The organism is Natronorubrum bangense (assembly GCF_004799645.1).
GTDB classification, from domain to species: domain Archaea; phylum Halobacteriota; class Halobacteria; order Halobacteriales; family Natrialbaceae; genus Natronorubrum; species Natronorubrum bangense.
In genome coordinates, this window is the sequence record NZ_CP031305.1 from 1 (window position 1) to 57,671 (window position 57,671).

Sequence of the window (57,671 nt, forward strand, 5' to 3'; positions counted from 1 at the left end):
ATGTCCCTCGACGAATATGACGCTGCACATACGGCACTCGAGCCAGCCGACGGCGAGATCGAAACCGCTGAACTGGTCGTCACCGAGGACGTGCTGGTCAAGATGTTCGCACTCGGACCGGGCGCGGAACTCCCCGCCCACGAACACGCCGATAGTACGAACGTGTTTCACGTCCTCGAGGGGACGGTGACGGTCGTACAGGGGCGACGACAGCGAAGAGATCACCGCGCCCGGCGTCGTTCGTCACGACCGCGGTGTCGTCCACGGCGCACGAAACGAAACCGAGGAGACGGTCGTCTTCACGGCGAGTCTCTGTCCGCTCCCCTCATAGAACGTCTGAACGCGGCCGCGATCAAGAACGAAGCTGGACTGGTTCGTTGAGCTGTCCACACCATTGAATTTAACAGGAAGTTTTTATTCGTGCCGTTCCCATCGAACATATGACCCGCGGTCTCGGTGCACCTGAAACGGCTCACCTTCGGCTCCTCGTCGTCGGCTCGTCGACATGGCTCCAGACGACGGCAGCGCGCCTCGAGGATGGGGACGTTACGGTTTCCGGGCCGCTCGAGTCGGACGCCGACCTCGAGCTCGATGCAATCGACTGTGTGCTGACCGACGAGCAGGCTGTTCTGACGGCTCTCGACACAGAGTGTGCCGTCGTTTGTGCTGTCGAGTCGGCGGACGGGGAGACGCTCGAGCGACTTCGCAGTGCGGGCGCAACCGACATCGTTCGCAGATCGACGGCCGAGAATCCGGTGTTGCTCGAACACCGGCTTCGGCAGGCCACGCAGTTCGTCACGACCCGTCGGACAGTTACACAACAGGAGACGTGGTATCAGACGCTGCTCGAACAGTCGTCGGATCTGTTGATCGTGACCGACGCCGACGGGACGATCACCGCTGTCGGCCCGTCGGTCGAACGAATACGCGGAGCAGACACAGACACGTTGCTCGGTGTCTCGTTTATTGACCACGTCCACCCAGCGGATGCGCCAGCAGTCCAGACCGCCTTCGAGGACCTCCGTGAACGGGCAACCGGTGAGACGACGACCGTCGAGTACAGATCGCAGTACGCAACCGACGGCTGGTTTGTCCACGAAGCCGTTCTCACGAACTGGCTCGAAGAGGAGAGCGCCATCGTCGTCTCGATCAGGGATGTCACGGATCGCCACCAGGTCGAACAGGAGCTCGACAACTCGTTTGAACGGGTGACAGACGCGTTCTGTGCACTCGACTCCGAGTGGCGGCTTACCTACATTAACGACCAAGCGACGTCCCTCCTCGGCGTCGATCAGGCGGCGGTTCTCGGACAAGATTTCCTCGAGGAGTTTCCGAAACTGGAGGGAACGGATTTCCACAACGCGGCGACCGAAGCAATGCGGAGACAAGAACACACGTCGATCGAAGGCTACTACGAGCCTGCAGATCGCTGGTACGATGTCGAGCTGTACCCCTCGCCGTCAGGGCTCTCGGTTTACTTTCGAGATGTCACCGATCGCATCGATCGCGAACGGGAACTCGAGGCGCGGACGGAGCGACTGGAAACGCTCGTCGAAAACGCCCCCGTTGCCCTCTCCGTCGTCGATGCTGATGGGACGATTACGCTCGCCGAGGGCCGTGCACTCGATCGTATCGACGGCTGCGAATCGCCACTCGTTGGCGAGTCGGTGGACGACGTGTTTGATTCTCACTCGAGCATCCTTGACGATGCGAACACAGCACTGGACGGCCAGTCCGCCCACTCCATGATACTCCTCGAAGATCGCGTTTTCGAATCGTGGTGGCAGCCGATCACCGCGGATGACGACGTCGAACGAGTTATCGGAACTGCCGTCGACGTCACTGAGCGCGTGCAGTATCAAGAGACACTCAACGCCTTACACGAGGCCACGAGACATCTGCTCACCGTCGAATCGAAGCAGGCTGCCTGTGAGTACATGGTCGACGTCGCCGCTGACGTCCTCGACATCGAGAGCATCGTCTACCGCTTCGACGAGCAGCAAAACGAACTCCTGCCGGCAGCCTACGCACCGGGAATCGAGTCGACGATCGGGACACCACCCCGTCTCGAGCCGACTGAGAGTATCTCCTGGCAGACGTTCGCCAGCGAGACTCCATCCCGGTTTGACGACGTCAGGGAGTCGGCATTCGTGTACGATTCGACGACGACCGCTCGCAGTGGGCTCTACGTCCCGATCGGCGAGCACGGCGTACTCGTCGCCCTCGATCCCGAGCCGAACCAGTACGACGATGAAACGTTCGAACTCGCACAGCTGTTTGCCGTGACGGCCGAAGCAGCACTCGATCGAATCGGTCGTACCCATCGGCTCCACCGCCGCGAACGGGAACTCAAGCAACAAAATACCTCGCTCGAGCGATTAAACGATGCAAACGAGGTGCGTCAGGATATCGAGCAGTTACTTTTAATGGCTGACACCCGGACCGAGATCGAACAGGGCATCTGTGAGCGCCTGACCGACCTCGAGGCCTGCTCGTTCGCCTGGATCGGCGAACCCGATCCAAGCGGGACACAGCTTCATCGGCGGGCACAGGACGGCCTCGAGCGTGGCTATCTCGAGGCCGTCACAGTGACGACCGTCGACGACTCCGCGGCCGAGCCGACGGGGCGCACGGCACGCACCCAGGACTCGGTGTATATCGAGAACGTTGCCGAATCGGTTCGTGACGGAACCTGGCGTGTCGAAGCTCTCTCGCGGAACATCCAGTCTGTGTACACTGTGCCGCTCGTGTACGATGGCTTTCTGTACGGGGCCCTGTCTCTGTACGGTGACGACCGAGATGCGTTCGACATGCCACTTCGATCAATACTTGCAGATCTCGGCGGGACCATCGGCTATGCAATCGACGCGGTCAAACGGAAGGCTGCACTGCGTACCGACGGCGTTGCCGCGGTCGAGATCGAACTCGAACTCGAGGACGAATCGCCGCTGTGTCGACTCGCCGAGCAGCTGGCTGCACGAATCGAGTACGAAGGGGAGACGATCCGGGCTGATGGCTCACCGACGGTGTTCGTCGTGGCCGATGTGTCGCTCTCTCCGGACGACACTGCCGCGCTCGCGGATCTCGAAGGTATTCACGCTGTCTCGATCATCACAGATTTCGAGTCGGAAACACTGTTGCAACTCCAGTGTTCGGATCCGTTCCTCGGCGCTGTCGTCGACGCACAGGGTGGCACGCTTCGGTCGTTCGTGACCGACAGCGACGAGAGCCGGGCGATCATCGACGTGCCGGAAACGACCGAAGTCAGAGACCTCCTGTCGAGACTCGGCCGCCGTGGCTTCCCTGCATCGATGGTCGCCCGCCGTGAGCAGTCGACAGACGATCTGTCGACAATCGATATCTCCGCGCGCAACTCGCTACTCGAACAACTGACTGACAGACAACAGGAGGTCGTCCAGACGGCCTACTACGGCGGCTTCTTCGAGTGGCCTCGCCAGACCACCGGTGAGAACCTCGCGGACTCACTCGAGATCTCTCCACCCGCCTTCCACAAGCACGTCAGAGCCGCCGAACAGAAGCTCTTTACCGCGTTGTTCGACAGTTCGTCGAACTAGGGTTAACTGTGTAACCATCTGCTGCAGGATCGGTTACACAGTTAATAATCAAGCTCTTTACTGTTACTCGTGAACGTGAACTCGTCTTCCCGCAGATCGCACGGGGGGTTTGTAGAATCAATGACTGAAATGACTTCACGTTCACCATCTGCTTCAATGACGGACCACTACGTTGTACAGCACGACCGACTCGATGACCAACCACTAAGCGTCGCTATCGTCGACGCCGTTGCGACGTTTTGTGACGAAGAGATAACGGAACTCGAGCCACTTCATTATACGATTAACACTGATGCGCTCGAGCGACTGTTCGAGCCGCGTGCGGAGGGCGTCCGGTCGGACGGCTCAGTCGTCTTCGAATACAACGGCTGTCTGGTAACCGTCGATGCCGACGGTGAAATCCGGGTCGAAGAAGCGTAATCTGACCACCACTGCGACGATTCGACTCAGGGGTGGGTCAACTCGTCGTTTTGCGTGTCGACTGTTTCAGCTGTGTCGAGTCTCGAGACTCACACCTGACTCGCCAGTCGCATCGGTTTTCGTCACGACGACCGGGTTACAGCGCCAGTACTCGCCAGCGCCCACGCAAGATCGTCGGATCACAGAACTCACTCCGACCGTAATTTCGTTGGAAAAATGCCCGGGGAGGGCTCCGAACCCTCGATCTCCGCATGTCCCAGGTCCGAGGCTCGGCAGAGTCCTCGAGGGGACACGGAGGCTTCCAAGGCGAAACCGCACCGAATCTCTGAACCCTATGAGTGCGGCGCTATGTCCAGCTAAGCCACCCGGGCTCGTTTGCTGATAGTGCCGTCTATTTCTTTAAGCTTCTCATTCCGTCCGGGCGTGCAACGCCGACCCACGGATTTATGATATGGCCTTCCCAACTACCCGCGCATGAGCGTTCCCGGAATCGTCCACTCTACTCTTGATGGCGAAGAAATCGCGGCGCGAGTCTCTCTCGGCGGTGAAGACTGCCTTTTCATCACACCCTCGAGCACCCTCGTCTACAACTCCGAAGGGCTCTTGAGCGACGAGTCGGTCGACGAGTACCCCCACGACGCCGACCGACTGACGCTCTCGGAAGGACGGCGCAAAACCACGTTTGCACTCGAGTACCCACTCGAGGGGACCAAGAAGTTCACTGTCCCCGCAAGCAAGACCGACGCCGTTCTCCATCCAGTGCTCGCCGGCGTCTTGAACGGCAACGGGATCACCGAGCCGGGCGAGACGGTCGTTCAGACGTATCGCTTTAGCGAACTGACGTTGATCATCACGAGTGACCGACTGGTCAAACACATCGGCGCGGCGGTCTGGGACGGCGACTACGAGGAGTACGAGTTCGCGGATGTGACTGGGCTCTCCTTCGAAGACGGCAGTGTCGCCACACAGATCGTTCTCGAAGTCGGTGGACGCCCACAGCGGATCAAAGCCCCCAACGAGGAGGCAAACGATCTCCGCGAACGGCTCAAGCGCGCGCTGTTCGAGTACCACGGCGTCGGCTCGCTTGCAGAACTCAACGAGGCGGTCGGTGACGACGACGGAACTGGTGAGGACCGTGACCGCGCAACGGTCGACTTCGGCGACGGCGTCGATCCACTCGATGCAAACCCGCCCGAACTGGACGACGACGGCAGCGACTCCGCTGCCAACGACACGAGTACGCCGGCCGCCACATCGACCGACCCTCTCGCGGAGGAGACGACGGCCGCCCGTGAAGCCGAACCCGAACCTGAGCCACAAACACACGTCCCCGACACGCGCGAGAGGACAGCACACGGCCAGCAGGACACGCCACAAGACGCACACGACGAGCCTGCGCAGTCGGAGACATCGACAGAGCCGGACACCGAACCGACGGACACCACCTTCGAGATGACGACCGACGAGTCGACTGTCCCGGCGACCGAGCACGCTGACTCCCCGACCACGACCGAACCGGACAGCGCTCGAGCCGGCCACGACGCTGTACTCGAGTCGGGCTCGTTGCTCGGTGGCGAGATCGACGACACTGCAGCGGAGACCACAGACGCTACCACGGACGCCGAGCAGGTTTCCAATAGCGAACTCCTCGAGCGACTCGAGTCACTCGAGTCGACCGTCGAACAGCAGACGGAGACGATCGAACGCCAACAGCAGACGATCGAACAGCTGATCGCGGAACTCAGAGCGCGCCGATAACGGCTTTGTGTCACCAGAACACGGCCCTGTAGCCTCGTTGGTCAGTCCTCACGCCCCGTCACTTTCCGGATACACGAAGACCCATAGGGGCCTAACTCGCCAGCATCGAGTTTGATAAAATAGCCTGTCGACAGCCCCATACCACAGCGTTGGCAGGTAAACTCACCCTCTTTCGTAATGATGTCCTGCTCGAAGCGTACGTACTGGCGGCTCTTCGGCCGGATGATCCCGTCCTCGCGGTCGATGATCCCACGAAGTTCGGCCTCATCGAGGATCGTTCGCGTCACCGTCGGATCGGTCGTCACCGTCTCGATTCGGTCGATAACCTCGGGGAGGGGAAGCGACTCGTGCTCGAGTCGCTCGAGCAGTGCCAGTCCGAGTGTGACCCGGTCGTCATCGGTGTCGACGGGCGTGTCGGCTTCAGGCTCGTCGCGGTCCATCGATGTGTGGTGTCGCCCCGATATGAATAAACGTTGTGTCGTGGCCCGCAGAGACACAAACGTTTCAACACTCGAGGAAAAACTGTGATCGATGTCGGTGTCACCGGGACAGCTTCGCCTGCTCGCCGGGATGATCGTGATCGGTGCGATTGTCGCGACTGGCCTGCTCGTCTCTCCAGCAGGGGTGCTTGGTGCCGCTGCGTCGGTTTCTTCGGACCCCTATCTGTTCGGCCTCGTCGTGGTCGGACTCTATCTCGTGCGGCCGCTGCTTGCGCTTCCGACGACGCCGCTTGCACTTGTCGTCGGGTACGGATACGGCGTCGTCCTCGGGGTTCCGTTCGCACTGGCGGGCGTCATCATGACCGTTATTCCCGTCTTCCTCGCTGCACGCTGGCTCGGCGACGCCGAAACACGCACCTGGCCGTGGTCGATCGGTGGCTGGATCGGAACGCTGCTCGAGCGAACCGGAACAACGGTCTCTCGGTATTACAACACCGCGGGACCGGTTCGTGGCGTCATCGTCTCGCGGCTGGCACCGATCCCATCGGATGTCTCGACATGTGCAGCCGCGGTCAGCGGCGTGCGCCTTCGCGAACTCGTGATTGGGACGGCGATCGGCGAACTCCCCTGGACGGTCGCTGCGGTCGTCGTTGGCTCCTCGGCGGCAACCGTGACGGCCGGCGGGCTCGGCGAACTCGGGGTAACGCTCACGGTCGTCTGTCTGTTCGCCGCGATGGCGCTGCTTGCAGGCCCCATCTATCGAGCAGTTCAGTCGCGCCCACAACGACACAGCGTTGACCGCCAGATGGATCGCTAGCCCGAGCCCCCAGCGTCGACTGCCGGGCAAGCTTCGTACGCCAGGCTGGGCTCGATCCCATCGAACAGGTGTGGTGTGCGCCTAGAGAAACGGATCGCTGCAGTCGATGACGACGCCGTGTTGTGGACAGACGTACTTGCAGTGGCGCTTGTACATCGGCGTCTCACAGAACGGACAGGGATGACCATCCGTGCGATGGGATTTGGGGCTGTCAGTCACAGGAGATCAACTCCCGAGCGATTCGACGATCTGTCTTTGCGCTGCCTGGTGAGGTCGGTTGGCTGCGAGACATCGAGTCATTAGTACTGACGGTTGGGACCAGTATGAACGCGACGGACTCGAGTGGAGCCAATCGCTCGAGTCACCGTTCGTGACGGGGAATTATCCACACGTCTCTCTCGGAAAAATGAGTATGCATAGTGTTAAGAGAAGGATCGTAGTGCGTGCGCATGGTGTTACCAAAGGCCATGACCTGTGCAGAAACGAGGGACCGTTCGAACGAGCGGCTCCAGCTGGGTGACTGTGGCGTGGTTCAGCAAGCTGACTCGAGTATAGCGCGACGGCGAGGTGTGGACACGGAACTACCGAGACGGGTTCGTCCCGAAGGGGGTGGGGCCGATGGCTGATTCGGACGACCTCAGTGCTGTCGGTCGCTTCCGTGAGGAACTCGACCCGATTGTCTTCCTGTTTGGAGCCGGCCTCTCGGTTGGGATCATCGCACTCTACTTCATCAGCCCGACGACCGTCGAAAACGCCATTGGGGTGGCAAACGAGTCGATGCTCGAGTATCTGAACTGGGCGCTGCTGTTGATCGTCTTCTTGATCGTCTTGTTCTTGCTGTTCCTGATTATCGGGCCGTGGGGGAAGATCAGGTTGGGCGACGAGAAGCCGGAGTACAGCTTCCTCTCGTTTTTCGCAATGTTGTACTCGGCTGGCTTCGCCGCCGGGGTCGTCTTCTGGGGGCCGACTGAGGCGCTGTTTTATTATGACAACCCTTCGCCGCTGTTCGACGTTTCCGGTGGCTCGGCGGAGGCGATGACGGTCGCCGTCCAGCAGACGCTGTTCCACTGGGCGCTCCCGCAGTTGGCCGTCTTCACGATCATGGGGATCGCGATCGGCTACTTCGCGTACAACTACGACTCCGTCCCACTGCGGGTTTCCTCGGCGCTGACCCCACTGCTCGGGAAGGATAACCTCGATGGGAACGCCGCGAAGTTCATCGATATCATCGCTGTCTTCGCGACGATCGGCGGCGTCGCGACCTCGCTTGGCTTTATCGGCAGCCAGTTCGTCACCGGACTGGACTACCAGTGGGGGATCGATCTGGGGAACACCGGGATCTTGCTCGTGGTGACGACGATGACGCTTTTGTTTACGATCTCGATGGTGCTCGGCGTCGACCGCGGCATTCGCCGGCTCTCGAACTTCAATATGATTCTCTTCGTCGTCCTCATGGTGGCGACGTTCATCGTCGGCCCGACGGTGTTTCTCGTCTTGCTCGGAACACAGGCCTTCGGCGGCATGGTGACGAACTTCGTCTCGATGAGTCTGTTCACCGGCGCGGGTGTCGAGGGCGGCACCCAGTGGGCAAACGACTGGACCGTCTTCTACTGGGCGTGGGCACTCTCGTGGTCCCCGTTTGCCGGTCTGTTCATCGCCCGGATCTCCAAAGGACGCACCGTCCGCGAGGTCGCGTTTACGGGCATCGCTGCGACCTCTGGGGCGACGATTCCGTGGTTTACCTTCGTCGGCGGCTCGGCCGTCTGGGCCCAGCACAACGGCGTCACGGACATCCTCGGTCCCGTCGGCGAACACGGCGCGCCGGTCGCTGGCTTCGCCCTCTTCGAGGCGTTCCCGCTTGGCTCCGTGTTCATGATCGCCTTTATGATCCTCGTCACCACGTTCTTCATTACGTCAGCGGACTCCTCGACGCTCGCCGTCTCGATGATGACCACCGGCGGCAAGGCCAGTCCCTCGAGTATCAACCGGGTCTTCTGGGGGGTCGTCCTCGGCATGACTGCCGCGATCCTGATGATCCTCGGCGGTGTCGACGCCCTGCAGTCGGCCGCGATCATCACGGGCGGCCCGTTTGCGTTCGTCTGTCTGTTCGCATTGCTCGGGCTCGCCCGCGAGTTCAGCGCGAAGTTCGGACGCGTGCTCTTACAGGATGACGCCTGGATCGTCGGCTCGCGGCCGGAACAGCCCTCGAGCGGCGATTCGGACGCGGTTCCCGGAGACGACGACTGACGGCGATCGAGTCGTCTCCGGACGACCAGCGTGGACGCACCGCTGGTCAGTGCTGTCCGATGCAGAGCGATCGAAAAAACGACGTCGCGGTTTCGGTCGGTCGGTTCAGTCGCTTCTCAGCACTCGCTCCAGCCACAGGACTCGCAGGTCTTGCAGCCTTCGGAGTAGTACAGCGACAGCGAGCCACAGTCAGGACACTCCGGCGACTCGCCGGCGTCGATCAGGTCCTGAATGGCGTCGTCGTCGTCGTTGCTCGCCGCAGCGGCTCCGCCGTCGGTCTGTGGGCCGTCAACCTCGGCGTCCGCGCCCGCATCAGCCGCATCCTCGAGCGTCTGCTGGGTCGGGTACGGCTTGTCGATCTCGCTCTCGAGGTAGCGACGCATCGCGGTGCCGATGGCGTCCGGGATGGACTGGATCTGCTCGCCTTTGTCCCAGGCGACTTTCGGACTGCGCGTGCCACAGAGTTCGTCGACGATCTCCTCGGGGTCGACACCCGAGCGCAGCGAGGTCGAGATGACCTTCGCCAGCGCCTCGGTAAAGGAGTTCGTGAAGCCACCGGAGTGGCCGATGTTCGCGAACAGCTCGAACGGCTGGCCGGTCTCGGGGTCCTCGTTGATCGTCACGTAGACCTTGCCGTAGCCGGTGTCGATACGCTGGCTGACGCCCTGGAGCGCATCTGGCCGCTCGCGCTTCTCGGTGAAGTCGACCTCGACCGGCTGGCGTGCCTCGTCGACCAGCGAGTCGACGTCTTCCTCGAGAACCTCGCGGACGTCCTCGCTCTCGAGGAACGCCTCGAGACCACCGAAGATCTCGTCGATCTGTTCGATGAGCGCCTGTGCAGCTTCCGTCTCGTCGGCGAAGTCGGCGTTGTCGGCTCGCGTCGTCAGCACCTGCTTGGAGCGGGTACCGTCGCGGTAGTAGGTGACGCCTTTCCCGCCGTTCTCGTAGACCCACTCGAAGACCTCTTTGGCGTCCTCGAGCGAGGAATCGTTCGGTGCGTTGACCGTCTTCGAGATGGCGGAGTCGACGCCTTTCTGTGCGGCACACTGGACGGCCGCGTGCTGTTTCGCCGAGAGGTCCGAGGTGATGACGAACAGTTCGCCGATGGCGTCTGGCACCGTCGACAGCCCTTCGACGCCGTCGAACTGGTTTGTGGCCATCTGCTCTTGGGCCTCTGCTTTGACGGCTTCGACGTCGATGTCGTTGGCCTCTAAGGTGCGCAGGAAGTAGTCGTCGAACTCGACGAGCATCTCGTCGCCCTGCACGTCGTCGGTGACGTTCTTGTAGTAGGCGACGTTGTAAATCGGCTCACAGCCACCCGTCGTGTTGCCGACCATCGAGGTCGTTCCGGTCGGGGCGATGGTCGTCACGTTGTGGTTGCGGATCGGGAAGCCATCGGCCCAGTCGTCGGCGTCCTCGCCGGTCTGTTTCTCGAACCATTCGCGGTACTCGGTCGGCTCGGCGTACTTCGAGTCGTCCCAGTCGTTAAAGGAGCCACGCTCGGTTGCGAGGTCGTGACTCGTCGCCTTCGCGCCGTGGTTGATGTGGGTCAGCAGCTGGCTGGCGACCTCGTTGCCCTCCTCGCTGCCGTACTTGATGCCGAGCTGGATATACAACTGAGCGAGCCCCATGATTCCGAGGCCGATCTTGCGCATGTCACGAACCTTCTCCTCGATCTCTTCCACCGGGAAGTCGGACATCGTGACGACGTTCTCGAGGAAGCGCGTACCGTACTCGATGCGTTCGTCGAACTCCTCGAAGTCGATCGCCTCCGCTAAGAAGGCCGCGACGGCCGCCTCGTGGGAGTCGTACTCATCGGCGTGTTCCTCGCTCCAGACACGCCAGTCGGGTGCGTTCTGGTCGGCGACCGTCGAGAGGTTGATGTGACCGAGGTTACAGGCCTCGTACTCCTCGAGTGGCTGTTCGCCACAGGGGTTTGTCGCGAGGATGCGGTGGTCTTCCTGCTCTTCGATGTCGAAGGAGTGCTCCTTGTTCACTCGCTCGAGGTAGATGACGCCCGGTTCGCCGTTCTCGTGGGCGCCTTCGACGATGCGTTCGAAGATGAGTTCGGCGGGGATCGACAGCGGCTCGCCGACCTCGATGTGTTCGCCGAGGTCGTAGCGGCTGTACATCTCTTTGGTCTCCTCGGTGGCGATGTGTGGCTCTTCCGTGCGCGGATTGGTGAACGTGAACTCCTCGCCGTTTTTGACCGCGTCCATGAAGCCGTCGGTGATGCCGACGGAGATGTTGAAGTTAGAGAGGTGGCCCTCGACGGCGTTGCGCAGGTGTTTCGGAACGCGACCTTCCTCGTCGATCAGCTCGCGGGCTTCCTCGAGTGCTTCCGAGAACGTCGTGTAGGTGTAGTCGTCGGGGTCGTTGAGTCGCAGCGTGTGTGCCAGCGAGACGTCCTTGTTTTTGGCGTGGATGAACTCGATGACGTCCGGGTGGGAGACCCGCATGATCCCCATCTGCGCACCGCGTCGGGTGCCACCCTGGGCGATCGTCTCACAGAGCTGGTCGTACGTGCGCATGAACGTGATCGGGCCGGAGGCGATACCGCCGGTCGAGCCGACCGAGTCGCCGTAGGGACGCAGCTGCCAGAAGCCGTAGCCGACGCCGCCACCGGACTGGAAGACCTCTGCGGCCTTCTTTGCGGTCTCGTGGATGTCCGAGAGGTCGTCGTCGGGGCTCATGACGAAACATGCCGAGAGCTGCTGGAGTTCGTCGCCAGCGTTCATCAGGGTTGGCGAGTTCGGCATAAAGGAAAGGTGCTCCATCCCTTCGATGAACGTCTCGGCGACGTCCTCGACGTGCTCGCGCACGTCTTCGGGAAGCTCTGGGACGACCGTCTCGTAGGCGAACTTGTTGACGTTGTGCTCGGTTAGTTCGGTTTCGACGTCGTCACCAACGGTTGTCCCCTCACCGAAGACCTCCTCTGCGAGTTCGTCCCGGCGCGGGTGGTCGGGCTTGAGCTGGTCGGGTGTAACGGTTACCTCGAGGTCGAGCTTGTCTGCCTCGTAGACGGCTTCAGCGAGGGCGACGTTCTTGCCGACGCGGTCGAAGAGGTCCTCCTGGGATTCGATGAGCTCGCCGTTGGCGTCCTTACGCAGATAGCGTGCGGGGAGGATGTTGTGATAGGCGTTGTCGGTCAGTCGCTCCTCGAGCGTGTCACCGTCGGTGCGTTTGATCGGGAGGGTGAGGTCAGCCGCGGAGAGCTCCGAGTTGCTCATGCGCAGGTCACCTCGTCAGTATCCCGTTTCCGGGTGGCGATTCTGGCGTATGGGGAAGTCCTGAATTCCATCATTCGTAACGAAGGTTCGATAGTCAGCCATGCATCTTAAAACTGGGTATTTCGTCCTATATTTCTTGTACTAGGACAACTCCAGTTGTATAGATGGCTCTGTGTTGTCTCGTTTGTCGAGTCGATCACGATCCTCGAACAGACCGTAATCGGTGCTATCAGCAACTACAACGCCGACGGTCTTAACGATTTTCAGACCGAACTGAAAGTAGCGTCAACGACAATGAATCGCCGCCTAGTCGGCCGATTTTCAGTTTCAGTCGGCAGATCGGTCGCCTGCATGAACACATTATTTTTCGTGAAAGTAGCGAATAGCACTCTTTCATTACATCCAGAAAGATTACGTCCCTGTAGGACCGTGGGGTCAGTATGTTCGAACCGCTAACGTCCTCGACCATCTTGCTCATACTGGCGGGATTGGCCGCCTTTGCGGTCGCCGTCGTTGCGATCCGTATCGCGATCAAACTGGCCGTCCGAGTCGGGCTCGTCGCCGCGGTCGTGCTCGCAGCGCTGTGGGCAACTGGTACGCTCGAGTTGCTCCCCGGCGTCTGAAGTCGACAGCTCCGTAACCGATTTTTCTGTTGAACGATTCCCTGCCTACAGGGTCGAGAGGAAGTTCTCGATGACGTCGTGGCCAACGGCCGTCAGGACGCTTTCTGGATGGAACTGCACGCACTCGAGTGGGTACTCGCGGTGGCGCACACCCATCACGAGCGTCTCCGAGCCGTGTTCGGCCGTCGCCGACACCGCGAAACAGTCGGGCACCTCGGTGGCGACCAGCGAGTGATAGCGGCCGGCCCGAAAGCCCTGCTCGAGTCCCTCGAAGACGCCCTCGCCGTCGTGGTCGACCGCCGAGGCCTTGCCGTGGATCGGATCGGGGGCCCGCCCGACGGTGCCGCCGTAGGCGTAGACGGCGGCCTCGAGTCCGAGACAGACGCCAAGCGTCGGAATCTCGCTGAGTTCCTCGAGTACGTCCATCGTAACGCCGACGTCGCGATCGTTTTTCGGATGCCCCGGCCCCGGACTGATGACGATCGCGTCGGGGTCGACGGCGCGGACGTCCTCGAGCGAGGCGGTGTTTTTCAGAATCTCGGTCTCGGTGCCCGGCAGTTGGCTGACGTACTCGACGAGGTTGTACGTAAACGAGTCGTAGTTGTCGATGAACAGGACCGTCAGCGCCGCTGCATCCGCGTCGACAGCCGACTGCTCGCTCGTCGCGTTCATCGGCTCACCTCCGGTGTCGTCTCGACGGCTCCGCTTGAGTCGTCATCGCTGCCGTCGGCAGATATCTCGATCGCCTCGAGGGCTGCGAGCACGCCGCCCATCTTCTTCTCCGTTTCCTCGTACTCGGCCTCGGGGTCGCTGTCGGCGACCAATCCAGCACCGGCCTGGACCGTAATCCGGTCTCGATCTGCCTCGTGTTCAACCGTTGCCGTCCGAATCACGATCGCGAAATCGGCGTCGCCAGTCCAAGAGTAGTAGCCAACGCCGCCGCCGTAGAGCCCGCGTGGCTCGGCCTCGAGGTCGTCGATGATCTCCATCGCTCGGATCTTCGGCGCGCCCGAAAGGGTTCCGGCGGGGAACGACGCACGGGTCGCATCAAAGGCATCGGCGTCCGCTGCCAACGCTCCGGTCACGGTCGATTCGATATGCTGGACGTGGCTGTATTTGAGGACGTTCATGAACTCGTCGACCCGGACCGAGCCAGCCTCGGAGACCCGACGCACGTCGTTTCGGGCCAGATCGACCAGCATCGTGTGCTCGGCGCGCTCTTTCTCGTCGGCCAGCATCTCGCCAGCCAGCCGACGGTCCTCGACGGGACTCGAGCCCCGGTCACAGGTCCCGGCGATGGGGTTGGACATCACTTCGCGCCCGCGCACGGAAACAAGCGTTTCAGGACTCGCGCCGACGACGGTCAGATCGCCGTGGTCGAGCAGATACATGTACGGCGAGGGGTTGACGTCGCGCATCGCCTCGTAGAAGCCGAGCGGGTCGACGTCGCCGTAGAGCTCTCGCGTCCGGGAGATAACACCCTGGTAGATGTCGCCGTCGAGGACGTGTTCTTTCGCCCGACGGACGCTCTCCTCGTACTCGGCTTTGGGGCCGGCGATCTCTTCGTCGCGGACGAATCCGCCCGTTTCCGGTGGCTCGGCCGTCTGCAACGTCTCTGCGACCGCGCGTGCCTCGGCTCGAATCTCGTCGTAGACCGCGTCGGGATCGGCGTCGGCCTCGAGGATCGGCGTACAGACCAGCGAGACGGTCCCCTCGTGTTCGTCGAACGCGAGCGTCTTCGTCGTCAGCACGAACTGGGCGTCCGGGAACCGCGAGTCGGGTCGCTCGAGGCCGACTTCCTCGAGCCAGAGGTCGTAGACGGCGTCGTAGGCGAGAAAACCGACCAGCCCGCCGGTCAGATGCTGGCGGTCGTGATCGGGCGCGTTCGGGAAGTCGACATCGGGCATCGCCGCCCGGAGCGCATCGACGGTGTCGCCGTCGACATCCGTCTCGAGGAGATCAAGCGGCGCGTCGTCGGTCAGCGCCTCGACGGTCGTCCCCTCGGGTTCGACCGTGACGACGGCGTCAGGATCGTAGCCGACGTAGGAGTAGCGCGCGTGGCGGTCCGCTCGCGTCGAACTCGGGCGGAATGCGCCGTCCGGATCGCTCGAGGCGGTTTTCTCCGCGCTCTCGAGTAAGAAGGCGTACGACGATCGCTCCCGGTCGCTCGAGGGCGAGCGGCCGGTGAGGGCGGCGTAGGCCGCAAGCGGCGTCGTCTCGACGTCGAGGGTGGCGACGGTTCGGACGACTGCTGGCCGGTCCTCGCGGTCGCCTGCATACTCGCAGAAGGTCTCGCGGTCGATATCTAGCGTCGGCGTCGGGTTCGATGAGGGGGCTGAGTCAGTCATGGGTGATGGGACGAGTCCGGCTCTACTGCTCGAAGGGCGGTCGTTGCTCGGTCGACGAACGAGTGTACTGCGGTCGGGTCCTTGCTGCCGTCGTCGGCTTCGACCCCACTTGCGGCGTCGACGGCGAACGGCTCGACTGCTCGGACCGCGTCCGCGACGTTGTCTGGGGTGAGTCCACCGGCGAGGATCAACGGCGACTCGAGGTCGGCAGCAGCCTGTCGGGTTCGCCCCCAGTCGTGGGTCTCGCCGGTTCCGCCACCGCCGTCCTCGCCCGGCGTATCGACGAGGAGGGCATCGACGACGTCGTCGTAGGCGGCCGCGTTCGTCGCGTCGTCGGCATCGACCGCGTACAGTAGCCGTGCATCGATGGTCGATCGCAAACGATCGAGGGCGTCTGGCTCGAGGCCGCCGTGGATCTGGAGGACATCCGGTCCGACCGCATCGACCAGCTCGCGTGCGTGGTCGGGGTCGGACGGCATCGTCACGAGCACCGTCGTCACGAACGGTGGTGTGGCCGCGACGAGGGCTCGAGCCTGATCGACTGAGACCTCTCGTGGCGTGTCGACGGGAACGTCACAGATGAGTCCGACCGCGTCGACACCGGCGTCGACGACCGTCTCGAGGTCAGCTTCGGTCGTCAGTCCACAGACCTTGACGCGCGTCATTGGTGGGTTTGTTCCGAGACGCCCGTGCAGAGCCGTTCGAACTTCGTCGCTGCGTCGCCGGACTCGATCGCCTCACGTGCGGTATCGGCACCGTCCTCGAGCGAGTCGGCCTCGCCCGCAACGTAGATCGCTGCGCCCGCGTTCGCGAGGATGACGTCGCGCTTTGCGCCCGTCACGTCGCCCTCGACGATACCGCGCATGTCGTCGGCGTTTGCCTCGGGCGAGCCACCTGCGATGTCCGTGATGTCGTGTGCCTCGAGGCCGAGATCGGTTGGCTCGAGCGAATACTGCTCGACGTCGTCGCCGTCGACTTCCGCGACAGTGGTCTCGCCGTGGATGGCGATCTCGTCGGTGCCCGCGCCGTGGACGACCAGCGCGCGGTCGACATCCATCCGGGAGAGCGCCGCCGCCAGCGTCGGGACGAGATCGGGGTCGTAGACGCCGACGACCTGTGCGTCCGCGCCCGCGGGGTTCGTCAGCGGTCCGAGAATATTAAAGACCGTTCGCATGCCGAGTTCCTTTCGCGGGCCGATGACGGCTTTCATCGCAGGGTGGAACACCGGCGCGAGCATGAACCCGATCCCATCGCGTTCGATCGCGTTCTCGACGGCCGGTGGCTCAGCCTCGACGTCGACGCCAGCGACCTCGAGGACGTCCGCGCTGCCAGATGACGAGGAGACGGAGTAGTTGCCGTGTTTAGCGATCGGGACGCCAGCGCCGGCGGCGACGATCGCGCTCGTCGTCGAGACGTTGATCGTATCGTAGTCGTCCCCGCCCGTCCCGCAGGTGTCAACCAGCGGCTCCCGGTCAGGTGCGATCGTTCGGGCTGCCTCGCGCATCCCTTCCGCGAAGCCGGCGATCTCCGCTTCCGTCTCGCCTTTTGCACGCAGTGCAGCAAGCAGTGCGCCGATCTGTGCTTCCGTTGCGCCCTCGAACACCGCTGTTGAGGCCGCTCGAGCCTCCGTTTGTGTAAGGTCCTGGCCGTCAGTCACCCGTTCGACGTATTCCTGCATAGTGAACACCAATGTACGTAGTTGTCTTATAATGCCCAAATCAGTACATCGACTTAAACGTGTCGCCGGGATGTGTGGGGCTCACTCTCGAAGGGCATTCGATTCGAAACCTTCAATTACCGTGGCGGGCAACGATTGAATGCAGACAAGGTGGCGACGGACGCCACGAAAGCGAAACCAGGCGGGTTGGTGGTCTAGTCTGGTTATGACACCTCCTTGACATGGAGGAGGCCGGCAGTTCAAATCTGCCCCAACCCATTTCTGACGGAACAATAACCGACAAGCGACGCGAGTCGTTTGGTTTGAAAATATTCTGCAGTTCGAATCAGACGAGTTACACACCGCGACCAACCGCGAGCACGTCTCGAGAGGAGGCAAACCTGTGCGATTTGATTTCGGCTTCGAAGACGGTTCCGCTGTAGTGCGTCGCTTCTTTCGAGTCCTGTCACATACACCCATACTCTGTCGCAACCGAACGGTAGAAACGTGCGAGTCGACTCGAGCCGTGTATGGAGGTACTCGGCCGGCTGGTGGCGTTGCTCGTCGTCTTGCTGCTTGGGACCGGACTGCGAGCCTCCGGTGTTCTCACTGCCGGCCGGACGGCACGACTGAACGCTGTTGCTTACTACATCGCGCTGCCGGCGCTGCTGTTCGTTTCCACGTACGATCAGGCGATTGGCCAACTCCTCTCGCCGGCGCTGTTTCTGGGTCTTCTCTTCGTGTTGTTTACGACGGTGGGGATTGCGTGGCTCGTCCACCGCAACCGGGACTCGAAGGGCCGCCAGAGCGTGGCCGTCATCCAGTCGTATCACTCGAACATCGGTTATCTCGGCGTGCCGCTTATTGCGGCGACGTTCGACCCGGCGGTAACGGCGATCGCGAGTGTGATTCTCGGGGTCGTGACGCTGGCCCAACTACCGCTGTCGGTGCTGATTTTGTCGACGCTCAACGGTGCTGATGCGGCGCTTGGCCCCAAACTGCGAGGGTTGGCGAAAAATCCCGTGTTGCTCTCGTTGCTCGTTGGACTCACGGTTGGGTCGGTCGGCCTCACGGTTCCCAGCCCTGCCGCAACCGGACTCGACGCAGTCGGCTCGCTGGCGCTGCCGCTGGCACTGCTTTGTGTCGGGGCCTCGCTCGAGATCGATCTGCCGGCGATCGATTACGGTGCGACCGGGTCCGTTGTCGCGCTGAAAATCGTCTGTATGCCAGCGCTCGCGTGGGTCGTCTTCTCCGCGCTAGCTGTCGATACGGCGACGTTTACTGCGGCTGTCGTGATGTTCGCCACGCCGACTGCGGTCTCGACGTTCGTCTTCGCCGCCGAACTCGGCGGTGACACGGAGTTTGCGTCACTGAACGTCTTCGTCACGACGCTCGTCTCGATGGGGTCGTTGTTTCTGCTGATTTCGCTGGTCGGGTGACGAAACACGAACTGCCAGACCGCCCACGGCGATGAGAGCTGCTGAGAGGCGGCCTATCCACCGAAGAACCGCTTGATACGGCCAACGAATCCGACTGCTTCGTCCTGCGTGTCGTCCTCGTCACTCGAGTCGTCCTCGTCGCGGTCGATCGAACCGGCGAGCGGCCCGGCGTCATCGCCGAGGTCGGCCGTTGTCGACTCGCTCCCGCTGTTCGAGGATGTCGACTGTGCCTGCGTCGCCTCGAGGTCATCCATCGAGAGCTCGATTTCGTCGACTGCTGGTGTCGCCTCCCGTCCCGTCCCCGCTTCGGCGGCCCGGACGTCCGCGCCGGTGACGGTGCCGTCTTCGATTCGGGCCGCGAGTTCCTCGAGCGAGGTGTCATCGTCAAGATCCGTGTCGTCGGGGATCGCCGTTGCCGCCGCATCGATGGCTGCCGCGGAGTCGGCATCAGTGGTCCCGGTGTCGTCGGGAGCTGGTTCGGTCGGTGTTGGTGCCGTGTCCGTCGAGTCGCTAGGCGTCGACTCGGCGCGGTCACCGTGTTCTCCCGTGGCGGCCGACTGACTGCTGTCCTCGCTGGCGTCGTCGCTGTCGACTGTGTCGGCCGCTGGAATGTCGGTTTCGTCGAACTCGGTCGTCACGGGCTCGGCCGTATCGGTCGTCGTACCGTCGGCTGCGTTGCTCGAGTCGTCAGCCGCCGATTTCGTCTCGTCGAGCGAAGCGAGGATGTCGTCGACGCTTTGCTCGGAGACGACGCGTTGTGGGCCGCCGCCGGGTTCGAGCGTCTCGCTCGAGTCGCTGTCAGCGTCGGTTGACTCACTCGAGTCGGCTCCAGACTCGTCAGAGGAGGGCTGCTCGTCGCTCATTGTGCACGTCTGTCCCTGCCGAGACTATAACTGTTCCCCAGTGGGATTGTCTCGACGCCCGACCGAAACCGGAAACGAAGGTGGCTTTGAGAGTAGACTGCCGGTTTAGGCTGGCTCTTCGGCCAGCGTTGGTTTCGAAAGCACGACGTTGAGCACGGCACCGAAGAGGATCAACATGCCGGCGAAGTAGAGCCAGGTCACGAAGAGCAACACGGCGCCGACTGCACCGTAGGCCTGATACTGACCGGCGTTGGCGGCATAGAGCTGAAACCCGACCTGAAGAATCGTCCAGCCGACAGCGGCGAAGACAGCACCGGGAAGGATGTCGATGACTGTGACTGGAATCGGTGGCAACACGTAGTAGATCGGCACGAAGACGAGGATAAGCCCGACCAGCAGCGTGATCCAGCTCAACAGACCAGCAAACGGCACGAAGTCGGCGGCGAGTCCGAGGATCGTTCCGATCACGATCATCAACACGATCGCACCTACGCCCGCGACGATTACGGTGAGGCCGTCTTTGATCTGATCGATCAGGGAATCCTCGGCGACCTCGTCGTAGACCTTATCGAACGCGAGGCTGAGACCGCGAAAGACCTTGAGCGCACCCCACGTGGCGACGGCTAGTGCGACGACGGTCGCCTCTGCGCGTCCGGATTCGGTCGTCAACGCGCTGGTGACGAGGTCCTCGCCCGCTTCGGGAAGGAAGTCGCCGGCGACGAGAATGAGCCGTTCGGCCGCGTCCTCACCGCCGAGCAACGAGCCGACGACGAGCGCAAGCAAGACGAGCGGAATCAACGAGACGAACGCGTAGTAGGCGAAGCCGGCCGCAAGGAAAGAGAGGTCGCGGTCGTTTGCCGTCCGATAAACCGACCTGAGCGTCTCAGACACGTCCATACGGGATCGAAGACGGCCACCACTAAAGGTCTGTCAGTCGGCCACAGTTTCTGTCTTCCAGTGCAGTCTCGACACCACCCGGCCTCACCACTCGACACAGAAGTTGTGTGATGCGTAGACTGCCCCGTCGTCGTCGATGTAGACGCCGACGCCGCCTCGATCCCAGGTCGGCGAGTCGCCTTCCTCGAGAATGGCTTGTCGGTGTGGAGTGGAGTTCATCCACTGATCGACGAGGCCGGTTGCAAGCGCCTCTGCGGACTGATAGTGGGCGGTGTCGTCGCCCCCAGGGGCTCCAACGGGGCGGTCGACCCACGTCTGGGCGATGTTCTCACCGTAGCCCCGACAGTAGTCGTCGACGTCGGTAAAACGCTCCATCGGCTCCTCGCCGTCGGGGTTGACGTGATCGAAGTACTCCCGATCGGCCATATCGTAGCTGTGGGCGCGGGCGACGGAGGCAACCGTGCCATCCCACTCGAGAGCCTCGAGACCGTGGTCGGCCCGACGGTCGTTGACTTCGGCGTGGACGAAGTCCTCGACAGTTTCCGACTCAACCGTCTCGACGTCGGTTTCGTAGGCCGACTGGTTCGGGTCGGCCGGATCAGTAACTGCAGGATTGCGCTCACCCGTCGGTGGTGGCTCCGAACTCGGAGCGGGGAGCGACTCAGTGTCGGTGCTGTTGGGGACGGTAAACTCATCACCGTCGATGCCGAGGTCCTCGAGGACAGTCGGTGCGAACATCGCGGTTCCGAAAGCGAGTGCCCCGATCAGGGCGACGAAGACGAAAAATCGCAACAGTGTCCGGATGACACCACGGTCAGCACTGTCGCTTTCGCTCGAGTCGTCTCCGGGACGGCGTCTTCCCATCGGCTATTGGAACGGGTGGGCGAAATAAGACGCTCGTGGTTGGTTGCAGCCACTGATAGGCGACCCATGCAGCGACGACGGTGGTTAGTCGCCGCCAAAAATCGTCTCGTGGAAGCCGATTACGAGCCCGGGAACGACCGCCATAAACAGATGCTCCTCGAGTGGAATCCCTGCGATATCGATCCCGGTTCGCAGTTTGATATCGAAGACGCCGACGGCGAGCGTGTAGCGATCCCAGACGTAGGCGATAGGATACAGTGCGAGGATCGTGATGGCGGCTTTTCGGAGCGCGTCTGCACGCCGGAGCAACAGGACGGCGATGGCACCCCAGAACAGCTCTGTCGCGAGATAGGTGTACCGACCGAGGACACTGATGTCGGGAATCATACTGTATGTACAATGGCCAGGCCAAAAACATCCGGCTTGAACCCACCCAGCTAGAACGTGCGGTATGTTCAAAACCCCGGCGTGAGTATACGCGGATAGAACGATGAATATCGCTGATATCGCCACCACGGAATATATCGAAGTCGACGTTGGTACACGCATGGGGAAGGTCCGTTCGACCTTTGACAACGGCAACCCCAAGGGAATTATTGTCACCGATGACGGTGAGTACGAGGGCGTCATCAGCGAACGAGAGGTTCTCCAGTCCCACGTAGAGGACGACGCCAAGGTGTCGGCACTGATCAAACCCAGCCGGAACTCGCCGGCACCCAAAGTCGACCGGAACGAAGACGTTCGGGAGACCGCACGCGTCCTGATCGAGAGCAACTCGAAGGTCGCGCCGGTGTTCGAAAACGGGGAACTCTGGGGTGTCATCAGCGGCGACGCAATCCTCGAGGCCGTCCTCGAGAACCTCGACACGCTCACCGTCGCGGACGTTTACTCGGACGATCCGGTTACGCTCGCGGAAGACGATGGGATCGGCAAGGCGATCAACCACCTCCGAGAGCACGGAATCTCCCGTCTGCCCGTCGTCAACGAGAACGGCTACCTCTCCGGCGTTGTCACGACCCACGATATCGCTGACTTCGCCATCCGAAAGAATCACACGACGACGACCGGCGACCGCGTCGGCGACTCCCAGCGACTGCTCGATGTCCCAATCTACGACATCATGGCCAGCCCCGTCGCGACGACGACACTCGACACGACGGCCAAAGAGGCTGTCGAGCAGATGCTCGAGCAGGATTACGCTGGCCTGATGGTCACGCCCGAGGACGACGACCGCGTCGTTATCGGCGTCGTCACCAAGACGGACGTGCTGCGTGCGCTGACGTTCACCGAAGAAGAGCATATGGACGTCCAGATCACCAACATCTCGATGCTCGATACGATCACTCGAGAGTCGATCGTCCAGAGCATCGAGCAGGTCTCTGATAAGTACGCCGACATGCAGGTGATGCACGCCCACGTGCGCTTCCACGAGCACAACGAGACGCTCCGTGGCACCCCGCTCGTCCAGTGTCAGGTCCGCCTGCGGACGAACAAAGGCCAGGTCGCCGGCACCGGCGAAGGCTACGGCGCGGAGAACGCCTTCCGCGTTGCCATCGACAAACTCGAGCGCAACGTTTTAGAGATCAAAGGCATCACGAGCGACGAGGAGTACCGCGGTCAGCTCCTGCGCAAGCTGAACGAGCTGTAACGGGACTGGCTGCGACTGATTCTCAGTCTCCTCGCTCGACCTCGAGACTGACCGTTTTGTGTACGTCTCGAGCCGAGCGAGCCACCTCCACGGTGTACGTGCCGGGATCGACCGTCCACCCTCGATCGAGGTCGTAGCGACCGAGCGCACGTGACTCGAGGCCGAGGTCAACGGTCCGCGCCTCGCCGGCCTCGAGTGCAATCGATTCGAACCCTGCGAGTTCACGTGTTGGACGCTCGACCGGCGACGATTCCGGCGGCCGGACGTACGCCTGTACGACCTCGCGACCGGGTCGGTCGGCGACGTTTTCGACGGTCACATGAACCGTCCGCCCGTCGACGACCGTCGCGTCTCGATACGAAACGTCCGCGTAGGTGTGGCCGTGTCCGAACGGATACGTCGGCTCCGCATCGACGCCGTCGGCGTCGAAGTGGCGATAGCCAATGAACACGCCTTCCTCGTACTGTGCCTCGCCGTCCACGCCGGGATACCGTCGCTGCTCGCTCGCAGGGTAGGCTACCTCGGGCGCGAACGTCACAGGTAGCCGTCCCGACGGATCGCGGTCGCCGTACAGCACCGAGGCGATCGCCGCGCCATCCGCCTGTCCCGGATACCACGCCTCGAGGATCGCATCGACATCGTCACGCCACGGGAGTTCGACAGGACCGCTCGAGGCGACTACGACCACCGTCTCGTCCGCCGCGGCGGCGACCGCCTCGACCAGTTCGTCCTGCTCGCCGGGTAATCGAAGCGAGTCGCGGTCTTTGGCCTCCGTCGTCCTGTCGCGGACGAAGACGACGGCGACGGCGGCGTCTCGAGCCGCCTCGACGGCTGCGTCGACGCTCGGTTCGGCTGCGTCGACACCGACCGGCTCCGCGGTGGTTGTCTCGTCCTCGGCAGCTGACTCGGCTTTGCCGTCACCGACGAACGGCAACACGTCGAACAGCGAGAGGGCCGGAACCGTGTCGACGCCACGGGCGACCGTGACCGTTCCATCGGCGCGCGCGCGCGGATTCCCTCCGCTGGGCTTGTCGATTGGAACGGCGTCGTCTCGGAGGACCCTCCGCCACCGAGTGTCGCCTCGTGGACGTTCGGCCCGATGACGGCGACGTCCGTCTCCTCTGCGAGCGGGAGCACGCCGTCGTTCTCGAGCAAGACGGTTCCGCGTGCGGCGAGTCGCTCGGCGAGGCGGCGGTGGGCTGGCGTGTCGAGTGCACCCTCTCGCTCGAGTGAGGCGGCGCCGGTATCGGTGGCGGGATCCTCGAGGTGACCGATTCGCTCGCGTTGCCCGAGGAGTCGCCGAACCATGTCCTCGAGTCGGTCAGGCTGGACCTCCCCAGCGTCGATGGCGGCCGCGAGCGGGTCGCCGAACAGTCCCGCGCGGGTTCCGTCGGGGAGCCCACTCATGATCTCGGCGGCTTCGCCCTCGAACTCATCCGGTGAGGGCCACTGGTCGTCCGACTCGTCGCCGGCTGCGACGCCCGGCATCTCGAGATCCAGTCCGGCGGTCGCTGCGCCGACAGTACTTTTGGTGCCGTACCAGTCCGAGACGACGTAGCCGTCGAACCCCCACTCGTCTTTGAGCACGTCGCCGACGAGGCGGGTGTGATCGCTCATGCGCATGCCGTTGACCCGATTATAGGCCGTCATTACGGAGCCAACACCGGCTTCGACGGCGGCCCGAAACGGTCGCAGGTACAGTTCGCGAAGCGTTCGCTCGTCGACCTCGCTGCTGACGCTCACGCGGTCGGTTTCCTGATTGTTCGCGACGTAGTGTTTGACCGTCGCGATCACGTCCTCGTCGTGGATTCCAGTGACGGCACCGACGGCGAGTCTCGAGGCCACCACCGGATCCTCGGAGTAGTATTCGAAGTTTCGGCCACAGTGTGGCACCCGAATCAGGTTCGCCCCAGGCGCAAGCAGCGCGTCCTGGCCGAGCGCTCGTGCCTCTCGGGCCATCGCTGCCCCCTTCTCGCGCGCGAGGTCGGGATCGAACGTCGCTGCGACGGCAATCGGGGCCGGAAACGCCGTCGCTCGCTTTCTTTCGGCTCGAACCCCGAGTGGGCCGTCGACCAGCCGATACTCGGAAATCCCGAGTCGCTCGACACCCGGGAGATACCCCGTCGCCGTCCCCTCTGGATCGTCCATCCCGCGAACCAGCTGTAGCTTCTCCTCGCGAGTCAACTCCGTCAGTAACTGTTCGACGCGGGCAGACGAATCGTGCATGCTACCGTGTCCAGACCGATACCGGGTAACTGTTCGGGAGGTGGCTACCGAGAGCAGTCAGCGCCGTGGCGATTCGGCACCGCCCTCGAGGCCGCGATCCGTAATGCGGAACTGGACCGACTCGCCGGCCGGCTTCGACCGGTGTTTCTCGAGGGTCGCCCGCCGCTTCCCGCCGCGGAATCGCTCGAGTCGGAGGACGACGCCGGTCCAGTGCTCGAGTGTGTTTCCACCGAGCGCGCGCGTGCGATCGGCGTCGGGGTCCGAAAAGACCTGGTTCGTGAGCACGACCGCCAGATTGTGTTTGCGTGCCAGTGAGAGGAGATGGGTAACCTGCCGGGCAACGCTGCGCAGCGCCTCGCCTTCGTCACCGTCTGCGGTTCGCTCGAGGCGATAAAAGCCGGTCGCGCTGTCGAGGACGATCAGATCGGCCTGCTGGGCGAACCCCTCGGCGTCGCGGACGGCTTCGGACTGCTCGTCGAAATCGAGCGCGTCCTCGATGACGATGCGGGAGGCGACGGCTTCGACGTCTTCGTCGTCGACGTGGGCCGACAGCAGTTGCTGAAAGCGGTCAACGGAAACACCTTCGGTATCGATGTAGACGGCAGTACCTCCGGCGACGGCCGTTTCGACGGCTGCGGACAGCGCCAGGTTCGTCTTGCCCGCGGCTGGCGGGCCGTATAGCTGCGTGACGGTCCCACGTTCGAACCCCCCGCCGAGCAACTCGTCGACCGGGCGACAGCCGGTTGAGATCGCCTCGTCGTTCACAGGTTGAGTTGGCAGGTTACGTGCAAAAAGGCCCCGAAACCGGCTGGTCGAGTCGCACCCGGAGACCGTCGCCGACCGAGTTCGTGTACGTTTATTCACGCTCGCGTCGAAGGCGACGATGTGATCGTCGTCGCCACTGAAGATTTCGAAGTGTACCACGGCGTCGTCACCGAACTCCGCGAGCGCGGGACCGAGTTCACGACCGTCGAACCCGACACGGGGGTACCGGACCACACCACGGTCGTTATTACTGGCCCCGAGCACGCCGACGCGTTCGAATCCGTGACGACGATCGTCGCGGAGCCGGATGCGCCCAGACGCGCCGTCGATCAGGCGCTCGCTGCGGCTCGAGGGAACGGTGGCCGCACAGTCATCGGTGTCGACCCGGGCCGCAACCCCGGGATCGCCGTCCTTGCAGGCGAGATGGTCGTCGCCGCCTTTCAGGTGCCACTGGCCAACGCGGTCGACGTGATTCAACGCGAAGCCGCCGACGCCACCTCACCGATCGTCCGCATCGGTGATGGCTCGCGTCTCCAGGGGTCGAAACTGGTCAACGACCTCGAGGACGTCCCGGTCGAACTCGTCGACGAGACGGGAACGACACCCTATCTCGGGACGGGCGCGCGAGGGATGGGTGATGTGCTCGCAGCCGTCAATATCGCTCGCCTCGAGGGCGAACCCGTCGAGACACGCGAGATCGATCCGACGGCGGGCGAGCTTCAGGCGATCAAGGACCGCTCGCGCGAACAGAGCGAGAACAACCGGGCGATCGATGAACTGCTTGCCCGGCGGGTCGCCACGGGAGAGTTAACGATCGACGAAGCGCTCGCGGAACATCGAAACAACGGCAGTGGCGGCCACGCTGACTCCCACGGGTCGGGAGCAACGGATGAGTAACGACGTGGACGTAGGGGTCGGGACAGGCGTCATCGACAGCTTCTGCGACCGTCGTCAGTTGTGACTCGTCTCGAGTGGATATCACGACGTCCGCCAACATACCGCAAGTTATCCCGAAATGACAGCCATCCACGGTCGCGATAAAGAGGAAAACAGTCGGCCGAAGCAGTGATTACGCGCCGATTCCGACGTTTGTCGCGGAAACTGCACCGAACTGGATGTTCTGGTTCTCTTGCATGGAGATCTGTGTGGTGTCTGCACTGCCACCGTCTTCAGCCACCGCGATTGCAGCATGCTGTTCGTTGATGTTCTGCTGGCTCACGAACTGGACCTGCTCGATTGCAGCCGTTGCATCCTGCGTGACGTCGCTCGTCTGCTCCGCGCTGGTGTCGTAGTCGTATGACATGCCCGGCGCGTCTTCGACATCGTCGCCGCCGACGGTGACGGTCGTGCTCGAGGTCTGCATGTCGCCATCGTACAGGTAGCCTGGTGATGCGTACACGTTGAGCGCATCAGCGTAGCCGATCTGGGCGTTGTAGTTGCGCTGGTCGGCCATCTGGACGGCGGTGGCTTCACTGTCGTCTGTCGCGATTGCCATCGCCGTGTTCTGAAGGTTGACGTTCAGCTGTTCAACGCTCTGTTCCTGGTCAACACCGGCTGTTGCGGACTGGTCATCTTTGTCCTTCTTGTCGTGTTTCGGCATCTCGGTGTCGACGACGCTGCTGCCGCCGTCGGCACTTGCGGTCGCGACGTTCATGCCGCCCATCGACGCGAAGAGGTTTTCGGCACTCGCAGAGCCGATCTGTTCGTTGAGGTTGGTCTGATCAGTCACCTGGATCGCCGTTGCGGTGCTGTTCTCGCCGACGGCGATGGCGACAGCGCCAGCCTGTTCGTTAATATTAGCCTGTTCGACTGCTTGCTCTTGGGCCAGCAAGGAACTCGCGTCCTGTTCTGCGTACTCACCGCCACCAACGTAGACGTTGGATGCGTTCGCAGCTCCCTCCTGTCGGTTCTCGTTGTACTGCGTGGTTTGCTGGAGGGCGGTTGCGTCACTGTTGTTGTGTGCGAACGCGAACGCGGTGCTCTGTTCGTTGTAGTTCTGCTGTCCCACGTCTTGGCTCTGGAGGACGCTCGCTTCTGCTGACTGGCTGATCGTCGTCTTGTCACCCTTCTTGTCGGCGACGCCCCAGCCATCGAACTGCTTGTCGTCACCGTTACCGAGCACGAGATGGACGTTTCCGACGTTCTCGAACTGCGTCTCGTGGCTGTGAGCGACCTCGTTTTCGGCGGACGCCTCACCAGTCTGTGCGTTGGCGTTGAGCTGGTTGGCTTCCTGAACTGCGGTTGCCTCACCACCGTCGATAGCGATGGAAACCGCCTCGCCTTGCTCGTTGATGTTCACCTGATCGACATCCTGGTGCTGGATGACTTCGGTGTCAGAAACCTGGTCTGCAGCGTGTTCTTCGACGTACTCTTCGAGTGACTTCTCGCCGAGGTCAGCGCCGAAGACCAGATACAGGTCTTCGCCGTCCTCGAGCGCGTGCACTGCCTGGTTGGTTGCGTCGCCGTTGTCGCCGGCCATCGCCGCGGGAGCGCCGGCGGCGAGCATTGATATGGCAACGATACATGCCATTAAAACTGTCGTATACCGTGATCGTTTCGTCGGTGAGTCTGTCATGTGTTCTGTATTGAATTTCGCGAGTGTCTTTTTTGCTGAGTCTATTCGACGCAAACAGTCATAGCCGAATGATAGACTTTGTTATCAACAGGTTGGAGACCGTATGAGTTAGCCTACTGATTGGAACGGACCTACTTTTCCGAGAAATCGGCACCTAAAACCGGCTGCTGTCGGGCGGTTTCGGTGTTCGACGGAGCAATCCGGGTTCGCGGGCCACGATCGAGCATCGGCCGACACGTCGCCGACACTGATCGTCGATTACGGCGATGGTGATTCGCGCCGTCGTTTCACCGACGAAATACGGGACTACCGATTGACTCGAAACCAGCGATCGGTTCGGTATCGGTCGCTCGAGTCGCGACTGCCGGTGGGAAGGAACTGATACCAGCGCCGCGACGACTACTACCGTATAGATCGGCAACTGACGGACGCGATCACAACGCGATATCGTTCGCCGCTACTGCGGTCGACACGAATACTGCACGGACCGCTGTCCGTATCAACGACGGTGTTTCGACGGATGGCGTTCGGTTCTGCTCCCTCTTTCACGTTTACTGATCGTTCCGTTACTGCTGATTATTGCGACCGATAACTGGGTGTTTCACCGGTCTTACACCTTCGATTTCCGGGACGGCGCGGAATCAATTTGAGTTGACAGTCAACGAGCAGAGAAAATGTATACCTCGATATAAGATTTTTTTCTCGAGTAAGGGTTCTCATCCGCCGATTCTTACAGATCACAATATCGGCTGTACGCCGAAAGCGTTCTACGGTTTAATACAGAACCCAGGTGTTGCCACGACTGGGCAACACGGCGCATTGGCGCTCGAGAACGCCGAATTTGCACGCTGAGCGACGCAAATCGGTGGGCAGGTAGAGCTGGACTCGAGCGTTCACGCGTGTGGTGCCCGGACAATCCATAACAATGAAACGCGCACTCGCGATGCTACTGACGGTCGCAATGGTCGGCAGCCTCATGTTCATGGGGTTCGCCGGAACAGCAGCTGCACAGGATCAGAGCGCAGACCAGGATGCTGATATCAAACAGGGTGCCTCTGCCACGAACGCGCAGAGCCAGTATGTGGGTCAGGAAAATGTCAACGCCGGTGATGAAATAAACATCGCCTATGCTGACGATGACGGTGACGCTACCGCGGGCAGCTCTGTGACACAGTCCAACGACAACTCACAGACTGCTGACGCTACCGCCACTAACACTGCGGACATCAACCAGAGCATCAACCAAGACTTCGAGGACGACTTCCCGTTCTTCTAAACTGAACCATGAAACGCACACTCGCAATCACGCTGACGGTCGCATTGATCGGTAGCCTCATGTTCATGGGGTTCGCCGGAACAGCAGCTGCAGATGACCAGAGCGCAGACCAGGATGCGAGCGTCAGTCAGTACGCTGACGCAAATAACTACCAGGATCAGAAAGTCGCCCAGTCGAACTACAACGTAGGTGACGAGCTGAACATCGCCGTCGCTGATGATGGTAGCGCAGATGCGGGCAGTAGCGTCGACCAATCGAACTCGAACTCCCAGTCCGCTACCGCCGAGGCTACGAATAATGCCACCGTGAGCCAGGACATCGAGCAGTCGTACGAAGATGACTTCTTCGGCGGTATCTTCAGCTAAGATACCATAGTCGGACGACTTCGAATTACACCTGATTATTTTTACACTCCATATCTGTACAGATCGCAGTCTCCAGTACTCAAACGGCTGATTTGAGTGAAAATGTAGCCGTCGTAGTTAGCGACCAATAAGTTGGTTTCGGCTTCGGTGGCAGTGTTTTCACTTTCAACGGCACACCGATCACGGATCAAACATGATGATTAGTTCACTGAGTGACGGACAACGATTCTAAAACGGAAGAAGACATGAATCGGCAAACAATAATTGTACTCTCGATAGCAGCAGTCGTCACCGTGGCCGCAGCAGCGATCGCTGCCTCAGACAATCACACGAGCGACGCGACTGAGAATGATTCAACAGCTATGACCGAAACCAAACTCGAGTGGGGAACAATCACGCACGATTCCGACGACGACACCGGCACTACGGCCGTCGACGTGACTGTCGAGGCCGAAGCCGACGTCTCGGTTTCGACGATGGCGGCCCTCAACGCGACAGATGAGTATCGAGACGACACGACCGCGGGCGACGACCTCGAGACGGAGCCGTTCCCGTGGGGTGTCGTCCACTACACGACCGACGACGACACTGGCGCCACCGACGTCACGGTGATCGTCGACGCCGAAGACGACGTTTCGGTCTCCGTAACGACGCTCTCCGAAGACGGCACGCAGGAGTCGACGTCGACGGTCCACCAAAGCAGTACGACGACGGCGGGCGCAGACGGTGACGCGGGCGCGGACGTGAACGTCTCGCAGTCGACGACTGTCTCCCAGTCGTCAGTCAACGTCGAATCGAGTGCGGTCGCCCACGGTGAGGACGGCGACGACGGCGAGGACGGTAGCTCCGTCTCGATCGACATCGACTGACTCGAGAACGGATACGAATCGGTACTGATCAAAGACACCAGAGGGCACAGTTGAGGTTCTACCCACTCGAAGCCCGTTGTCCAGTTCGGGGTTCCGAACGCCTCGGAGCCTTTTCGCCGTCGATGGCGAGAGATAGCCGTGATATTCGTGTTCCGTACTCGAGAAAGTACCGTGAAACGCTGTAGTTACGCAAGTGCGCTCGGGCGCCACGCAGCGAATGATTCCCACTACCGCCTCGAAGACGGCCCCTACGACAGTCACGGTTTCGTACTGATCCATGCCAGCGACACGATATGCCGCTCGTGCGAGACGGACTAACTCACGGTAGTCACCGAACTAATTCGCGTGTGTGACAGTATGCTGGTGGTTTATTTCGATAGATCATGGAAGAACACTAATGCGTTTATGAACGAGCATTCAGCGAATCAATAACAATACCCGCATCGGCTGTGGTCGGCGTATGGTCGATTCGACCAACAGACGACGGTTCCTGGCTGCGAGTGGTATCACAGTCGTCGGTCTCAGTGGCTGTCTCGGCAGCGACGACGAGCCGGAGGAAGAAGACGAACAGACACAAGCCGACTCGAGTGACGACGAACCGAACGAAAACAACCCCAACCAGCGGACGATTCAGTGGGGTGGGCAAGGAAGCGAAAACGCGACCCAAGAGTGTGCAGAGGACGAGGTCGGCTTCTGGAAGTGGGTACTCACGCCTGGTGGACCCGAGGCCATCGAAGAGGCGACGCTCTTCGTTACCATCCAGCCGACTGATCCGAACGCAGAGCCGGTGACCCTGGAGGTCGAGGGCTTTACGCCGGGCGGTCCACGAGGGGTGTTTCAGTTCAACGTCTTCCTAGAAGGCGGTGGGACCGTCCAGAGCGCGTTCGTCGAGTTCACTGGAGGCGGAGCCAATCCTCTACTGACGATCAGCGAAGGAGAATGCAGGGAAGACGACGACCCAGTCGACGTGACGGTTATCACCGACCCCGAAACCGACGTCAACGATTCCACCGCGACGCTCAACGCGGAACTCTTTCCCTTCGAGGAGGAGTTCGATGCGGTCGACGTCTTCTTCGAGTATCGAGTCGCTGGTTCGACAGAGTGGATCCGGGTGCCAGGAGATCCCGACTCGCTCTCAGACGAAGGTGGCGAGTTCAGCGCGGAGATCCCCGTCGAGCCAAACACCGACTACGAGTTCCGGGCGGTCGCAGTCGCACCCGACGGGACGGAGTTTACGGGGGAAATCCGAACGTTCACGAAGGAAGATGAACCCGACATGACGAAGCCGACGGTCGTCACCGGCCCGGCGACCGACGTCAACGAGTCGACGGCAACCCTCAATGGCGAGCTGACCGATCTCGGCAGCTTCGGCGTGGCCGACATCGAGGTGTTCTTCGAGTACCGACCCGTCGGCACTGAAGAGTGGCTCGCGACGGAGCCAGAAACGCTCGAGGAACTCGGTCCGTTCAGCGCGGCAATCGATGTCGAACAGGGCGTCGAGTACGAGTATCGTGCAGTCGCCGTCGCGAACGACACGCGGGCGACCGGCGAGATACAGACGTTCCGAAAGGAGGTACCGGATAAGGAGCTTCCCGAAGTCGTCACCAAACCGGCGACCGAGGTGAACAAGAAGACGGCGACACTCAACGGGCAACTGCTCACGCGCGGTGACTTCGACGAGGTGCACGTCTTCTTCCAGTACCGGATCGTCGGCGCGGCGGAGTGGCTGATGACCCCCGCACAGACGCTCACCGAGCCGGGGCCGTTCAGCGTCGAGATTTCGGGACTCCTCACGGGCGTCGAGTACGAGTTCCGAGCGATTGCCACGGCAAACGATGTGGTCGTCGCCGGGCCGATCCAGCGGTTCACAAAGGAGCCGGACGAGAAAGAGCGCCGGAAGAAGGAGAAACTCGAGAAGAAGAAACACGCCTACGAGCGCAAGAAACGCGAGTACAAGAAGTACAAGAAGAAATACGAGAAAGACCAGATCGACAAGACGACCCTCGAGAAGAAAAAGCGCGCCTACGAGGACGCCAAGCACAAGTACGAGAAATACCGGAGAAAATACACGAAATACGAGCGGAAGAAAATCGCCTACAAACACGAGAAAGGCGAGTACGAGAAGTACGAGAAGAAATACGAGAAAAACCGCATAGACAAAAAGACATACGAAAAGAAGAAAGGCGCCTACAACGACAAGAAACGCGCCTACAAAGAGACAGAAAAGAAACTCGAGTGTTAAGAGGGACCAACTGATACGGATTGCCGTAACGATGTATCGGCGCAACTGCGACCTGAGTTGCGGTTGCGCCGGTAATGGCTCACAGCAGTCCGTACGAGCACCCACGTCCGTGTAATTCCCATCTTCTGTGGCCCGAAATGAGCGATCCGAACTGGTCAGTACCCAGGTCTTCTCTCACTGCGGTCGGTCGTTGCGGGCTGAGCAACATCGACAACAGAAACAACGACCCCACTGACGACAGTTCAACAGTTTCGTTGACTCTTACTCGAGGGCGAGTGACATCGAAAGTACCGTTACTCGACGGTGACGCTCTTGGCTAAGTTCCGTGGCTTGTCGATCGATCGGCCGAGTTGGTTTGCGACCCAGTATGAAACGAGTTGTAACTGGATGTTTGCCAAGATTGGAGCGAACAGCCTGTGTGTGTTCGGGATCTCCAGTACGTGGTCAGCGTGGGTGGCGACCTGCGCTGGGACGTCCGTAACTGCGACGATCGGTGCGCCACGGGATTCGACCTCCCGGACGTTTCCGAGCATCTTCTCGGCGTTCGAGTCCCCGGTAAGCATCGAGAAGACCGGGGTTCGTTCGGTCACCAGTGCCAGTGGCCCGTGTTTCAACTCACCGGCAGGGAACCCCTCGGCGTGTTTGTACGTAATCTCCTTCATTTTGAGCGCCCCCTCGAGCGCGACCGGTGCGTTGTAGCCACGGCCGATGAAAAAGTAGGCGTCTGCGTCCACGTACTCGTCAGCGACCGTCGCCGCTTGCGATGTATCGAGAATCGACTGGACCTGATCCGGGAGCGCCCGCAACGCCTTGATGAACGCACTCGAGCACGCTCCTGTCAGCGCTCGCGAGAGCATCGCCAGCGCGACCTGCTGTGAGGCGAACGTTTTCGTCGCAGCGACGCCGATCTCGGGACCGGCGCGGATGTACATCACGTAGTCCGTCTCGCGTGCTGCCGAACATCCAACCACGTTCGTCACCGAGAGCGTCTCGGCGCCGATGCGGTTTGCGGCTCGAAGCGCACCCAGGGTGTCTGCCGTCTCCCCGCTCTGTGTGACGCCGACGACGAGCGTCCCCTCGTCGACTGGGATCGCATCGACGTCGTACTCACTCGCCAGAAAGGTGTTTGTCTGTATCCCCTGTTCGCGAAATAGTCTGGCTCCATACAGTGCGGCGTGATATGATGTCCCACAGGCGACGAAGTGGACCCGTTCCGGTCGCTCGAGTCCCTCGAGTTCGTCGATTTCGATCGACGCGTCCAGCTCGCGTGGCCGCCCGCGAAGACACTCGCGGAGGGCGTGTGGCTGTTCGTTGATCTCTTTGAGCATGTAGTGATCGTATCCGCTTTTGCCTGCGTCTTCGATATCCCACTCGACGGTCTCGACCGGCATGTCGACGAGGCTGCCCTGTCCGTTAGTAATCTCGACACCCGAGGGAGTGATCGACACGAACTGCCCGTCTTCGAGATAGACGACGTTGTCTGTGTATTCGAGAAACGCCGGGACGTCACTCGCCAGAAAATAGCTGTCGTCGCCGATTCCGAGAACGAGTGGTGACTGGTGACGCGTAGCGTAGACGGCTTCGTCTCCGGAGACAACCGCTGCCACCGCATAGCTCCCCTCCAGTCGCGAAATCGCCCGCCTGAACGCCGTTTCCGGCTTGTCGCCCCGCTCGAGCGCCGCTTCGATCAGATGTGGGATCACTTCGGTGTCGGTGTCGCTTTCGAACTCGTGGCCGTCGGCCTCGAGTGCGTCGCGCAGCTCCTGATAGTTCTCGACGATCCCGTTGTGCACGACGGCAACGCGGCCGTTACAGCTCGTGTGGGGATGGGCGTTCGTATCGGAGGGTGGGCCGTGCGTACTCCATCGCGTGTGCCCGATCCCCGCAATACCCTCGAGTGTGGTCGCCGGAAGCGTCTCCTCGAGTTCCGACAGTTCGCCCTCGCTTTTATACACCGAGACGGTGGCGTTGGCGATCGCGACGCCGGCCGAATCATAGCCTCGGTACTCGAGACTCGAGAGGCCGTTCAACAGGACTTCCGACAGCGCCTCGTCTCTCCGCGTTCCAGTGTAGCCGATGATTCCACACATCAGGATCGAACCTCCGTTCCCGCCTCGAGTGTTCCACGAACCGTCGTCCCTGCTTGGATCTCCGTGCGTGGGCCGACCAGTGTGCCGGGGACGTACGTGACGCCGCCGTGATCGTGGACGCGATCGGCTAACAACGCACCCAGCGTTTCGTTTTCGAAGACACGATCCGCGACGCGAACGTCGCCGGGACCGCCGGGAATCGTCGACCCCTGACCGATTCTCACTCCCGTTCCGGTGACACACTCGGTCACCGTTGCGTTGGCTCCGATACGCGTATCGGTGTCGACGACGCTCCGTTCGACGACCGCGTTCGAGCCGACAGTAGTGTTCTCACCGAGACAGACGTTGGGGCCGACGACGGCACCCGGTTCGATAACGCAGTCCCGATCAACGATGACGGGTTCACGAATCACTACAGATTCGTGAACCGTTGCCGTCTCGTGCACGTTCCTCGTCGACTGTCTATCGATGAGGCCGGTGTTGAACAGTTCGAACGAGACATCGAGAAGATCCCATGGATACGTCGCGTCAACCCAGAGCCCCTCGGAAACCGCACCACGAACAACGTCTCCCCACTCGACGAGTTTCGAGAGCCCATCGACCAGCAAGCGTTCACCAGCCCGCGGTTCTGCCGCTCGGATGGCGTCGAACGCCACCGGCTCGAGCACGTAGATGCCCGCGTTGAGGAGATACTCCCGGTCATCGGGCGGGTCTTCTACGATCGTCGTAACCCGGTCTTCATCTACCAGAACGCCACCGTAGCCATCGACGCTCGAGCGCTGCAACAATGCGACCGTTGCGGCGGTGTCGTGTGCCTCGAGTGTGTCGCGGATGATCCGGCTCGCAGCAATCTGATCGCCGTTGACCACGAGACACGTCCCGTCGACGGCTGCTTCGGCGGCGAGGACGGCATGGCCGGTGCCGAGTTGCTTGTCTTGGGTGACGTACGTAAGCGGCACGTCCCGATAGGAGGGTCCGAAATGCGATTGGATCCGTTCCCGTTTGTATCCGACTACCACGACGATCTCGGTAATCCCTGCGTCGATGAGTTGATCGAACACGTGCTCGAGGATCGGTTTTGCAGCCGCCGGAAGCATCGGTTTCGGCCTGTTTTTCGTCAACGGATGCAATCGGTTCCCCTCTCCAGCCGCTAAGACGATCGCAGTGGTGTCGTTGTCGTTCATATACTCGTCCTTCGATATCGAAGCGTCTTTTGACCCGTCGACCGTATTGTCAATTAAATAATAAATGTGCCGATTATATTCACCACACTGCCACTGTGATCTGCTTTTTTAAACACTGAGAAACTCTCACTCGTTCCGAGACAGCAGTTGGGCAATAGCAGGACTCACGCGGTCGGGTCCACTATCCCTTGTTTCCGATTGTTCCAACTGAGTTATACTCTCGTTATCGTATTTTGTTTCTGAAAAATTCGACTGCCGGTCGCTTCCGAACGGACCCACCATCGACCCCGAGACATCAGGTCGCTGCGAGAGCGGAGATGGGATCGGGGCGTCCCCTCCACGGAAAACGTGTTTTGACGCCACTTCGCTGCCGAGCTATAGTAGCCACTGATCGTCAGCGTACACCAGATCGCACGACGGCTGCGCGATCTGTCTGTTCATCGGTCCTGTTGATACGATATCGCGTCCACAACGGACGCGATCGACCATCACTCGATTTCAATCGCCCACTCGACCTGTTCGCTGTCGACTGCCACGTCGATGTAGCCGATCCCGTTGACGTGTACCGACGTTGCACCGCGGAACTCGCCGAGGGCGTGAAACACGAGTTCGCCGCCGTCCCACACATAGTCGCTTGCGTCCCCATCTTGTGGGATCACACGCACGCGAAAACTCCCGTCCCCCTCGTGTGCTCCGCCAACCAGTGTCGTGTCGTCGAACAGAATCGGTCCCAGCCAGCCCGGGCCGGAGTTCGTCACCGAAATCGGTGGCGTCTCCGCGTCGTCTTCGTCTACATCCGGCTGCGAAAGGTGCAACTCCCACTCCCCATCGGCATCGACGTAAATCGCGTACGTTCCCTCCTCGATGAACGTGCCGGTGGTGCCATCGAACGGTCCGAACTGCGTGAGCAACGACTGTGTTTGTCCACCGTCGCGGGAGACGGCTTGAACGAAGAACTCACCCTCGCCGTCGTGTGTCGCCTCGAGAACCGCTGGCCCGCTCTCGGTCTCGAACTCGTCGGTCACTGCAACGCCGTCGCCAGCGAACTCGAGCGATGCTGACGCTGCCCGGTCGTCGTCGGCTTCCGTTTGGACCTCGGCGAGGGCCCGTCGAGAGACACCACCCATCCCCACGAGTACAGGCCCGCTAGCCACGAGCAGAGTGCGTCGGTACATACCGCTTCCTGTGAGGATCGCGTATATAATTTATCGGGATCGAAACACGATGGTAATCACGGATAACGCTGCATCTCCCGCATGACGCCAGCCGCGACCCACGGTGGGCTGAGTCCTGAAAGCCATTGTCAGTACTTCACAAAGCTGCTTACTGCGAATGTGCATAGCAAGCAGACGTTCTAATTAACCAGCTTTGTGAAGTACTGGGGCTGACATCTGACTCAAATTTACCAATCAAGCATATTACTGCCAATATATAGAGTATTACAATTCGTAACAGTCCATCGGTTTTTCGCCCTCCGTGGTCTGCCTCATATGTCGAATCGTAACTCTGGTGGTTCGGTTCGTAATCATGTATAGAAATAACACTGTCGGTGTCGTCGTCCCAGCGTACAACGAGAGCGGTTTGGTTGGCGATGTCATACGGAAACAGCCGGACTACGTCGATCGAATTTACGTCATCGATGATCGTTCAACCGACGATACGTGGACCGAGATTCTGGCGGCGGGCTCCGACGCCGGAGGCGCAATTTGCGTCGGATCGGGTGGAATAGGGCGCACAACGTGGAAGATCCCTGAGACCCAGGCAGTCGTCTACGAATCCAGCGGGCGCGTCGTTCCGATTCGTCACAGAGAGAACCGGGGCGTAGGCGGTGCGATCAAATCCGGGTACCTGCAAGCCCGTGAAGACAGAATGGATATTACAGTGACAACTGATGCCGACGACCAGATGGACCTGGGTCAAATGACCAGATTGCTAGATCCGATCGTGGACGGAAGAGCGGACTACACGAAGGGGAACAGACTGTCGTCAAGGAAACTGCAGGATTCGATGCCGACGGTGCGGTTCGTTGGAAACGTTCTTTTGACGCTCTTGACGCGTATTGCTTCCGGTTATTGGCAGATGATGGATTCACAGAACGGATACACCGCAATCTCGGCGCAGGCGCTTGAGTGCATCGACGTGGAAGACCTCTTTGAATACTATGGGCTTCGCAACGAGCTACTCGTGAGACTGAACGTCGCCAATATGAGGGTTAGAGACGTTCCGATGGAGCCCGTTTACGGCACTGAGGAGTCCCATATTAGACTCGGACAATTCATACCAAAGGTTTTGATCATGTTAATACAAAGCTTCCTTTGGCGAATGAGAACTCAGTATCTGAAATAAAAAACTGACCGGCGACCCAGAACTTCTTCATCGAACTGACTCGCCATTCGCATCCCCAATCGCGATAGTAACTGCACCGCTCGTCGCCGAAGCGAGTTGGAAACCCGACAGCTATTGGTCCGGATCTCCCACAGCCACGATGCGCTCATGAAACCAGTAGTGAACTCCCCCATCCTACTCGTTCACGGCTGACGCCGTTCGCTCCTTGAGGATAGTGAATTAGCGCTTAACCCCAGTTAATGATCTGAACGAGTTAGCATCAATATGTACTGTCTCCGCCAGCTAAAACTGATAGGCCTTCTATCTCAATATCATCTCTTCATGGGGCTATCTATCAGCCTCGAAATCGTTGTGTTCTCTAGAGAACTTCTATCTGATCATCAGTGTGTATCGGTGTCGATACACAACACCACATTTAGTAGTTATAGGAGATTTCATCCGTGAGTAACATACTACTTCGTCATCGAAGCGGAGACTCAACAGAGTATTCCCGCTACAGACGATGCTGCGGTACTATGTCGCCCGTCTTGGACATAGCCGCTATGGATGCGAAAACGAACGAAACGATGCGAGAGGCGACCGATCCGTACGTCGTAGTCGATCCCACTCCGGAATCGCTAACCGCTGATGTCGTGAATCCGGACGAGTTGCCGGCTGTCTCGGTGTGTATTCCGACGTACAACAGCGAAGAGACAATCGAACGGTGTCTTCAGTCGATAACCAAGCAGGAGTACTCCGATGTCGAAATCGTCGTCATAGACGGCGGTTCGAATGACCAGACGACGGCGATCGCTCAACGATTCGCCGATGAAGTCGTGATCGATACGGGGCCGCTAGGGAGCGCGAGACAGACCGGACTGGAACGCTCGAGCGGAGAACTCGTCGCTCTATTCGACTCCGATATTTATCTTCCGGCCAGTGGATGGCTCCGTCGAGCAGTCAAGTACTTTAATTACGATGAGCAGGTGAGCACCGTGTGGCCGGTCTTGGTACCGCCGCCGAGTTCCTCCCCGATCTCGAAGGCGTACGCTCGCCACTTCAACTTAATTCTCGAGGACCGTATACGCAACGAGGTCGGGCTGTTGGGTCTCGGTAACGCCCTGTTTCGGCGCGACGTGTTCGAGGAGGTCGGCGGTATCGACCGATCAGTTCACTGGGGGGAAGACATCGACTGGGCGCGGAAGTTCCGGGACAGCGGGTACCAGGTAGTTTACTTGGACGATCCCATCTACCACGATACGATGAAGACGCTCTCGGAATTCGCAAGGGCACAACGAGAAGGGGCCAAGTCGTTCGCGACCGGCGAGGGCTTCATGGATTTCCCGATGACCAGGTTACTGTACGAACAGTTCGGGCTCGGGGCCAAGGGATTCGTCCGTGGAATGGCAAGGGGCGACACCGGATGGGCCGCCTTACCTGCGTTGCTTAGCGTCCGGGCGCTCGTATACGGGTTTTATTTCGGGAGAAACCAACTCCAGCGTCCTGTCAACCAGTTCAGTGGCGGCTAGTTCTGACGTACCGACGGAACGATATGGTTCGTTTATTAATGTTTCCTGAGAACGTACGATCGATTCGCAACGAATCAGAGGAACGACATTGATACCGACGCATCGAATTTGGTCCGCGTTGGCGCTTGTCGATGAGTACCTTGGTTTCTCGTCGACATTGCCGTTCCCCGACTCCGGGAACCGGATCCTGATGTATCATTCCGTCAGCGGTGGATACCACGACGATATCTCGCTCGCCCGGTTTCGAAATCAAATCAAACGGCTCGAGGCGGAATACGACATCGTTGACCTGACTGACGTGACCGAAACGACGGCTCGGCCTAGGATCGCGCTGACGTTCGACGATGGAACAACCGACTTTTACGAGAACGTTCGGCCGGTCCTTCATGAGTACGACGCCCCTGCGACGGTATTCGTCGTTTCGAACGCTCTTCTCGATGATCAGTTCACTCACGACGAGCACTACGATCACGAGTACATGACCGAGAAACAGCTCGCGGAACTCGCCGACGACAAACTTGTGACGATCGGAAATCACTCGAAATCACACCCACGGCTGTCCGAACTCACCGGCGACAAGTTAGTATCGGAGATCGCGGGGTCGAAGGAGGAACTCGAGGAATCACTGGGGATTGACGTGACTCGATTCTGTTACCCCTACGGCGATCATTCTCGAGAGGCCGTAGAAATTGTCCGATCTACCCATGATCTTGCGGCGTCTATCGAAAATGAGGTACACGTTGATGAGACATCCAACCCACACCGTCTTCCGCGGATAAACGGCGCTAGCGAACCGTACGAACTCGACTGGGCACTGACCGATTGCAGCGCGTACGTCGCGAGGATGGCGAACACACTCTTCGACTGAGGCACTCGAGAATTAGCACATCGGGTTCGTCGGGTCGTCGATCGGTACTACCCGGCAGCTCTCGCGGCCACTCGAGCGTTGGCCAATCGAAGCCGCGGATTCAGGAAGTATCGACGATACGCTTTTGCGGTCCGCTTGGTTATCGTCGGAGGAAAAAACGACAGCGAGTACAACACACAGAGCATCGGACTCGGTTTCGAGAAACTGACCGCCTGCCGCACGTGATCCTGCGCTTCTTTCGGGTAGCCGTATCTGAGCCGCTCTCTGGCCACCTTGCGATGATAGTCCGTCAGTTCTTCCCGGGAGAGGTACTGTCTCGCGGCCCGAACTCCGTCCCGATCGACGATCCGTTTCAGTTCCAACCAATCTTCGGGTTTCTTTAATTTCTTTACCGCCAATAGGTCGTACAGCCATATCTTTTCGAGCGAAGAACCGTAAGCGCTGTCTGTTCGGATCTGCTGTTCGTAGAGCGGTTCGTCGATGTTCCGAACGTCGTATCTATCCGCGAGCCGTAAAACGAGCTCATAATCTTCCGCCAGTTCGAACCACTCGTGGTAGTACCCGACCTCCTCAAGTGCGGATCGTCGAACGATCATCGAACCGTGAACGAAGTGATTCACGTCGACGAGATCGGAGAGCGACGGATCCGCCGCGACCCGCCGACGAGCGATCCGATCGCCGCTCTCGTCGACGAGCAACGCACCGGTACCGACGGCAGCGACCCCTTTGTTGGCATCTAAGTACCGAGCCTGTCGTTCGAATCGCGTTCGGTGCGATCGATCGTCTGAATCGTGACAAGCGACGTACTCTCCACGTGCCTTTTCGATTCCTCGGTTACGAGCGGTCGGGATTCCGGAATTGGTCTCCAATCGAACCGTCTGGATTCGATCGTCGTCGTACGATTCAATTATCGAATGCGTTCCATCAGTCGAACCGTCGTTGACGATCACCAGTTCGAAGTCCGAGAACGTCTGGGCGAGTATACTATCGATCGCCGATCGTAGGTACTCGGCGGCATTGTACGTCGGCATCACGACGCTGAGGGCAGGGTCGTCCATAGTCACGAAGTATAGGGCCCGTATCACGCCGAGGCTAATAAACCGTCACCGGGCAGAATACTGGGAACGACGGCCAAGATCGAATTAGTGACTTGATCCAGCTAAGATCTCACCAGTCTTTGCTTAGAATAATCAAACTCTGGTGTATTTTGGCGTACCAAGATATAATCCGATTTTATAACTGATCGAGAAGTTCGTGTTTTAATCGCTCATACTGCTGTTTTAACAACTAGTAATTAACCACACACCCAGGAGAAATGCTGAAAAATTATATAAAGAATGGATATATTAACAAAACTCTATAGCTTTCTGGAGCGACTGACAATGGATGCATGGTACGCGACCCGACGGAGCGGGAAGATGACGCGGACAAGAATTATCACCGAACCGAGAGTACGATTAACCGGCGATCGTATTTGAAAGCGACGGGAACGGCGTTCGTCGCAGCAGGATTGACGGCGGGAACAGCGAGTGCGAATACCGGTAGTGAGTCCTCCTCGAACGGGTACCACGTCAACGGCTGGTACCCGTCGTGGGGATGGTGGGACGATTACCGCCCGTCGGACGTTCCGTTTGAACTGCTTGATTTCGTCAGTATCTCCGATTTCACCCCGCAGCCTGACGGGACCGTAGAGTTCACGTATCCGTCGATCGAGTCCTCCGTTCTCGAGGAGTTCCGTCAGGTCGATCGAGACGGATCGAACGTGCTCGTGATGCTCGGAGGTGCCGGCGGTTCGCAGAACTTCGCGGATGCAGTGAGTACTGCCACTCGCCGGGAGCATTTCGTCGAGACGACCCTCGATTATCTCCGGACATACGACCTCGACGGCGTCGACATTGACTGGGAGTTCCCACTCGATATCAGCGCTTCCGACGCCGAAAACGCCGAGAAGCGGCGGAACTTCACGGCGCTGATTGAACTGTTCCGTGAACGGTTGGATGAAGCCGGTAGCGAGGATGGAAAGTACTACTGGCTCTCGGCATCGTTGTCGCCACAGCCGTGGCGAGCTCGCGAACACGATACGCAGCGCCTCGGCGAACTGCTCGATTTCGTGGCGGTTATGAACTACAACTACGCCGGGAGCTGGTCCAGCGCTACCGAACACGACGCCCCGCTTTTTTCGGAGATAGATGACGGGGTTCATGATTACCCACCGTCTTCTCACGCCGCGTTGCAGGCGTGGATCGAAGAAGGAATCCCAACAGAGAAAATTAACCTCGGTGTTCCCTCATTCGGCGTCGTCTTCGAAGGCGTTCTCGACGGCGGTACGAACGGTCTCGGCCAGCCCTGGTCGACCTGGGGCGGCAGCGAACAGTACTCCACGATCGCCGAACGGTATCTCGATAGTTCGGAGTTCGAGACGTTCTGGGACTCCACCGCGGAGGCCCCCTTCTCGTATTCGGCGAGTCAGGAGACATTCGTTTCCCACGAGACTCCCGAGAGCGTCAAGCGGAAGTGCCAGTACGTCGCGGACCGGGAACTTCACGGATTGATGTTCTGGCAGATCGGCGGGGATACTTCGAATCATGAACTACTACGGGCCGCCAGCACGGGAACGGACGATCACTCTATTAGTGATCCGTCAAACGGCGAGGACCGGGAAGTCGATGACGAGATATCGCTGGTCACGGACGGCGTCTCCGACATCTCGACATCGACAGCCACGCTGCACGTCACGATCGAGTCGATGGGCGACGTCGACAGCGCTTACCTCTGGGCGGCGTACGCGCCGGTCGGCGCGGACAGCTGGCCGGAGTCGTCAGCGGGCGGGTTTGAAGTGACGAGTGAGGGGGAGTATGAACTCTCGCTCGAGACTATGCAGGCGGGAACGGAGTACGAGGTTCGACCAGAGCTATGGAACGAGTCCGGGACCGAGTCACCGGACTTCGGATCGACGATCACATTCTCGACGGCGACGGGTGATAAGCCCGACGACGAACCCGACGACGAACCCGACGACGAACCCGACGACGAACCCGACGACGAACCTGAAGACGAACCTGACGACGAACCCGACGACGAACCTGACGACGAACCTGAAGACGAACCCGACGACGAAGATAGTGCTACGTCGGCTCCTCGGATCAATCGATTCCGTCTACGCAACTGGAGTAACCCACAGTGGGCCAGAGTGCGCGTAAGGTGGGCGGTTTCCGACGCCAATAGCAACCTCGAGACGGTTTCTCTCCGACTCATCGATCCGGACGACAGGAGCGTCGTCGACTCGAAAACGGTCAGCGTCAGCGGGTCGGGTGCCTGCAGTTCCGACCGTCTACGGAAGCGTCACGAACACGGCGAATACGAGGTCTCTCTCGAAGTGACAACATCCGACGGAGAGTCCGCGTCGACTCGAACGGACGTTCGTCTCCAGAGGTAAGGAGAGAGGCCCGGTTTGACGGTCGCTTTCCGACGCCGGTCAGTTCGTCCGGATACCTTGCCTTTCGGAACTGATACCGGTTCGATAGTGTGATGTTTCGATAATACGTATCATTATGACCGACCGTTCGCCGAGCGTGTACACAACATTATACACTCAATCGAACAAACGACGGTATGATCACTGCCGAGAGGGAATTTCCGGTCGATAAGCGGGATACGGAACAGACGCTTGATTCGATCGAATTTTCAGTAGTCGTTCCGACTCGGAACAGACAACGCGATCTCGAGCGGTGTATCTCGTCGATTGGCGACCAATCACGACCGCCGGAAGAGGTAATCATCGTAAACGACGGAGAACTCTCTTCGGAGCTCGTTGAACGGTTTCGGTCAATACTTCCGGAGACGGCCGATCTGACGATCACGGGTTCCAAACGCGGTTGTGTACCCGGATCGGGCACCGCTCGAAACACGGGAATGACGCTCGCGGCGAGCAGTGTCGTCGTCTTTCTGGACGACGATACGGTCCTTGCGCCATCGTATCTCGACAGACTACATGCTCTCTATTCGTTGCATGATTCGCCGACTCTTGCTGGAATCGGAGGGTTGCTGTTCGGTCCTCGAACTGACGAACGAGGAGAAGACACCGTCGATGCGCTTTCGAAGGCGTTTGATCGACTTTTTTATCAGGGAACCTCTCTGTGGAAGATCAACAATGCAGGTTTTTCTGTTCGATCGTATCAGACGGGAGAGGCGCCGATCACGGTGATGAAGGGCGACTGGATCGGCGGGAGCAATATGAGCTACAAACGGGACGTCGTGACGGACGTGCGGTTCCCGCAGTGGACGGCCGGCCGTGAGCCGGGGGAGGACCTGATGGTCGGCTGGCAACTGAAGAAGGCGGGATACCACTCGCTCATCGATCCGAAACTCCCCCTCAAGCACCCTGAAACCAACCACGAGAGGGACGTTTTCGAATCAAATGCACGCGAGGGTCGAAACCGCGTTCGCGCGTTCGAATCGCTCGGTGAGCGGAAACACGCACCGCTGTTCGCGTGGGCGATGATCGGGGCCACCTTTCGAACGTTCCTCAGATACGCTCTGAGAAGAGAGTGGACGGCTGCTCTCGGGAGTTCGCTGGGATTTCTCCTAGGCACCCTCAGTCAGGTTTTCGAGTCCATAACCGGAACGCACGAGACACTTGCGTGAACTTCGGTCGCAGATTCTATACCCTTTGAATTTGCCGTTCGACCGCGATCGGTCCGGACACGGCTGTCGCCATAATCGCGTATTCGGCGCCGGAAACACCGCGATTACCGCCGTTACTGACACCGGGTTTTTATCGGTAAACGGTGTAACCGAGTCACCGCGATCAGAGCTGCTTTCGACTGTGTATGACGCACGAATCCGATATTTCGAGTGCCGGAGACGACCGAACGCACCGTGCCGAAAAATGCGACCCGACGGACAGACTCGACGGCCCACGTACTCATTCACGTGACTAAATGAGAAGCGAACTCGTTGAACATATCTCCGCAGAGCTTGGTGGGAGAGTATTCCACGCGCTGATCGGCGGGCTGATTCTGGTATTTCTGACTCGCGTTCTGGGTGCAGATTCCTACGGAATTTTCGCGCTGGCGGTGTCGGTCTTCATGGTCTCAAGGCTGTTCAGCGAACTCGGGATCGCCCGTTCTGCGGCACGGTACGTCGCCGAGTACAAACACGATAACCCCGGAGTGGCAAACACGGTCGTCTCAGAGTCGAAACGGATCGCAATCGTTGCCGCGGCGACGGTCGCTCTCGCTCTGGCCGCCGCCTCCAATTGGATCGGGGCGTTGCTTGACGAACCGGCCCTCCCTTCAGTCGTCTTTGTTGGATCTGGCTACGTTCTATTCTACTCCCTCCATGAGTACAACCGGACGATCCTGCAAGGGTACGAACGGGTTGCGACCAGCGCCAAGCTCCACGCGACGGAAGCGGGACTCACGGGGCTTTTCGTCGCCGCGTTTGTGCTCTATAGACCGACGGCCGTCTCCGCGGTGATCGGCTACGCGGTTGGGTTCGGCATTGTCACGCTGGTCGGGTTCTATACGGTCAACTCGGTTCGAGATCGGGTCGCCAACGAGTCCCTCCCGACGAGCGAGATCCGGAACCAAATTTTGAAGTACAACGTTCCCCTTTCGGTTACGAACCTATCGGAAGTCGTCGATCGGCAGATGGACATCCTTCTCGTCGGTTATTTCCTCAATCCGCTGGCCGTGGCTTACTACATGATCGGGAAGGAACTATCGCGACTCGTCGGCATTCCGGGTGCCGCGATCGGTTTCGCACTCTCCCCGACGTACGGCGCGGAAAAAGCCGCGGGCCACCTGGAGCGAGCTTCCAAAATCTACGAGGAGAGTCTGAAAAACGTGCTCGTTTTTTATATTCCTGCCTGTACCGGCATCGTCCTCGTCGCGGGAGTCGCGATCCCGAACGTTTTCGGCGCAGAGTATTCCGGAGCGATTCCGGTCGTTCAGATACTCGCGCTGTTCGTCTTCTTCGAAGGACTCGCACATATCTCGAGCGACACGCTCGATTACCTCGGACGGGCGCGTACCCGGGCCGTGGCTAAGTTTGTCACGTCGATCGGAAACTTCGGGCTGAACGTGCTTCTGATACCCGTCATCGGGGTCGAGGGGGCAGCCATCGCGACCGTTATCACGCACGGACTCTACTCTCTCATAACCGTATACCTCGTCCATGTCGAGCTCGGGTTCGAACTCGTTCCGCTGAGACAGTGTCTCGCACGGGTTTTGGTGATTACGCTCGTCATGGGGCTCGTGGTTTATGTGCTCGTTCAGACGTTCAGTGGGTACATCGCCATACTTGTCGGCGTCGGGGCGGGAACGGGGATTTGGCTGCTGGGCTGTCACGCGCTCGCCCTACTCGACTACGGACAACTGGCAGCAGAGGTCCGAGAGTGACCGTGTGGGACTCGAAGACATCTCGTACTGATCTGGGACGGTCCCACCGGTTCACGAGGGATCTAAAACATGGAACGTATCCCAAGAGAGTACGATCTCGGGTTCGCTACCGGTAGTACGAGACCGTCCCCGAATCGTGGACGCGGTTGCGTTCGGCCAACTCGTCCCAGGCCATCTTCTCAGCGGAAACGTACGCATCGTCTTCGGCCGTGTACACCGGTCGCTTCTCGAACTCGTCCTCGCGTATCACCACTCCGTCGAACTCCGCGTGGACGATAGTCTCGTTCTCTACGGGAAATGCATTGCACTCCGCCTCGTGTATGTTCTCCGCGTAGTGACAGGTGATGTGGTCGGCGCCGAGTGCCCCCTCGTGAATTTCGAGTACCCGTTCAAAGGTCCGTTCCTCCTGTTCGGTGAGATAGTAGGTGTAGAATGGACGGTCGACGACGGGATTGTCTGAGGAAACGAAATCGTTCGAGACGGCAACGAAAGAAAAACAACTCAGCAGCACTATGAGTACGAGCAACCCCCTCTTTCCACCCACACTCAACAGCGCGTACAGCCCGTATCCTCCCGTGAGTGCAATAAAAACGAACCCGTAGTGGGCAAATCGTCCTTCGGTAAGATGGACTCCCGCAAGCGCGTCCACGATCAGTACCGGCGACGGGTAAAGCAACGGGATCATGACTACCGATGCAACTGCGAACGACGCGAACGCACCGGACCGCTCCCGATCGCGGAGGAACCAGGACAGGAACCCCACGAGGACGAACAAAACGAGAAACGAGTAGGGCGTGTAGTTGGCCACCTCTCTCCACGGCGCCTCAAATATTCCGCTCGGCGCACCCTCTCCCGATGCACCGCCGTATACGAGCTCGGTCCCCATCTCCACAAGCCGAGTGAGAAAGTAGCTCGAGAAGAACTCCGCGCGGTAAAACCAGTAGACAGCGGTGACCACGCCGATAATAGAGACAGTGAAGGTGTCGACAACGTACGGTCGACCGGAGCACATCCGCTCGGCACCGTAGAGGATCCCCAACAGTACGGCCAAAAACGGAATCGTGACTGGATGGTAGACGACGATTCCTCCAATAAAGAGGATACGGAGAAGTCGCATGCGCGGCGAGGCGCTGGCGACGAGCGTCACGAGGAGGGCAACGAAGAGAACGGAGGTGACGCTGCGAGAGATAGAGTACATGCCGTAGAACACGTATTCCGGAATCGCGATTAACACCAAACAGGATAGCAACGCGACCCGTTCGTTCGACACGAGGCGCATCGCGAGCGCGTACACCATTGGTACTCCGGCGGCGAATATCGACCCGGATAGCAACATCAACGCTGTATACGAGTCGAGCCACTGACCGGACAGCGACGAGGTCGAGCCGACGTAGACATGCCACAGGGCAAACTGTTCATATATCTCTGCCGCTTCGGGCATTGTTCCCGTTTCGTATATCGACTGGATCATCGCGTGGTGTGGCGGGAGATCCTCTCGTCCGATGAAGTAGTTGTAGTTGAGCGTGACACTGAAGATCGACACTAGAAGGGTCAGACAGAGGTGATAGAGCGAAAGGGCGACGTGGACGGGTCCCGTACCCGAGAGGACGAGGACGAACAAAAGAGCGTAGACGACGGCGTAGACCACAAAGAACCACGTCGGTCGAACCGCAAACGAGGCCGTCAGATAGATCATCAGCGCGACCGACGCGTGAATCAGGATCGACGGAACGCGCCAGTCGAGCGAGTCGAACGAAACCGATCGATTCCTCGCGTTGGTCGAGACCGACCGAACGACGAATGGGGCGAGGATCATCGGAACTGCGAGATAGATGCCGAGCACGCTGAAATCCGTCATCCCGACGAGGAAGGGAACGGCAACTCCGAGAACTCCAGCGATCGGAAGCAGGACGAGGAAGATTCGGACGGTGAGATCGAAGATTCGATCCCGATCGACGACCGCGTTCATAGGTGCGTACGCGTGACCACGCGATTCTTTCCATTAGTAGTCTGTGCGATCCGACGGTGGACTCGACCGTCGCCTCCGATCACTCCGGCGGTCGATCGACGCTTTCGGCGAGCGAACTCGCTGCCGCCCGGTACCTCTGTCGACAGCCTAGAGGGGCGTTCTCGAGACATGGGGTACGCGATCACGAGTCGTACGTCAACAACCGTTATATAGTGCCGTGGCCGGATCGGTAGAAACCGCCCCTTTCTTCTGTTCGAGGTATCGTTCTCGGCCTTTGCCGCCAACCAACGGACGATAGTCGCATCGATCGTTACGAAGAATCCACTCGGCTACACCTACGCGAACTACGCATCGAAGGCGCGTTACGAATTATGTTCGGAGAATATCGATGAGAAATCGAAATCGTCCTGCTCAATACCGCTGTGTTCTGGATTTACCTCTCCAACCTCCCCGGGGCTGTCTCGTTCGACGGTCCAGAAAGAGAGCATTCGAACGCCGCGGTCCTGGGCGAATTCCCGGAGTTGCCGAGCGTCATTTGGGTAGAACGCACCGCCGGCGCTGTTTTCACCGATCATCGGCGTGGCTCCGATTAACGACCAGAGTCTTTCTTCCGATCTGTCCGGGAACCGTTCGGCGAGCTGGTCGTGAGCCCCTTCGAGCGTCGAGATACAGTGTTCAGCCCTCGGAGCAACGTACACGTAGTTCATGGTCATCACGTTGATTATTTCGATCTCAACGCCGTGATCAATCGCGCTGTCGAGTATCGGCAGGTCGGAGATTCCGTCAGTGTTGGCCCGCAGCGTGTACGATACCCTCAACTCCGGATAGCGGTTCTGCAACAACGCGAGCGCTTCGTTGCGTCGGTCAAAGACCGGTTGGTCGGCCTTCTCGTCGTTGATGTCAAAATAGTCAACATCATATTCCCGAACGACCCGTTCGAAGGCGTCCGCGAGAGACTCCGGACCGTCGAAGGCCTCCGCGAGGTAGTCGCCCAGCGCACCCCCAAAGGAGACTATCAGCTTCCCACCGTTGTCCTGAAACGCCACAATCTCGTCGTCGAACGGGCTCTCGCCGACGACGTGGTCGGGGTCTCCGTCCCAGGCGGGATTTCCGTCCGGTCCGGCGAGAATAAACGCCAAACTGAGTCTGTCCGTGCCCGCCGATCGACTCCACTCTATCGGCTGCCCGTTCGATACGCTTGGTAGGTGATGATACGGTGCGAAGAACGCCTCTGGCCATTCGTTGGACGTATGCGAGTTGGAAGCACAACCGGCGGTAGCGGTCGAGAGTGCGAGGCTGCCAGAAGCGAGAAATGCCCGTCGATCCACATCTAACACTCGAACCCGCTCCGTTAGTTGCTTGTGCAGGCATAGAAAGGGTGATGATGTGCGGGTGTGATGCAGCGCAGCCGTGCTGCTCGAGAGTTCCGTTCCCGCATCACGTTCTCGCGCGGGTGACGCGCGCGACCGTCTACGGTCGGCACAGACGAACTCGGATGACGTGTCGGCTGGCCCCAGTTTTACTTACCCACACGGCGTGGAACGAACCATGGTAACCCAGCGACGTATGCGGGTACTCTCCTGGCAACTCGTGTGGATGCTCGGTGTCATCGTGAGCCTTGCCTTTCTGGGCGCGTTCTCGTACGAACTGTTCTTCGTGCTCTCAACGGTCGGTTTCCTGCTCCTCGTCGACCTCATTCGCCCGAGCATCGCGAGGCCTGAGTGGTGGATGCGGGCGAGATCGATTCTCGTGCTTGGACTGATCGGACTCGCGGTCGTGATCGCAAGGCGGATGATCGTGATGGTGTAACTCCTTACGCTGCCTCACAGGCACGAAACGACGGACCGGCGCACAGTAGCGGCCCGATACAACTCGATCGAGGGCCGTTCACTCCACTGAATCCCACGAACAGGTAATCTCCCAGTCCGCGCTACCGCTGGCGGAACGGACCTCGAGGGTCACCGGGCGACCGAGTCGGCTCGCAAACCCGACGGCCAGATAGGACGCGATCGGATGGTCGAACCGATCGACGTCGCCGAACGCGCTTCCGGCCACGCCGACCGTCGCCTTCCCCTCCGAGGGAACGACGTCCGCGACTGCTTCGTCGGCGATCTCCAGTACGTCTACCAGTCCGTCGGTGAGTGCTTTGGCAGTCGTTTCGACCTCTGGGTCGAGGTCACCGGGAAGCGTTCGATTGACGTCTCGATACAGCCCTGATCCACTCGGCTCGAAGACCAGATCGGTCGTGTCCGTCTCGGCCGACGACCACGGGACGGTGGGGTCGGTCGGAACTGATTGATCACCCTCCGCAGGGACGGAGAGCAACACCTTGCCGTTGGCCGGGACGTATATTCGTCGGTCGGAGAGTTCGAGCGCGTCGACGAGTGCCGCTCCGTTGGTCGCGGAAGATGCGTACACGTTCTCGGCGACGGTATCGGGGAGAACTCGGTCGGAACTGAGAACGATAGCGAGAACGGCACCGAAAAGTCCTGTCGCCGCCAGCGAAAGCAACACTTCGCGAGCGTCCGAGAAGACGACGCCGCCGACCCCAGCCAGTGTCCCGACGGCAACGAGTCCCAAGGCGACCCGGTTACGGCGGGACGAGCGGAAGCGCAAACTATCGTTGCGACTGGAGCGGATATTCTCGGCCGGGTCGACGGGGGCACCGTTCCGTAGCTCGGAAATCAATTGCTTCTCCTCTACCGTGGAAGCCCCGCTGTCTTCATCGCTCGAACTCATGGTCCTCCATCGCCTGCGAGTTCGATCGTGATCGCGTTTCGTCGGACGAACCGGCAGGGACCGTGCCTCCGTTGGCCGTGTCGTTTGCGGACCGGACAAGTCGACGCCGTCGAGACCGACAACCGCCGTAATTCGCTCGAGACAGCGGAGACTCGCCGAACGGGGCACGCCTCGCCGCGGATCGTCGTGAGTTGATCATCGGGGACACTACGTGAATAGGGAATTTCAAAGGGAGGGGAGGTAATATGTTATTACCGCTGGGACGCTGTTTCCACGAAGTCACCGTCTGCTCCGTCCGATCGTTTACATTCGGTTAACACGATCTGTTACCTACGACCGTATTCCGGGAATAGTCCAGAAGACGTTACAGTATGGTAAGTCGCCAACTGGTCTTTTACCGTCAACAGAAGTAGAGTGACCGGATGAGAACCGATCGCTCGGATATGTCGTCGAACGGTCATCGCCGCGGGACGGTCCCGGTCGATCTCGTGCTCGTCATCGCTGCCGTTGTTCTACTCAACTTCGCGGTCTTTGCGCCGATCGTTCGAGAAACACCAATCCGCGTTCCTGTCGCGGTAGCGTTCGTCCTGTTTGTTCCCGGTTACGTCGTCGTCGCCGCACTGTATCCCGACGACACTGATCTAACCGATTGTGCGCCTGTAGACGATCCAGATTCGCTGCGATCGGGGCGACTGCGGTCCGGTATCGGCAGCGTCGAACGGGTAGGGCTCTCGTTCGCGCTTAGCTTTGTTATCGTACCGGCACTCGGCTTTCCCCTGGCTCGCACGTACAACGGAGTTCACCTCACCTCTACGACCGCCGCTCTCACCGCGTTTACCCTCATTGTGACTGCGATCGCTACGGTCAGGCGTCGGAACCTCCCCGAAGAGGAGCAGTTTTCGGTTCCAATCCGCTCGTGGCTCGCGACGGGGCGATCGAGCGCCCTCCCGTTCGACGGCTGGGCCGACGCCGCGTTGACCGTCCTCCTCGTGGTGTCGTTGCTTCTCGTGGCTGGTAGCGTCGGGTTCGCCGCCGTCAATCTTCCACAGGACGACGAATTCTCTTCACTCTCACTGCTCACCGAAACGGAGAACGGGGAGTTGACCGCTGACGGGCTCCCAACGGAGGTAGTGGAGGAAGAACCTGCGGAATTTATTGTCGAGGTCGAGAATCACGAGCACAGAACCACAGAATACACGCTCGTCGCTGTCGAACAGTCGCTCGAATCCGGGAACGAGAACGGCGAGACGGCCGTTGGGGAAGAGCGCGAACTCCACCGGACCGATCTCTCGCTGAATCACGGAGAAACCGAACGCCTCGAGTACGAACTCAAATCATCCCTCGCCGACGAAGAGACACGCGTCGTCTGGTTGCTCTACGTGGACGACGCGCCCGAGGACCCGTCGATCGACGACGCCCCGTACTACGTTGATCTCGTCGTCGAGTTCGAGTAACTCGCGTCGTCGATCACAACTAACTCCGGACTATATCTCGAGCGCCGGATTCGATCCGACGAATCACGTTACGGGTCGGGACGTCCGCTTTTGCGGCGACTGTCTCGGCGTCGTCGTCTTCCGCACTCACGTCGTACACCTGCTCATCACCATCACGTCGCTCGAGACCTTTACTGTCACTTCGCACGTCTCGAACTCTCGCATTCAGCGGTGTGTGACCCCTGCGTCACGCGCTCCTGTGTCGGCCAGCCTCTCCCGAAGTCCGCCGAGAATCTCCGGCGTCGTGTCGTCGAGGTCTGTCTCGAGGACGGTCATATCGTCTTTCGCCGGTTCGCATCGACTGCACCCGTCGCTGATCAGCTTCCGAGATCTTGAGATGCTCGGTCCGGACATCGCCAACCCCACACCACTCGTGGTCACACAGCGGGACTTGGTCGACAGAGGATCATCGGCATTGGTTACGGGTCTCACTGCCACACTTGTGCAGTCGCAACTGAATCGAGGTGCCCTCGAGGTCCACCCCCAGTACGCTCGCAGACCTCGAGATAGCTGCGGTGACATGGCTTTCGACGTAGTCGTCGGGGCGACTCTGACATCGATCACTGTACTGAGGGTCAAATCACTGCTTGTGCACACGTGCCATCAAACACGAGGAGGAGTAAGCAGTATCGGTCACAACAACTCGCATCCAATTGCCACGAATAGCTGCCTCGAGCAGCTGTCGGTACCATCAAAACCAACCGATGCCGGTACATCTATGTACGCGCCAGTCATACCTCGATGTGATAGCATCTAGCACGGTAACAATCTGCGCTAGCAAAAAAACTATCCGCTCAGGAAGCGGAGTCATTGACATCGCCGTCCATCCCGAATCATGAATGAAGTTCAACTGGAGGTTGCGAAGGCATACCCGAACGACTCGGGTCGTGGTATCGCCCGACTCGATCCGGACACGCTGTTGCATCTAAAGCTGAGTCCGGGCGACATCATCGAAATTGAAGGCGCGAACACCACCGCCGCGAAGGTGTGGCGCGCAGACCGGCAGGACTGGAACACGGATACGGTCCGCATCGACGGCTTCACTCGGCAAAACGCCGATGTGGGTATCGGCGAGCGAGTCACGATCCGCAAGGCTGAAGCCACGAAAGCGGACAAACTCACGCTCGCGCCGCCGGAGGAGGCGTCAGTCCAGTTCGGCTCCGACGCGGCTGGCATGGTCAAACGCCAGATCTTAAAACGGCCGGTCGTCGGCCGCGACATCGTTCCCGTGATGAGTTCGACGAACCACCCGTTCATGCGCTCGCCGGGGCAGGCGATTCCGCTCATCGCCGTCGAAACCGAACCCGAGGGCGTCGTCCTCATCACCGAGGACACCGACGTCGAACTCCGCGAGGAGCCGATCAGCGGCTTCGAGAAGACCGGTGGCGGGATCACCTACGAGGACATCGGCGGCCTCCAAGGCGAAATTCAACGCGTGCGGGAGATGGTCGAACTCCCGATGAAACACCCACAGATCTTCAAGAAGTTGGGGATCGAGCCGCCACAGGGTGTCTTGCTTCACGGCCCACCTGGCACGGGGAAGACGCTGCTCGCCAAAGCCGTCGCCAACGAGACGTCCGCGAGTTTCTTCTCCATTGCAGGCCCGGAGATCATCTCGAAATACTACGGCGAGTCCGAACAACAGCTCCGGGAGATCTTCGAGGATGCAAGCGAGGAGTCGCCATCGATCATCTTCATCGACGAACTCGACTCGATCGCACCGAAACGTGAAGATGTCACCGGCGAGGTCGAACGCCGTGTCGTCGCTCAGCTGCTGACGATGATGGACGGCCTCGAGGCACGGGGTCAGGTCATCGTCATCGCAGCGACCAACCGCGTCGATTCGGTCGACCCCGCGCTGCGTCGACCCGGCCGGTTCGACCGTGAGATCGAAATCGGTGTGCCCGACGAGGTGGGTCGCGAGGAGATCCTCCAGATCCACACGCGCGGGATGCCGCTGTCGGATGACGTCAACCTCGGCCATCTGGCCGACGAGACCCACGGCTTCGTCGGGGCGGACATCGAGTCGCTGACGAAAGAGGCCGCGATGAAGGCGCTGCGCCGATACCTTCCGGAGATCGATCTCGACGAGGAGGATATCCCGCCGAGCCTGATCGACCGGATGATCGTCAAGCGCCAGGACTTCCGTGGCGCACTCAACGAGGTCGAACCCTCGGCGATGCGGGAGGTGCTCGTCGAACTCCCGAAGATCTCCTGGGACGACGTCGGCGGTCTCCACGACGCCAAAGAGCAAGTCCAAGAGTCCGTCGAGTGGCCACTGAACAACCCCGAGCGGTTCAGTCGGCTGGGCGTCGATCCGCCATCCGGCGTCTTGCTGTACGGCCCGCCCGGCACCGGGAAGACGCTCATGGCGAAAGCCGTCGCCAACGAGACCAACGCGAACTTCATCTCGGTGCGTGGCCCACAGCTGCTCAGCAAGTGGGTCGGCGAATCGGAGAAGGCCATCCGACAGACCTTCCGCAAGGCGCGGCAGGTCTCGCCAACGGTGATCTTCTTCGACGAACTCGACGCGCTCGCGCCGGGCCGAGGCGGCGAAGTCGGCTCGAACGTCTCCGAACGCGTCGTCAACCAGCTGCTGACCGAACTCGACGGGTTAGAGGAGATGGAGAACGTGATGGTCATCGGGGCGACGAACCGTCCGGACATGATCGATCCCGCGCTCTTGCGTTCGGGTCGGTTCGACCGGCTCGTCATGATCGGCGAGCCCGACATCGACGGTCGTGAACGCATCCTCAACATTCACACGGAGGAAACACCGCTGGCAGCCGATGTCACGCTCCGTGAGATTGCCGAGATCACCGACGGCTACGTCGGCAGCGACCTCGAGTCGATCGCCCGCGAGGCGGCGATCGAAGCGCTACGCGAGGACCACGAGGCCGATATCGTCGAAATGCGTCACTTCCGAAAGGCCATGGAGAACGTCCGACCGACGATCACCGACGACATCCTCGAGTACTACGAGCAGATCGAAGAGGAGTTCAAAGGTGGCTCGAGCGGGCCGGACCCGACGGGACGACGCGGCAGTCGGATCGGCTTCCAGTAACCCACGAGTCGGCTTTGGGTGCGGTTTCGGTTTTTTGATGGCTGTAGCAATTGCATACTGAACGGTGTCCGCTGGAGCCATCCGGCTGAGAATCGACCAATTCGAGTGGAGAGGGTGGGATTCAGATTCAGGCCGACCTTACACACGGTAAACCTCTCACAACACGGTGAAACGCTCGTGCTGGTCTATCTGCTGAAATCCACTCAGTTGAAAGAACTGAGTAGTTCGATGTCGAACCAACCCTCCGGTCACGATCAGGACACCGTGGTGTCTCGAGAGCGAGATGGCGAGGATCAAGACGTTGATGGGACACTCGAGAAGATCGTCCCATCGCTTGCTGGGCCGATTCGCACCACGGGGTTCTGGGGCGCGATCGTCCTGCCGATTCTGTACCTCCCGGTGCTTATCACTGGCCTGTCGACGTCCTTCGAGGCGAGTCTCTTTCTCGGGTTGATCATCCTGCATCTCCTCGCACTGTACGTTGGGCATGCACACCGTCGCCGAGAGTCTGACCAGTAACGAGTCGTGTTCGCGACTGTACCCTCGCTCACTCACTCGACTTGTGTCGGCGGAGCTGTCCAACCGCGCGGCGCAGCACCTGCCGCTTGACGAGAACGAAGCCGGTCGCGATGAGCCCGAAGCCGACGACGGTCGTCGCATCGATGACTTCGCCCAGATAGAGCCAGCCGACCAGCGCGGCGAAGATCGGCGCAACGTACGAAACCATGTTGATCTCGACGGCACCGAGGCGCTCGAGCAGGTCGAAATACAGCAGAAACCCCAGCGCGCTCGCGACGAGTGCGAGATAGCCGAGCGCACCGATCGCCTCGGGATGTGTCCACGTCGATGGCTCAAGTGGCTCGCG

45 protein-coding genes, 2 tRNA genes and 3 pseudogenes (1 of these 50 running past the window's edge) are annotated in these 57,671 nt (G+C 60.1%); 25 read left to right on the plus strand and 25 right to left on the minus strand.

The window, feature by feature from the left end:
* The 3 genes and pseudogenes from DV706_RS00005 to DV706_RS00015 all read left to right on the plus strand — a co-directional run bounded on the left by DV706_RS00005 (nucleotide 1) and on the right by DV706_RS00015 (nucleotide 3,995).
* A pseudogene (locus DV706_RS00005) lies at nucleotides 1-331 on the plus strand (cupin domain-containing protein).
* 109 nt (nucleotides 332-440) lie between these two features.
* Nucleotides 441-3,575 carry a PAS domain S-box protein gene (locus DV706_RS00010; RefSeq protein WP_006067680.1) on the plus strand — a complete coding sequence of 1,045 codons (3,135 nt, stop codon included), beginning with the start codon at nucleotides 441-443 and terminating at the stop codon, nucleotides 3,573-3,575.
* Between the two features lie 120 nt (nucleotides 3,576-3,695).
* Nucleotides 3,696-3,995, plus strand: coding sequence for a HalOD1 output domain-containing protein (locus DV706_RS00015; RefSeq protein WP_049889977.1), 300 nt, complete (start codon nucleotides 3,696-3,698; stop codon nucleotides 3,993-3,995).
* Nucleotides 3,996-4,212: 217 nt separating this feature from the next.
* Here the strand turns inward: DV706_RS00015 and DV706_RS00020 are convergent.
* Nucleotides 4,213-4,366: transfer RNA gene (locus tag DV706_RS00020), tRNA-Met, on the minus strand.
* A gap of 103 nt (nucleotides 4,367-4,469) precedes the next feature.
* Here DV706_RS00020 and DV706_RS00025 point away from each other — a divergent pair.
* Complete coding sequence (locus tag DV706_RS00025) at nucleotides 4,470-5,753, plus strand: DUF7115 domain-containing protein (protein WP_006067682.1); 1,284 nt, start codon at nucleotides 4,470-4,472, stop codon at nucleotides 5,751-5,753.
* Nucleotides 5,754-5,794: 41 nt separating this feature from the next.
* Here DV706_RS00025 and DV706_RS00030 read toward each other — a convergent pair whose 3' ends face one another.
* Nucleotides 5,795-6,193: a DUF5830 family protein gene (locus DV706_RS00030; protein WP_006067683.1), complete on the minus strand. Its 399-nt coding sequence runs from the start codon at nucleotides 6,191-6,193 to the stop codon at nucleotides 5,795-5,797.
* A gap of 91 nt (nucleotides 6,194-6,284) precedes the next feature.
* Between DV706_RS00030 and DV706_RS00035 the strand changes: the two genes are divergently transcribed.
* Nucleotides 6,285-7,010, plus strand: coding sequence for a TVP38/TMEM64 family protein (locus tag DV706_RS00035; protein ID WP_006067684.1), 726 nt, complete (start codon nucleotides 6,285-6,287; stop codon nucleotides 7,008-7,010).
* Nucleotides 7,011-7,091: 81 nt separating this feature from the next.
* Here DV706_RS00035 and DV706_RS21370 read toward each other — a convergent pair whose 3' ends face one another.
* Entirely contained in the window at nucleotides 7,092-7,229 is a 138-nt protein-coding gene (locus DV706_RS21370) for an HVO_2523 family zinc finger protein (RefSeq protein ID WP_161569781.1), read from the minus strand.
* A gap of 399 nt (nucleotides 7,230-7,628) precedes the next feature.
* Between DV706_RS21370 and DV706_RS00040 the strand changes: the two genes are divergently transcribed.
* Nucleotides 7,629-9,257 (plus strand): BCCT family transporter, encoded by a 1,629-nt coding sequence (locus tag DV706_RS00040; protein WP_006067685.1) that lies wholly within the window; start codon nucleotides 7,629-7,631, stop codon nucleotides 9,255-9,257.
* A 116-nt stretch (nucleotides 9,258-9,373) separates the two neighbouring features.
* On the opposite strand, the gene DV706_RS00045 is transcribed toward DV706_RS00040, so the two are convergent.
* A complete protein-coding gene (locus tag DV706_RS00045) occupies nucleotides 9,374-12,487 on the minus strand; it encodes an adenosylcobalamin-dependent ribonucleoside-diphosphate reductase (protein ID WP_006067686.1) in 3,114 nt (1,037 codons plus the stop codon).
* A 440-nt stretch (nucleotides 12,488-12,927) separates the two neighbouring features.
* On the opposite strand from DV706_RS00045, the gene DV706_RS00050 reads away from it, so the two are divergent.
* Nucleotides 12,928-13,110, plus strand: a complete 183-nt coding sequence (locus tag DV706_RS00050; protein WP_006067687.1) for a hypothetical protein — start codon at nucleotides 12,928-12,930, stop codon at nucleotides 13,108-13,110.
* A gap of 45 nt (nucleotides 13,111-13,155) precedes the next feature.
* Here DV706_RS00050 and trpG read toward each other — a convergent pair whose 3' ends face one another.
* Genes trpG through trpD form a run of 4 tightly spaced genes read right to left on the minus strand, consistent with a single transcriptional unit; the run spans nucleotide 13,156 to nucleotide 17,136 of the window.
* Complete coding sequence (trpG, locus tag DV706_RS00055) at nucleotides 13,156-13,782, minus strand: anthranilate synthase component II (protein WP_006067688.1); 627 nt, start codon at nucleotides 13,780-13,782, stop codon at nucleotides 13,156-13,158.
* Nucleotides 13,779-15,458, minus strand: coding sequence for an anthranilate synthase component I (gene trpE / locus DV706_RS00060; RefSeq protein WP_006067689.1), 1,680 nt, complete (start codon nucleotides 15,456-15,458; stop codon nucleotides 13,779-13,781). The genes trpG and trpE overlap by 4 nt, the downstream gene beginning before the upstream one ends.
* The gene (locus DV706_RS00065; RefSeq protein ID WP_006067690.1) at nucleotides 15,455-16,123 is read right to left on the minus strand and encodes a phosphoribosylanthranilate isomerase; all 669 of its coding nucleotides are present in this window, start codon (nucleotides 16,121-16,123) and stop codon (nucleotides 15,455-15,457) included. The genes trpE and DV706_RS00065 overlap by 4 nt, the downstream gene beginning before the upstream one ends.
* Nucleotides 16,120-17,136 carry an anthranilate phosphoribosyltransferase gene (gene trpD / locus DV706_RS00070; RefSeq protein WP_006067691.1) on the minus strand — a complete coding sequence of 339 codons (1,017 nt, stop codon included), beginning with the start codon at nucleotides 17,134-17,136 and terminating at the stop codon, nucleotides 16,120-16,122. Before trpD ends, DV706_RS00065 begins: the two co-directional genes overlap by 4 nt.
* A 183-nt stretch (nucleotides 17,137-17,319) precedes the next feature.
* Here trpD and DV706_RS00075 point away from each other — a divergent pair.
* Nucleotides 17,320-17,394, plus strand: a tRNA-Val gene (locus DV706_RS00075).
* 251 nt (nucleotides 17,395-17,645) lie between these two features.
* Entirely contained in the window at nucleotides 17,646-18,554 is a 909-nt protein-coding gene (locus DV706_RS00080; RefSeq protein WP_006067692.1) for an AEC family transporter, read from the plus strand.
* A gap of 53 nt (nucleotides 18,555-18,607) precedes the next feature.
* Here the strand turns inward: DV706_RS00080 and DV706_RS00085 are convergent, their stop codons facing one another.
* From DV706_RS00085 to DV706_RS00100, 4 genes are all read right to left on the minus strand, one after another.
* On the minus strand, nucleotides 18,608-19,417 hold the full coding sequence (locus tag DV706_RS00085; protein WP_006067693.1) for a hypothetical protein: 810 nt from the start codon (nucleotides 19,415-19,417) through the stop codon (nucleotides 18,608-18,610).
* Between the two features lie 105 nt (nucleotides 19,418-19,522).
* Nucleotides 19,523-20,314 (minus strand): YihY/virulence factor BrkB family protein, encoded by a 792-nt coding sequence (locus tag DV706_RS00090; RefSeq protein WP_006067694.1) that lies wholly within the window; start codon nucleotides 20,312-20,314, stop codon nucleotides 19,523-19,525.
* 84 nt (nucleotides 20,315-20,398) lie between these two features.
* Nucleotides 20,399-21,178 carry a CAP domain-containing protein gene (locus DV706_RS00095; RefSeq protein WP_006067695.1) on the minus strand — a complete coding sequence of 260 codons (780 nt, stop codon included), beginning with the start codon at nucleotides 21,176-21,178 and terminating at the stop codon, nucleotides 20,399-20,401.
* 84 nt (nucleotides 21,179-21,262) lie between these two features.
* Nucleotides 21,263-21,565, minus strand: coding sequence for a lycopene cyclase domain-containing protein (locus DV706_RS00100; RefSeq protein ID WP_006067696.1), 303 nt, complete (start codon nucleotides 21,563-21,565; stop codon nucleotides 21,263-21,265).
* 103 nt (nucleotides 21,566-21,668) lie between these two features.
* On the opposite strand from DV706_RS00100, the gene DV706_RS00105 reads away from it, so the two are divergent.
* A complete protein-coding gene (locus DV706_RS00105; RefSeq protein WP_006067697.1) occupies nucleotides 21,669-22,826 on the plus strand; it encodes a CBS domain-containing protein in 1,158 nt (385 codons plus the stop codon).
* A gap of 22 nt (nucleotides 22,827-22,848) precedes the next feature.
* Here DV706_RS00105 and DV706_RS22425 read toward each other — a convergent pair.
* Nucleotides 22,849-25,052, minus strand: a pseudogene (locus DV706_RS22425) (beta-glucosidase).
* Nucleotides 25,053-25,109: 57 nt separating this feature from the next.
* On the minus strand, nucleotides 25,110-25,817 hold the full coding sequence (gene radB / locus DV706_RS00115) for a DNA repair and recombination protein RadB (RefSeq protein WP_006067698.1): 708 nt from the start codon (nucleotides 25,815-25,817) through the stop codon (nucleotides 25,110-25,112).
* Nucleotides 25,818-25,937: 120 nt separating this feature from the next.
* On the opposite strand from radB, the gene DV706_RS00120 reads away from it, so the two are divergent.
* Nucleotides 25,938-26,714, plus strand: a complete 777-nt coding sequence (locus tag DV706_RS00120) for a hypothetical protein (protein WP_006067699.1) — start codon at nucleotides 25,938-25,940, stop codon at nucleotides 26,712-26,714.
* 172 nt (nucleotides 26,715-26,886) lie between these two features.
* Here DV706_RS00120 and DV706_RS00125 read toward each other — a convergent pair whose 3' ends face one another.
* Entirely contained in the window at nucleotides 26,887-28,323 is a 1,437-nt protein-coding gene (locus DV706_RS00125) for a hypothetical protein (protein ID WP_006067700.1), read from the minus strand.
* Nucleotides 28,324-29,317: 994 nt separating this feature from the next.
* On the opposite strand from DV706_RS00125, the gene DV706_RS00130 reads away from it, so the two are divergent.
* From DV706_RS00130 to DV706_RS00145, 4 genes are all read left to right on the plus strand, one after another.
* Complete coding sequence (locus DV706_RS00130) at nucleotides 29,318-29,668, plus strand: hypothetical protein (protein WP_006067701.1); 351 nt, start codon at nucleotides 29,318-29,320, stop codon at nucleotides 29,666-29,668.
* 8 nt (nucleotides 29,669-29,676) lie between these two features.
* Nucleotides 29,677-30,033, plus strand: a complete 357-nt coding sequence (locus DV706_RS00135; RefSeq protein WP_006067702.1) for a hypothetical protein — start codon at nucleotides 29,677-29,679, stop codon at nucleotides 30,031-30,033.
* 362 nt (nucleotides 30,034-30,395) lie between these two features.
* Nucleotides 30,396-30,902 carry a hypothetical protein gene (locus tag DV706_RS00140; RefSeq protein WP_136350747.1) on the plus strand — a complete coding sequence of 169 codons (507 nt, stop codon included), beginning with the start codon at nucleotides 30,396-30,398 and terminating at the stop codon, nucleotides 30,900-30,902.
* A 460-nt stretch (nucleotides 30,903-31,362) separates the two neighbouring features.
* On the plus strand, nucleotides 31,363-33,144 hold the full coding sequence (locus DV706_RS00145) for a hypothetical protein (protein ID WP_006067704.1): 1,782 nt from the start codon (nucleotides 31,363-31,365) through the stop codon (nucleotides 33,142-33,144).
* Nucleotides 33,145-33,437: 293 nt separating this feature from the next.
* Here the strand turns inward: DV706_RS00145 and glmS are convergent, their stop codons facing one another.
* The 3 genes from glmS to DV706_RS00160 form a co-directional block, all read right to left on the minus strand.
* Nucleotides 33,438-35,234, minus strand: coding sequence for a glutamine--fructose-6-phosphate transaminase (isomerizing) (gene glmS / locus DV706_RS00150; RefSeq protein ID WP_006067705.1), 1,797 nt, complete (start codon nucleotides 35,232-35,234; stop codon nucleotides 33,438-33,440).
* Nucleotides 35,234-36,418 carry a sugar phosphate nucleotidyltransferase gene (locus DV706_RS00155; RefSeq protein ID WP_006067706.1) on the minus strand — a complete coding sequence of 395 codons (1,185 nt, stop codon included), beginning with the start codon at nucleotides 36,416-36,418 and terminating at the stop codon, nucleotides 35,234-35,236. Before DV706_RS00155 ends, glmS begins: the two co-directional genes overlap by 1 nt.
* A gap of 488 nt (nucleotides 36,419-36,906) precedes the next feature.
* Nucleotides 36,907-37,593 (minus strand): hypothetical protein, encoded by a 687-nt coding sequence (locus DV706_RS00160; protein ID WP_240756787.1) that lies wholly within the window; start codon nucleotides 37,591-37,593, stop codon nucleotides 36,907-36,909.
* A 352-nt stretch (nucleotides 37,594-37,945) separates the two neighbouring features.
* Here DV706_RS00160 and DV706_RS00165 point away from each other — a divergent pair.
* From DV706_RS00165 to DV706_RS00175, 3 genes and pseudogenes are all read left to right on the plus strand, one after another.
* Nucleotides 37,946-38,758 (plus strand): annotated as a pseudogene (locus DV706_RS00165) (glycosyltransferase family 2 protein); the annotation flags it as partial.
* Nucleotides 38,759-39,306: 548 nt separating this feature from the next.
* Nucleotides 39,307-40,272 (plus strand): glycosyltransferase, encoded by a 966-nt coding sequence (locus DV706_RS00170; protein WP_161569782.1) that lies wholly within the window; start codon nucleotides 39,307-39,309, stop codon nucleotides 40,270-40,272.
* A 190-nt stretch (nucleotides 40,273-40,462) separates the two neighbouring features.
* Complete coding sequence (locus DV706_RS00175; RefSeq protein ID WP_136350748.1) at nucleotides 40,463-41,140, plus strand: polysaccharide deacetylase family protein; 678 nt, start codon at nucleotides 40,463-40,465, stop codon at nucleotides 41,138-41,140.
* Between the two features lie 47 nt (nucleotides 41,141-41,187).
* Here the strand turns inward: DV706_RS00175 and DV706_RS00180 are convergent, their stop codons facing one another.
* Nucleotides 41,188-42,198, minus strand: a complete 1,011-nt coding sequence (locus DV706_RS00180) for a glycosyltransferase family 2 protein (protein ID WP_006067711.1) — start codon at nucleotides 42,196-42,198, stop codon at nucleotides 41,188-41,190.
* A gap of 332 nt (nucleotides 42,199-42,530) precedes the next feature.
* On the opposite strand from DV706_RS00180, the gene DV706_RS00185 reads away from it, so the two are divergent.
* The 3 genes from DV706_RS00185 (at nucleotide 42,531) to DV706_RS00195 (ending at nucleotide 47,541) form a co-directional block, all read left to right on the plus strand.
* Complete coding sequence (locus DV706_RS00185; RefSeq protein ID WP_006067712.1) at nucleotides 42,531-44,576, plus strand: glycoside hydrolase family 18 protein; 2,046 nt, start codon at nucleotides 42,531-42,533, stop codon at nucleotides 44,574-44,576.
* Nucleotides 44,577-44,752: 176 nt separating this feature from the next.
* Nucleotides 44,753-45,784, plus strand: a complete 1,032-nt coding sequence (locus DV706_RS00190) for a glycosyltransferase family 2 protein (RefSeq protein ID WP_006067713.1) — start codon at nucleotides 44,753-44,755, stop codon at nucleotides 45,782-45,784.
* A gap of 296 nt (nucleotides 45,785-46,080) precedes the next feature.
* Nucleotides 46,081-47,541 (plus strand): flippase, encoded by a 1,461-nt coding sequence (locus DV706_RS00195; protein WP_006067714.1) that lies wholly within the window; start codon nucleotides 46,081-46,083, stop codon nucleotides 47,539-47,541.
* A gap of 106 nt (nucleotides 47,542-47,647) precedes the next feature.
* On the opposite strand, the gene DV706_RS00200 is transcribed toward DV706_RS00195, so the two are convergent.
* On the minus strand, nucleotides 47,648-49,510 hold the full coding sequence (locus DV706_RS00200) for a hypothetical protein (protein WP_006067715.1): 1,863 nt from the start codon (nucleotides 49,508-49,510) through the stop codon (nucleotides 47,648-47,650).
* 362 nt (nucleotides 49,511-49,872) lie between these two features.
* The gene (locus DV706_RS00205) at nucleotides 49,873-50,649 is read right to left on the minus strand and encodes a glycoside hydrolase family 18 protein (RefSeq protein WP_006067716.1); all 777 of its coding nucleotides are present in this window, start codon (nucleotides 50,647-50,649) and stop codon (nucleotides 49,873-49,875) included.
* A 409-nt stretch (nucleotides 50,650-51,058) separates the two neighbouring features.
* On the opposite strand from DV706_RS00205, the gene DV706_RS00210 reads away from it, so the two are divergent.
* Complete coding sequence (locus DV706_RS00210) at nucleotides 51,059-51,319, plus strand: hypothetical protein (protein ID WP_240756789.1); 261 nt, start codon at nucleotides 51,059-51,061, stop codon at nucleotides 51,317-51,319.
* Between the two features lie 78 nt (nucleotides 51,320-51,397).
* On the opposite strand, the gene DV706_RS00215 is transcribed toward DV706_RS00210, so the two are convergent.
* Nucleotides 51,398-52,090 (minus strand): hypothetical protein, encoded by a 693-nt coding sequence (locus tag DV706_RS00215; protein ID WP_136350750.1) that lies wholly within the window; start codon nucleotides 52,088-52,090, stop codon nucleotides 51,398-51,400.
* Nucleotides 52,091-52,692: 602 nt separating this feature from the next.
* Between DV706_RS00215 and DV706_RS00220 the strand changes: the two genes are divergently transcribed.
* Entirely contained in the window at nucleotides 52,693-53,703 is a 1,011-nt protein-coding gene (locus DV706_RS00220; RefSeq protein ID WP_240756791.1) for a DUF1616 domain-containing protein, read from the plus strand.
* A gap of 19 nt (nucleotides 53,704-53,722) precedes the next feature.
* On the opposite strand, the gene DV706_RS22445 is transcribed toward DV706_RS00220, so the two are convergent.
* Both DV706_RS22445 and larC read right to left on the minus strand, forming a co-directional pair.
* Nucleotides 53,723-53,890 carry a hypothetical protein gene (locus tag DV706_RS22445; RefSeq protein WP_006067720.1) on the minus strand — a complete coding sequence of 56 codons (168 nt, stop codon included), beginning with the start codon at nucleotides 53,888-53,890 and terminating at the stop codon, nucleotides 53,723-53,725.
* 17 nt (nucleotides 53,891-53,907) lie between these two features.
* The gene (gene larC / locus DV706_RS22450; RefSeq protein WP_006067721.1) at nucleotides 53,908-54,018 is read right to left on the minus strand and encodes a nickel insertion protein; all 111 of its coding nucleotides are present in this window, start codon (nucleotides 54,016-54,018) and stop codon (nucleotides 53,908-53,910) included.
* A 559-nt stretch (nucleotides 54,019-54,577) separates the two neighbouring features.
* Between larC and DV706_RS00230 the strand changes: the two genes are divergently transcribed.
* Nucleotides 54,578-56,806 (plus strand): CDC48 family AAA ATPase, encoded by a 2,229-nt coding sequence (locus DV706_RS00230; RefSeq protein WP_136350751.1) that lies wholly within the window; start codon nucleotides 54,578-54,580, stop codon nucleotides 56,804-56,806.
* Nucleotides 56,807-57,034: 228 nt separating this feature from the next.
* The gene (locus DV706_RS00235; RefSeq protein ID WP_049889989.1) at nucleotides 57,035-57,325 is read left to right on the plus strand and encodes a hypothetical protein; all 291 of its coding nucleotides are present in this window, start codon (nucleotides 57,035-57,037) and stop codon (nucleotides 57,323-57,325) included.
* A gap of 28 nt (nucleotides 57,326-57,353) precedes the next feature.
* On the opposite strand, the gene DV706_RS00240 is transcribed toward DV706_RS00235, so the two are convergent.
* Nucleotides 57,354-57,671, minus strand: the 3' portion of a protein-coding gene (locus tag DV706_RS00240; RefSeq protein WP_049889979.1) for a DMT family transporter. It continues 609 nt past the right edge of the window; 318 of the gene's 927 nt are visible here — the last part of the coding sequence; the start codon falls outside the window, past its right edge; its stop codon occupies nucleotides 57,354-57,356.

Coding starts and splice junctions, on each gene's coding strand:
- DV706_RS00010 (WP_006067680.1), top strand. CDS start 441: ATGACCCGCGGTCTCGGTGCACCTGAAACGGCTCACCTTCGGCTCCTC.
- DV706_RS00015 (WP_049889977.1), top strand. CDS start 3,696: ATGACTGAAATGACTTCACGTTCACCATCTGCTTCAATGACGGACCAC.
- DV706_RS00025 (WP_006067682.1), top strand. CDS start 4,470: ATGAGCGTTCCCGGAATCGTCCACTCTACTCTTGATGGCGAAGAAATC.
- DV706_RS00030 (WP_006067683.1), bottom strand. CDS start 6,193: ATGGACCGCGACGAGCCTGAAGCCGACACGCCCGTCGACACCGATGAC.
- DV706_RS00035 (WP_006067684.1), top strand. CDS start 6,285: ATGTCGGTGTCACCGGGACAGCTTCGCCTGCTCGCCGGGATGATCGTG.
- DV706_RS00040 (WP_006067685.1), top strand. CDS start 7,629: ATGGCTGATTCGGACGACCTCAGTGCTGTCGGTCGCTTCCGTGAGGAA.
- DV706_RS00045 (WP_006067686.1), bottom strand. CDS start 12,487: ATGAGCAACTCGGAGCTCTCCGCGGCTGACCTCACCCTCCCGATCAAA.
- DV706_RS00050 (WP_006067687.1), top strand. CDS start 12,928: ATGTTCGAACCGCTAACGTCCTCGACCATCTTGCTCATACTGGCGGGA.
- trpG (WP_006067688.1), bottom strand. CDS start 13,782: ATGAACGCGACGAGCGAGCAGTCGGCTGTCGACGCGGATGCAGCGGCG.
- trpE (WP_006067689.1), bottom strand. CDS start 15,458: ATGACTGACTCAGCCCCCTCATCGAACCCGACGCCGACGCTAGATATC.
- DV706_RS00065 (WP_006067690.1), bottom strand. CDS start 16,123: ATGACGCGCGTCAAGGTCTGTGGACTGACGACCGAAGCTGACCTCGAG.
- trpD (WP_006067691.1), bottom strand. CDS start 17,136: ATGCAGGAATACGTCGAACGGGTGACTGACGGCCAGGACCTTACACAA.
- DV706_RS00080 (WP_006067692.1), top strand. CDS start 17,646: ATGGAGGTACTCGGCCGGCTGGTGGCGTTGCTCGTCGTCTTGCTGCTT.
- DV706_RS00085 (WP_006067693.1), bottom strand. CDS start 19,417: ATGAGCGACGAGCAGCCCTCCTCTGACGAGTCTGGAGCCGACTCGAGT.
- DV706_RS00090 (WP_006067694.1), bottom strand. CDS start 20,314: ATGGACGTGTCTGAGACGCTCAGGTCGGTTTATCGGACGGCAAACGAC.
- DV706_RS00095 (WP_006067695.1), bottom strand. CDS start 21,178: ATGGGAAGACGCCGTCCCGGAGACGACTCGAGCGAAAGCGACAGTGCT.
- DV706_RS00100 (WP_006067696.1), bottom strand. CDS start 21,565: ATGATTCCCGACATCAGTGTCCTCGGTCGGTACACCTATCTCGCGACA.
- DV706_RS00105 (WP_006067697.1), top strand. CDS start 21,669: ATGAATATCGCTGATATCGCCACCACGGAATATATCGAAGTCGACGTT.
- DV706_RS00125 (WP_006067700.1), bottom strand. CDS start 28,323: ATGCTCGCCGCCGGCGCTCCCGCGGCGATGGCCGGCGACAACGGCGAC.
- DV706_RS00130 (WP_006067701.1), top strand. CDS start 29,318: ATGAAACGCGCACTCGCGATGCTACTGACGGTCGCAATGGTCGGCAGC.
- DV706_RS00135 (WP_006067702.1), top strand. CDS start 29,677: ATGAAACGCACACTCGCAATCACGCTGACGGTCGCATTGATCGGTAGC.
- DV706_RS00140 (WP_136350747.1), top strand. CDS start 30,396: ATGACCGAAACCAAACTCGAGTGGGGAACAATCACGCACGATTCCGAC.
- DV706_RS00145 (WP_006067704.1), top strand. CDS start 31,363: ATGGTCGATTCGACCAACAGACGACGGTTCCTGGCTGCGAGTGGTATC.
- glmS (WP_006067705.1), bottom strand. CDS start 35,234: ATGTGTGGAATCATCGGCTACACTGGAACGCGGAGAGACGAGGCGCTG.
- DV706_RS00155 (WP_006067706.1), bottom strand. CDS start 36,418: ATGAACGACAACGACACCACTGCGATCGTCTTAGCGGCTGGAGAGGGG.
- DV706_RS00160 (WP_240756787.1), bottom strand. CDS start 37,593: ATGTACCGACGCACTCTGCTCGTGGCTAGCGGGCCTGTACTCGTGGGG.
- DV706_RS00170 (WP_161569782.1), top strand. CDS start 39,307: ATGGATGCGAAAACGAACGAAACGATGCGAGAGGCGACCGATCCGTAC.
- DV706_RS00175 (WP_136350748.1), top strand. CDS start 40,463: ATGTATCATTCCGTCAGCGGTGGATACCACGACGATATCTCGCTCGCC.
- DV706_RS00180 (WP_006067711.1), bottom strand. CDS start 42,198: ATGGACGACCCTGCCCTCAGCGTCGTGATGCCGACGTACAATGCCGCC.
- DV706_RS00185 (WP_006067712.1), top strand. CDS start 42,531: ATGGTACGCGACCCGACGGAGCGGGAAGATGACGCGGACAAGAATTAT.
- DV706_RS00190 (WP_006067713.1), top strand. CDS start 44,753: ATGATCACTGCCGAGAGGGAATTTCCGGTCGATAAGCGGGATACGGAA.
- DV706_RS00195 (WP_006067714.1), top strand. CDS start 46,081: ATGAGAAGCGAACTCGTTGAACATATCTCCGCAGAGCTTGGTGGGAGA.
- DV706_RS00200 (WP_006067715.1), bottom strand. CDS start 49,510: ATGAACGCGGTCGTCGATCGGGATCGAATCTTCGATCTCACCGTCCGA.
- DV706_RS00210 (WP_240756789.1), top strand. CDS start 51,059: ATGGTAACCCAGCGACGTATGCGGGTACTCTCCTGGCAACTCGTGTGG.
- DV706_RS00220 (WP_240756791.1), top strand. CDS start 52,693: ATGTCGTCGAACGGTCATCGCCGCGGGACGGTCCCGGTCGATCTCGTG.
- larC (WP_006067721.1), bottom strand. CDS start 54,018: ATGACCGTCCTCGAGACAGACCTCGACGACACGACGCCGGAGATTCTC.
- DV706_RS00230 (WP_136350751.1), top strand. CDS start 54,578: ATGAATGAAGTTCAACTGGAGGTTGCGAAGGCATACCCGAACGACTCG.
- DV706_RS00235 (WP_049889989.1), top strand. CDS start 57,035: ATGTCGAACCAACCCTCCGGTCACGATCAGGACACCGTGGTGTCTCGA.